The organism is Ensifer adhaerens (genome assembly GCF_001270265.1).
Taxonomy (GTDB): Bacteria; Pseudomonadota; Alphaproteobacteria; order Rhizobiales; family Rhizobiaceae; genus Ensifer; species Ensifer adhaerens_B.
Genome location: NZ_LGAP01000011.1, coordinates 111,032 through 168,702, shown reverse-complemented (window position 1 = coordinate 168,702; position 57,671 = coordinate 111,032). Strand labels below are relative to the sequence as shown.

Genomic DNA, 57,671 nt, shown 5'->3' with positions numbered 1-57,671 from the left:
GTCCCGTCACCCAGAACGATGTTGATGAGCCCCGCCGGCAAACCGGCGCGCACCGCAAGCTCGGCAAGATAGAGCGTCGAGAAAGACGTCATCTCGGAGGGTTTCAGCACGATCGCATTGCCAGCGGCGAGTGCGGGGCCGAGCTTCCACCCGGCCATGGAGAGCGGAAAATTCCAGGGCGTAATCGCGCCGACCACGCCATAGGCCTCGGTCATGATCATGCCGAGGCTGCCGTCATCGGTCGGCACGAGGTCGCTGCCTTCCTTGTCTGCAAACTCCGCGAAAAACCGAATTTGTTCCGCGGTCGCTGCAATGTCGCCGGCGATCAGGTGGCCGACAGGGCGTGTGGAACCAACGGCCTCCAATCTGGCAAGAGTGATAGCCTCCTGTTCGATCAGATCGGCCCAGCGCTGCATCGCCTTGGTGCGCTCGCGTGGCCGCACCGCTGCCCAGCCGCTCGCTTTCAATGTTTTTTTCGCCGTATCGACGGCCTGGTCGACGATATCCGCATCGGCGACCGGGCAGTCCCAATAAGCCTTTGCGTCAGACGGACGTTCGATCGGCAACTGGCCCGGGGCCTCGATCAGTCGGCCACCAATGAAGTGCCCCTTCGGCAGTGAAAGCGTATCTGGGTCGAAGCTGAGGGTCATGGCATATCCTTGCGGTGGGTTTGCACAAGATTAGCTTCGGATCCCCGGCATCATGCGTCGACTGGCCCCTGCAGACGGACGAAAACTCCGTTTTACCAAGCCCTACCAGCTGAATCTTCGGGGGCAGCAGCGCGACAGTTGCCTTGTTGGAGAGTTACAAAGAAGCGGCGGCAAGACGCATGAGCATGCGCAGCCGCCGGAGGTTACAAAGTGAGCGAGGGGGGCAGCCCCAGGATCGTGTCACATGATGGTGACGTAGATCTTGCGGACTGTCTCAATGGTTTTCCAGACACCGGTAAAGCCGGTTTTCATGACGAAGCTGTCCCCCGCCTTGTAGAGCGCCGGCTCCCCATCGTCGGGCGTGATCTCGACGATGCCGGACAGGATGTGGCAGAACTCAAACGCCTCCCCCTTGATCGAACGCGTCTCGCCTGGCGTCGCTTCCCAGATGCCAGTGTGGATCATCTCGCCGCGGGTTACGTCCTGCGGCCAGGTTTTAAAGGACGGGTCGCCGCTGATCAGGCGTTCCGGCAAGGGCTTCGATTCCCGCGGCGAGGTGGTAGGATTGGTGTCGATGGTTTTCAGCAGAGTCATGGAGAGCCTTTCTTGGTTGGCTGTCAGATCAGTAGCCGCGCGTCCGATTGACCAGGCCGATCGGATCGAGGCCTGTGCGGTGGCGTTTGATGTTGTCGATGACGGCGCTTGCTGCCGTTTCCGCCTGGGTGACGCTCGCCACATGCGGGGTGAGGATGATCTTCGGGTGCGACCAGAAGACATGGCCGGGAGGTAACGGCTCCGGGTCCGTTACGTCGATTACCGCACTCGCCAGATGGCCACTGTCAAGTGCTTCGACCAGAGCGGCATGATCGAGCTGCGGGCCGCGTCCGGTATGGATGAGACTGGCACCGATCGGCAGCATGCCGAACAAATCCGAATTCAGGAAACCGCGCGTTTCGTCCGTCAATGGCAGCAGACAGACCAGAATATCGACATCCCTCAGAAAATCATGCAACCCGTCCTGTCCGCTATAAGTGGCCACGCCTTCGATCTCGCGCCGGCTGCGGCTCCAGCCGGACAAGGCAAAACCAAAAGGCTTCAGGCGATAGAGTACGGCGCTGCCCAGTGCGCCTAGGCCGAGAACGCCGACCGTCCGGTCGGCTGCCTGCGCCTGCGGAATGCCTTGCCATTCCTGCTTTCTCTGTTGGAGGAGATAGGCCGGAAGATTGCGGTGCAGCGCCAGCACTGCAAACGTCACATATTCCTGCATCATGCGGATGATCCCATCCTCGACCATGCGCACCAGCTTTACTCCCTCCGGCAGGCGGTCGATCTGAAATTGATCGACGCCGGCACCGATTGAAAAGACGATCTCCAGATTTCCATATCGGCCGAGGTCCGCGGGCGCCGTCCAGGTGATCAGGTAACGCACGTCGTGAGGTTCGACGGCTGCCGGGTCCATGGAAAAGGCAAGGTCCGGAAGTTCACGGGCGAAAGCTTCCCGGAAGATGCGGCCGCGTTCGGCGTCGGAATTGAATAGCAAAGTCATCAGTGTTTTCTCGTTTGGTCGCCTGTCGCATCCGCGCCTGTCACGGTGTGCGCCTTCTTCACTTGGAAAGCCTCGCGCCGAGTGTTTCGATCATAGACTGGCAGGCGATCAACTCGTCCACGAGAATGAACTCGTCCGGCCGGTGCGCGCGTGAGATATCGCCTGGGCCACAGATGATCGCGTCGATCCCAGCCTCCTGATAGAGACCGGCTTCCGTTCCGTAGCTAACCGCCGCAAGCGGCTCCTGCCCCGTCAACTCCCTGAGCAGTTGCGCCAGTGGTGCATCGCTCGCAAGCGACAAGGCTGGATAGGCGCTCATCAGATCCCAGTTCACCCGCAGCCCCCGGCTTCGCAGGCTCTCGGCCTTTTCTCTGATCGGGGCGAGCAGTGCAGAGGGGCAAACGCCGGCAATAGCGCGCGCTTCAAATTCGGCGCTGCACAGATCGGGAATGACGTTGACGGCCTGCCCGCCCTTGACCGTACCGACCTGGAGCGAGGAGTAAGGGGGGGCGAAAGCCGGATCGAAAGGACCAAGTGCAAGACGTCCGGCGGCAGCGGCTGCATCCGTCAGCACCTCCGCCATGGCGTGGATGGCATTCAAGCCTTGATCGGGTCGCGAGGAATGGCCCGACCGGCCGCGGATTTCAACGCGCGCTGCCGCCTTGCCTTTATGGGCGCAGATCGCGCGCATGTTGCTCGGTTCGCCGATAATCGCGCCTTCGGGCTTAGCGCAGAGTTCGGGAAGACGCTTGATCAAATGCGGCACGCCGCGGCAGCCCGCTTCCTCGTCGTACGAAAAAGCAAAATGGATAGGTTGCGAAAGCTGTCTTGATGCGAGTTCCGGCAAGGCGGCGAGTGTTGCTGCAAGAAAGCCCTTCATGTCTGAGGTGCCGCGACCGTAGAGACGATCAGCCTGCGCGCGCAACCAGAAGGGATCCGACGACCATTCCGGTTCGTTGGCCGGCACCACGTCCATGTGGCCCGAAAGGAGATAGCCGGGGACGTTCTTGGGACCAATGGTTGCGAAGAGGTTCGAGCGGTCGCCTTCCGGCCCCGGAAGAATAGTCACGTCTTGATTGAAACGCGCGACATAAGCGCGAATCCATTCGACGATGGCGCCGTTCGCCTGGCCAACGACGGAGGGAAAAGCCACCAGCTGTTCGAGAATTTCAACGGCCTGCATTATGTGAACCTGAACTAGAGGGCTTCTCTGAGCATTGGTAGGCCTCCCGCGAGTAGGTGGCGGGTGGAGTTGGATCCAAAGCTTAGTGGCGTGCTGCGGGATTGCGTGCCGAAAACGCACCCATTTTCAGTGTATTGTTCCGAATGGCAGGTGGTCTGGAGCAATTCCTATCGGTCATTTCGCTTTACATTCTATTCGCAATGTTACTCACATTGCAGGATGCGGTTTATCTGCGTTTGAAGAGCAAACAGCAAGTTTGAGGGCGCTGAGGGTGACATCCAGGTCTCTGGTGATCGATTCCATACAGATGACGATCGCCGATATTAACGAGGCAGAGATCGATCAACTGCATGCCTTGTCCATCGGGGTGGGTTGGCCCCACCGGGCAGAGGATTGGCAATTCTTGCGCCATGTCGGAAAAGGTCTCGTAGCCATGGACAGCATCGGCCGCGTGCTGGGTTCTGCCATGTGGTTCCCCCACGGGGACAAGTTTGCCACCATAGGGATGGTGATTACCTCCCCACGCCTGCAGGCCAATGGAACCGGGCAATGGCTAATGCGTCACGCCTTTACACATCTGGACGGGTGCAACTTGCGTCTCAACGCGACCCGGGCAGCGCGGCGATTATATCGTTCCCTTGGGTTCGTTGCGGAAAAAACCGTCTATCAGTGCCAGGGAGAGGCCGTCGCGCCTGACACGCCACCCTTTGCACCCGACGAAACAATTTTAAGGGAAATCAGCCGGGGCGACCTTCCATCTCTGGGTAAGCTCGATCAGGAGGCCTATGGCGTCGACCGAACGCCGCTTCTCGAAAAGTTGCTGTCTCATTCCAAGGGTTTGGGCCTCTTTCGCAACGACCGGATCGAGGCATTTTCCCTGTGCAGACCCTTCGGTCGGGGGCATTTAATCGGCCCCGTAGTCGCCAGTAGCGACCATCATGCGATTGCGGTCATCCGACCTCAGGTCGCCGAACATGCTGGTCGCTTCCTTCGTCTTGACACCAGCCAGAACGACGGTCTTTTCTCCCAGTTCGTTGACCGATCCGGCATGTCTGTATTCGATACCGTCACGACGATGAGGCTCGGTGAACTGCCGATTCCCGCCGACAGCCGCAACGACCGTCCGAGGATCTACGCGCTGGCGAGCCAAGCGCTGGGTTAAGTTGACAGAGATTTCCTTGGCGTCGATCGACCGTACCTCCGGGCGGTAGGAACGAGCCTTTGGACCATCTCATTCGCCTTTCCGCCACGTGCCATCAAGGCGCCAGTACACTATGCGCTTTCTGGGAAAGCTTTTTGTCCAAAAGTTCGATCAGGCATCGCTGATTGGAAGCTGCTCGAACATCGGAATGTTGACGGCAAGTTGACCCATTTTTCGCACTGCCTTCGCTTGAGACAATACACAAAACTTAGCTCTTTGCCGGGGGTATGACATCGACTGGCTAACAGTGTGAATTCGTTGTACAATTCCACCGCTTCGGAATAGGTGTCAGCGGTTCGAATTCGCTCAAGGCGAAGATGTATAGCCGCACAGAGTGCGTTTCTGCTGATGGTGCGGCGAGGTCAGCGCAAAAGATTGCGCTTTTCTCGCGATGCTCTGGAGCATCTCGAGATCTTCAAAAAAACCAGTTCTCGGGGCTGCTGATTGGACATATCGAATGTTGCTCAATCGCTTTCGCCCGGAACGAGAGCCATGGGCCAGAGCAGTCGCGCATGTCTCGCCGGGTAGATGTCGGCAAAAGCCGGCATGGTCGCGAGCAGGGATTCGGCAAGTGCAATCCCGAGGTCGCGTAGCGACAGGCTGAATGACGTCAGGCGGGGCGATAGGAATTGCGAATGCGGACTTTGGCGACCGATGATCGCCATGTCTCGCCCGGGTTTTATTCCGGCTTCCACCAGCCCGCGATAAAGGCCGACGGTGATCGCTTCGTTGATGAGCACGATTGCCGTCGGACGGGTCTCAAGCGCGCTCAGTTCGCGGGCGATTAGGTACCCTCCCGCCTCGTTTGGGGTTGAACGAAAAATGTGACGCTCATCGAGGCGAAGCCCGTGTCGGGCAAGGGTCGCCCGGCATTGATCCTCAAACACATAGCCCAGGTTCATGTCGTCATGCGGTCGCGTAAGGGCGATGTGCTTGTGACCGCGGGCAACGAGCCGATCGATGGACGCCTCGGCCATGCCCTCGAAATCCAGATCGAGCCAGGGCTGACCGACATCGGTCAGGCTTCGCCCCAGTGTGATGAACGGGATCTTGCGCTTGGCCAACAGTTCGAAGCGGGCGTCGTGGCGTCTCGTTGCCGAAAGGATGATGCCGTCGGCAAATCCACGTGCAACGACGCGTTTCAAATAGTCGTTCGGATCCTCCTGCGAGGAGCAGAGCAGGGCGACCAGATCGAGCTTGTGACGAGCAAAGACGGTCTGTACACCGTCGAAGACGCTCATGAAGAAGGTGTCGCCCTGGCCGGTGATTTCGGATCCGGTCTGCATCATGAAACCGATGACGCCCGTCGTACCCTTCCTCAGCGCACGGCCCGATTGGTTGGCGACATAGCCGAGCGATTCCGCCGCCTCAAGCACCCTTTTTCGCGTCTCTTCGTTGACGTCGGGCTTGCCGTTCAGCGCGCGGGAGACCGTGCCGATCGAGATATCGAGGTGTTCGGCAAGTTGGCGAATCCCCTTCATTTTTCCGCGTTCCTCCCCAGACCCGCGACTGGTCATTTTCACACCTCTTGACACAAAAACCCCTTGCCGCATAGTATCGTAAACGTTTACGGAAGCCAATTGAGGAGTTGCGGCTTTCGTTTTCTGGAGGAAATCACGTGAGACACAGGGCCGTTTTGTGTGGGTGCGGAGCTATGGCCAAAGGCTGGCTGAAGGCTCTGACGGAGAGCGACTTTCTCAGGGAGAAGGTGGAGGTCGTGGGCCTCGTCGATCTCGATCAGGCGACGGCGCAAGCGCTCGCCGCCGAGTTCAAGCTTCACGACATCATCATCGGTACAGACCTGCCGACAGTCCTTCGCCAGAGCAAGGCCGATCTGTTGTTTGACGTGGTCGTTCCGGCCGCGCGGCGCGCGGTCGTGGCAGCCGGTCTGGCGCATGGTTGTCACGTGCTCAGCGAAAAACCGATGGCCGCCACGCTCGATGAGGCGCGCGAACTGCGCCGGCTCGCAGCCGACGCTTCACGTGTGCATGCGATCGTCCAGAATCGACGTTTCATCGACGGTGTCCGTCGTATCCGCCGCCTCATTCAGTCCGGCAGCCTTGGCGAACTGACGGCGTTGCATTGTGATTTCTTCCTCGGCCCGCACTTCGGCGGCTTCCGCGAGCAGATGGACAACGTTCTGCTGCTCGACATGGCCATCCACACTTTCGATGCCGCGCGCTTCATGTCAGGCAAGGATCCTCTTGCCGTCTATTGTCACGAATACAATCCGCAAGGCTCCTGGTATCGCCACGGCGCTGCGGCCAATGCGATCTTTGAATTTTCCGACAATGTCGCCTTCACTTATCGCGGATCCTGGTGTGCGCAAGGCGCCAACACCAGCTGGGAAAGCACGTGGCGCATTACCGGTTCAAAGGGCACTTTGCTTTGGGATGGCGGCGAGCTCTTCGAGGCCAATGTCGTCACGGGTCGCGAGGGTTTCCTGCGGGCGGTCGAGCCGATCGTGGTGCCCGAGGCCGAGGACCGGGCTGACACGAACGGTCATGCGAGCGTCATCGAGCGTTTCATCAGTGCGGTCGATGCGGGAACCGTGCCGGAGACGGACGGCAGCGACAACATCAAGAGCCTTGCCATGGTCTTCGGCGCGATCGACAGCGCTCGTAATGGCAAACGCGTCACCATTGCAGCCTAGGAGCCCATCTTGACGAACCCTGCAAAATCCATCCGCATCGGCACCATGATTTCGGCCACCAAGGGCGGCGCCGACAAACGCATCGACCAGATTGCCGGAATGGGCTTCGAGAGCTTTGAACCGTTCTTCTGGCAGACGACCAATGGCCAGGATCTTGCCGAACTTGGCAAACGTTGCGTCGAGGCGATCGGCGACCGCGACATCACCATCTCGACGCTCGGCATGTTCGGGAACCCGCTTGAGACGACCGCGATCGACGAACAGACATTGCAGGGCTGGCGAGACTGCATCGACAATGCCCACCATTTCGGCGCTACATGCGTTGCGGGTTTCACCGGTCGCATCCGCGGCAAGCCGTTGACCGACAGCTTGCCGCGTTACAGGGAAATCTGGTCCGAGCTGGCAAAACGCGCCGCCGACAAGGGTGTGAAGATCGCCTTCGAAAACTGCGCCATGGACGGGAACTGGCAGACCGGCGACTGGAACATTGCCCACAATCCGGATGCCTGGGAACTGATCTTCAACGAGACGCCGGACGACCACATCGGGCTCGAGTGGGAGCCCTGCCATCAGATGGTCTATCTGATCGACCCGCTGCCACAGATCCGCAAATGGGCGAAAAAGATCTTCCACGTGCACGGCAAGGACGCTTCCATCCGCTGGGACGTCATCCGCGAACACGGCATCTTCGGCAAGGAGAAATTCGTCTTCATGCGCACGCCGGGTTTCGGCGACACCAATTGGACCGACGTGATTTCCGAGCTTCGGCTGGCCGGCTGGTCAGGCTCGATCGACATCGAGGGCTGGCACGATCCGGTCTACCGCGACGCATTGGAGATGACCGGCCAGGTCCATGGCCTGAACTATCTCAAGACTTGCCGGGGCGGCGACTTCGTCACCGATCCGGTCTGAGACGTGCATATCGGCCGGCATGGAGGATGCCGGCTGCGGGATAACCAAAGGAGGAGAAAATGGCTATCCGCGGATCCGCAATCCTGGGCGCTCTCGCCCTTGCAGGTGTCTCTTTGTTCGGTCTCTCGGCCAAGGCCGATGACGTCACGATCAGCGTCTGGTCGCTCGATCGCGACATCCAGCCGGCGCCGAACTTGATAGCGGACTTCAACAAGCTGAACACCGGCATCAAGGTCGAATATCGCCAGATCCAGTTCGACGATGTCGTCAGCGAGGCGATGCGAGCCTATTCGACCGGCCAAGCGCCGGATATCATCGCCATCGATAATCCCGAACATGCGCTGTTTTCGTCGCGCGGCGCCTTCCTTGATCTCACAGATATGATCGCCAAGTCGACGGTGGTGAAGACGTCGAACTACTTCCCCGGGCCGCTCGCTTCCACCATGTGGGACGGCAAGAACTACGGCCTGCCGAAGGCAACCAACACGATTGCACTCTATTACAACAAGGACATGTTCAAGGCGAAGGGCCTTGATCCAGACAAACCACCCCAGAGCTGGGACGAATTGGTCGATGCGGCTCGCAAGCTGACGGATCCTGCAGCCAACGTCTATGGTCTCGCCTTCTCGGCCAAGGCCAATGAAGAGGGGACTTTCCAGTTCCTGCCCTGGGCACAGATGGCTGGCGGTAGCTACGAGCACATCAATTCTGACGGCGCGGTCAAGGCGCTCGACGTGTGGAAGACGATCATCACCGAGAAGCTGGCCTCGCCGGATACGTTGACGCGCGGTCAATGGGATTCGACCGGCACCTTCAATTCAGGCAACGCCGCCATGGCGATCTCGGGGCCATGGGAGCTAGACCGCATGGTGACCGAAGCGAAGTTTGATTGGGGCGTGGCACTGCTGCCGGTCCCCGAAGTTGGGGCTGAGCGTTCTTCGGCTATGGGCGACTTCAACTGGGCGATTTTCTCCAATACGCAACATCCGGCCGAGGCGTTCAAGGTGCTCGAATATTTCGCATCCCAGGACAACCGTATGTTCAAGGACTTCGGCCAACTGCCGGCCCGCTCCGACATCGCCATTCCTGAAACCGGCGTGCCGCTCAAGGACGCGGCCCTCAAGGTCTTCAACGAGCAGCTCAAATACGCAAAGCCGCGCGGTCCGCACCCGGAATGGCCGAAGATTTCCAAGGCGATCCAGGACGCCATTCAGGCAGCCTTGACCGGGCAGATGGCGCCGAAGGAAGCGCTCGACCAGGCGGCTGAAAAGATAAAGGCGGTGCTTGGCTAAAGCATTTCCAGGAGAAGTGCGAAGCGATTTTCCGTCAGGAGATGCGTGAACAAAGAGCTAGAGCGGTTCTGCGACCCTGTCTAAACCGGAGACGCTCTAGACCATTTGAAGGGGCGAAGCGCTTCTGGCTTTCCTTGAAGCGCGTTCGCAGCCTTGCCATGAAGGGCGCTCCATCGCACGCAGACGTTGGAGCGGAAAACCAGGAAGTCATGCCGGCTGTCGGCACCAGTCCGGTCGTTCTAGTTTGCAGGTCGAGACGCTTGCCGCCGATGTCGGCTGCGACCTCGGCGGCGGAGGAGCTCATGAAACGATTTTTATCCAGCATGATCGACGGTCGCGGCTTCGATATCGGTCTTGTCAGCCTGCCGCTTGCGTTCCTGCTCACTCTGTCCGGGCTGCCGCTACTCTACAACATCGTCATGAGCTTCCAGGAAGTCGACATGTTCAGCCTCGGCAGCTTCTGGCGCCCCTTCGTCGGCCTCAAGAATTACCGGGATCTGTTCGCCCAGCCGGAAACATGGCCGATCCTCGCTAACACAGCGACCTTCGTCATCGCCTCGATCGCCGGACAGTTTCTCGTCGGCTTTGGCCTGGCGTTGTTCTTCTGGACGAATTTTCCGGGCGCATCGTGGCTGCGTGGTCTGTTCCTGGTGTCGTGGGTGATGCCGGGTCTCGTCGTTGGCGCGATCTGGAACTGGATCCTCTCCGGCGACTTCGGCGTGCTCAACTTCATCCTGCGAGAATCCGGTCTCATCGCTGGCAATATCTTCTGGCGCTCGGACCCCGGCTTTTCCCTCTGGGCCGTGATCATCGCCAATATCTGGCTCGGCACTTCGTTCAACATGATCCTGATGTCCGTTGGTCTGTCGGCCATTCCGCGGGATCTTTATGAGGCATCCGAGCTGGACGGCGCCAATGTGTGGCAACGATTCTGGACGATCACGCTGCCGATGATGCGTTCGTCCATCGGCGCGATCATCGCGCTGGGGCTCATTTTCACACTGCAACAGTTCGATCTTTTCGCGGCAATCACCTCGGGAGGGCCGAACAATGCGTCGAACGTCACGCAATATTGGGCCTGGGACCTCTCTTTCCGACAATACGACTTCGCAAAGGGCGCAACCATTTCCGTGATCATGATCGTCTTCGTGATGGTCGCCTCGGTCGTATACGTGCGCTCTACACGGCATGAGGTGCGCGGATGAATACCGTATCCCGTGACCGGCTGATGCTGGTAATCGCAATTGTTCTCGCCGGTATCTATCTGTTCCCGCTCTACTGGATGTACATCACCACGATCAAATCCGGTTCGGAGATGTTCGCCACCCCGCCGACCTTCTGGCCGACCAATCCCCAATGGCAAATCTTCGGCGACGTCTGGCAAAGCCGGAACATGGGCCGATACATCTGGAATTCTCTGGTCATCGCCTGCGGAGCGGTCATCGTCATCACCGTGCTCGGGGTCGGTTGCGCCTACGTGCTCGCGCGCTATCGCAACATCTGGGTCGATATCGGGCTTTTCCTCATTCTCATGTTGCAGGTGCTTCCGGCATCGCTGATGGTAACGCCGATCTTCGTGGGTTTCTCCCAGATCGGGCTGCTCAACTATCCCCGGCTTGCGGTGATCCTGGCGATAGCGGCGAAAAGCATGCCGTTCTTCGTCGTGCTGGTGCGGGCGACCTTCATGAGTGTGCCGCAGGAATTGGAGGAGGCAGCCCTTGTCGACGGCAATTCGCGCGTCGGCGCTTTCTTCAACATCATCCTGCCGCTGGCGCGCAACGGTATCCTCGTCAGCGCCATCCTGATCTTCATGCAGGCCTTTGGCGAGTTCGTCTATTCGAAATCGATGATCCAGGCTGTCGAGCTGCAACCGGCAAGTGTTGGGTTGAATTCCTTCATGGGCCCGAACACCAATGAGTGGAACAACATCATGGCCTACGCGGCGATCTACGTGACCCCGATCCTCGCCATCTTCGTCCTCCTGCAACGCCGCATCGTCTCTGGCCTTACCTCGGGAGCGCTCAAATGACCGCCCAGATCGAACTGACGAACGTCAACAAGTATTATGGTGCCTATCACGCGCTGAAGGACATCGAGCTTTCGATCCGCAAGGGTAGCTTCACTGCGCTCGTCGGCCCTTCCGGTTGCGGGAAGTCGACGCTGCTGCGGTCGCTGGCCGGGCTGGAGAGCATATCCTCCGGCACCTTGAGGATTGCCGGCGAGGTCATGAACGCCGTACCACCGCGCAAGCGCGATGTGGCGATGGTGTTCCAGTCATACGCGCTCTATCCGCACATGACGGTCGAGGAAAACCTGACCTACAGCCTGCGCATCAGGGGTGTTGCCAAGACCGAACGCAAGAAGGCTGCGAACGAAGTCGCCGCGGTGACCGGGCTTACGCACCTGCTCGGGCGCTATCCGCGGGAGCTTTCCGGCGGCCAGCGACAGCGCGTGGCTATGAGCCGGGCGATTATCCGTCATCCCAAGGCATTCCTGTTCGACGAGCCGCTTTCCAATCTCGATGCCGCACTTCGCGTTCATATGCGCAAAGAAATCCGCGCGTTGCACGACCGATTGGGTGCTACGTCGGTCTATGTCACCCATGACCAGGTCGAAGCTATGACGATGGCGGACCACGTCGTCATCATGCGCGATGGCGTCATCGAACAACAGGGCAGTCCACTTGAGCTCTATGACCAGCCGGGCAACAAGTTCGTCGCCGGGTTCATCGGGTCCCCGGCCATGAATTTCTTGCCTGCGGTGGGTGGTCAGGATGGACGCTCGATCATTCTGGACCTCGGTGTCAAACAAGCGATCGTCCTCGATCGGGAGGTGCAGCCGGGGCAGGCCTTGATCGTTGGCTTGCGTCCGGAGCATATCGAACTTGCTGCGGCGGATGAGGGTGTTCTCTCGGCGCAAGTGGCGCTGGTCGAATCGACCGGGGCAACATGCTTCCTGACGATGGCAACAACGCCAGAGCTTTCGGTGGTCTTCAATGGCCGATCGGAGGCAAGAGCCGGCGACAGGGTCGGACTGAACTTTGCACCCGGCAGTATTCATCTTTTCGACGCCAATACCGAACGGCGTCTGCCCGACTAAGGGCAGACGCCGTTCGGTCGGGGGCGGACAGATATCTGCCGGGCGAAGCGAGTCCCACCCGCGCGCCACGCCTCACCGCGTTTTCTGACGGCTGCAAGCGGAGAGCTTGCAGCGAGGGGTATCTTCGGTCTCGCTTTCAGTTGCTAGCACCCGCGTCGGGTTGGGGATCCTCCATGATCAAAATCAGATCATCGAGTCGACAGTTATCCGACCTGGCGATATGTGGCGGATGGGACACGTTCCACAGCACAGAGGCGGGTTCGGCTGACACCGCCTGACGAGACTGCCTCAGCGACCATCACCCCGTCGGCACGGATAAGATCAGCGTTTTTTCCCGTCAGGCGGAGGGCCAACGGAGTTGCGTACGACCAGGTCGGGTCTCAGCAGGATCTCGGTTTCGGGGGCAGCACGGTCCGAAAGCATATCGAGGAGCAACGCCATCGCATGCTTGCCGATTGCGGTGCGTGGCTGGCGGACCGTGGTCAGGGAAGGGGTCATGAAGCTTGCTTGCGGGACGTCATCGAAACCGGTCACTGAAAAGTCGTCCGGTATTTCGTAGCCACGCGCCTTGAGGCCAAGCGTGACACCAAGCGCGGTCTGATCATTGACACACATGAAGGCTGTCGGAAGATCGTCGCGCATGAAGAGTTGCTCCAGCGCCAGTCGGCCGCTTTCAACTGTCCCATCGCCGTCCAGGACCATCTGGCGATTCAAGGGGATGCCGGCTGCGGCAAGTCCCGCCTCGTACCCCAAGCGGCGCCGGCCATAGGCAAGACGCGTGTTGGAGTCGCCGATGAATGCGATCCGGCGGTGGCCTTCGGAAATGAGCAGATCGACGGCCTTGCGTGCGCCTTCGACATCATCAACCCCGACATAGGGAATGCCCCCGTTGAAAACGGGTTCGAACACGCCGACACTGGGAGGCAGGCTGGCCGTCGCGGCCTGATGGCCGAAGGGAAGGATGCCGGTGAACAGGATCAGCCCGGCGGCCTGGTAGGAATTGAAGAACTTCAGATACTCCAATCCGCGTTGCGCATCGTTCTGGGTATGGCCGATCAGCACGCCGTAGCCGTGAGCGCGCGCTTCGTTTTCAAGGCCGACCAGAATGCTGGAAAAATTCGGGTCGCCGATGTCGGGCGCGACCACCAGGATCATGTTCGAGCGCCCCAGCCGCAGGCTGCGCGCCATCGCGTTGGTGGTGTAGCCCGTCAGCGCAATAGCCTGGTTGACTTTCAGCCGCGTGGATTTGGCAACCTTCTCCGGCATGTGAATGGCCCGCGAAACAGTCGCGATCGACACTTCGGCGATCCGGGCGACGTCTTCGATGGTTGCAGGCGTGGAATTGGACACTCGGTTGGCCTCGGGCTTTGTTGCGAGGACACTACACAGACTTGCTCGACGATCAAACGCCGCGAGCCAAAAAAATTGTCAATCGATGATGATGTAAACCTTTACAGTGGCCAGTGTAAAGGTTTACATCACTGGAAAATGCGGTGGAGGCCGCGGGGAGGGGAATATGAACACGGAGGTCGTCGACGACGCTCCCGTCGTGCTGTCCGCACGCCGCATCAGCAAGTCGTTCAGCGGTGTGCAGGTGCTGTTCAGCGTCGATTTCGAGCTACGCCAGGGCGAGATCCACGCGTTGATGGGCGAGAACGGCGCCGGCAAATCCACGCTTGTCAAGATTCTCTCCGGTTTCGAACAGCCGACCTCGGGCGAGATACTGCTCGACGGCAAGTCGGTGAAGCTGCCGCCCAATGGGGCCGCCGAAGCGCTCGGCATCGTCATCATCCATCAGGAATTCAATCTGGCCGAACATCTCACGGTCACCGAGAGCCTTTTTCTCGGCCGCGAGGTAACCCGTTTCGGGGTGCTCGACCGCAAGTTCATGCGTGCGGAAACGCGCCGTGTTCTCGATCTTCTCGGCTCTCATGTCGACGAGAACGCGGTGATCGGCTCTTTGTCGATTGCCGAAAAACAGATGGTCGAGATTGCCAAGGCCATTAGTCGTGACGCGCGGGTCGTCTTCATGGACGAACCGACGGCCGTGCTCTCGCGCGAGGAAACGAACTTCCTGTTCCGGCTGGTGCGCAAGCTGCGCGACAAGGGTACGAGCTTCGTCTTCGTGTCGCACAAGCTCGATGAGGTCATGGAATTGACCGACCGCGTGACGGTGCTACGCGACGGCCAATGGATCAAGACGGCGCCCACCTCGGTGCTCGACGGCGAGGCAATCGCTCAGCTCATGGTCGGCCGCGAGCTGTCGAGCCTCTATCCCGCAAAAAGCGAACCCGATGTCGACGAGGAGGTCGTGCTCAGGGTCGCATCCGTGTCGACAGGCTATGTCCGTGATGCGAGCTTCGAGGTCCGCCGCGGCGAGATCCTCGGCTTTTCGGGAATGATCGGGTCCGGCCGGACGGAGTTGATGGAGGCGATTGTCGGGCTGCGCTCGCGCCTGGCAGGCGAGGTGCTCGTTCGCGGCCAGCCTGTGCCATCCGGTGACGTCCATGCGATAAACAAGGCAGGTCTCGCCTACATGACCAAGGACCGGAAGGCCAAGGGGTTGTTGCTCAATACCGGGATGATGGCGAACCTGACGCTGCAGTCGCTCGGCCGCCATAGCCGCATTGGGTATCTCGATCCGGGAAGCGAGGAAGCGGCTCTCGTCAAGGCGCGCCGCCGCTTCGACATCCGCGTCAGGGATGACAAGATCGTCGCCGGGCGCATGTCCGGTGGCAACCAGCAGAAGTTGCTTCTCGCCAAGGTCATGGAAACCGACCCTGGTATCATCATCATCGATGAGCCGACGCGCGGCATTGACGTCGGCACCAAGCAGCAGATCTATCACTTCATTTCGGCACTCGCCCGCGACGGCCGCTCGATCATCGTCGTCTCGTCAGAGATGCCAGAGATCATCGGCCTGTGCAGTCGCGTGGTGGTCATGCGTGAAGGTCATATCGCCGGCATCCTCGAGGGGGACGAGATCTCGGAGCAGGAGATCATGCGCTACGCCGCCGGCCTGAAGAGGAAAACGGCGGCTTGAGGCCGCACTGGGGCCGGCTGCACAGGCGGCGAGAGCATTGAGATTCCCGACAGATGGGGTGGAGGTTCGATTGGATATGAGCGTGAACCAAGAAGGCAGCCAGGAGGCGATCCGCCGCCGCAACTGGCGTGACATTGATCTGAGGGCCGTAGCGCCGTTCGTTGCGCTGGCGCTGCTGCTGCTTGTCGGGGCGCTGGTCAATCCCAACTTCATCAGCATTAACAACCTCGCCAATGTCGCCACCCGCAGCGCCTTCATCGCCATCATCGCGGTCGGCGCGACCTTCGTGATTTCGTCGGGGGACCTCGATCTTTCCGTCGGCGCCATGGTCGCCTTCATCGCCAGCCTGATGATACTCTTCATGAACTCCGGCGTGATCGCCGATCCGGTGCTCATGCTCCTGGCGGCGATCCTCTTCACCGTCGTCGCCGGTGCGCTCTGCGGTCTAACCAACGGCCTGATCACGACGGCCGGCAAGATCGAGCCCTTCATCGCGACGCTCGGCACCATGGGCATCTATCGCGGTTTGACGACCTGGCTTTCGCAGGGCGGAGCGATCACGCTCAAGGAGCCGCAGCTCCAGGAGATCTATCGCCCCGCCTATTTCGGCACGATCTTCGGCGTACCGGTACCGATTATCGTCATCCTTTCCGTGACCGCCGTCGCCGCGTTCATTCTCTACCGCACCCGCTACGGACGGCACGTCGTCGCCGTCGGCTCCAATCGTGACGTTGCGCGATACTCCGGCATTTTCGTCAATCGCGTTCGCACAGTCGCCTTCGTGATCCAGGGGCTGTGCGTCGCCGCAGCCGTGCTGCTCTACGTGCCGCGCCTCGGCTCGACCTCGGCGACCACGGGCATTCTGTGGGAATTGCAGGCGATCACCGCCGTCGTCGTCGGCGGCACGGCGCTGAAAGGTGGCGCTGGTCGCGTCTGGGGCACCATCTGCGGTGCGTTCATCCTCGAGCTGGTCGGCAACATCATGCTGCTGTCCAACTTCATCAGCGAATACCTGATCGGCGCCATCCAGGGTGCGATCATCATCATTGCGATGCTCGTCCAGCGCTCGCTGGTGCGCAAATCGTGAGACAGCCGGGTCCACAGGTCTCCCGGCCTGCAACAGGCTGACCTGTTTTTTTGGGAGGAACTTAATGCGTAGCAAGCTATTCGGCCTGACCCTCGCGGCGATGACCGCCCTCGCTGGCGTGTCGCACGCGCAGGAGGAGAAGAAAGTGACGATCGGCGTGTCGATCCCGGCGGCCGATCACGGCTGGACGGCCGGCGTGGTCTTCCATGCCGAGCGGATCGCCAAGATCCTGATGGAGCGCAATCCGGGCCTTAACGTCATCGTCAAGACCTCGCCCGATCCGGCGAGCCAGGCCAACGCCGTTCAGGACCTCGAGACGCAGGGCATCGACGCTCTCGTCATCCTGCCGACCGATCCGGATCCGCTGGTCAACGCCATCAAGGAAGTGAAGGGCAAGGGAACCTTCGTCGCCCTGGTCGACCGTGCGCCGAGCGTCAACGACAACTCCGTACGCGATCTCTATGTTGCCGGCAATAACCCGGCCCTCGGTCAGGTCGCTGGCGAGTACATCAAGGCAACGACACCGGACGCTGAAGTCGTCGTCATCCGAGGCCTGCCGATCCCGATCGACCAGCAGCGCCAGGACGGTTTTGACAAGGGCATCGAGGGCTCGAACGTCAAGGTTCTCGACCGCCAGTACGGCAACTGGAATCGCGACGATGCCTTCAAGGTCATGCAGGACTATCTGACCAAGTACCCGAAGATCGATGTCGTCTGGTGCCAGGACGACGACATGGCTGTCGGCGTGCTGCAGGCCATCGAGCAGGCAAAGCGCACCGACATCCAGTATGTCGTTGCCGGCGCCGGCTCGAAGGAAATGATCAAGAAGGTCATGGACGGCGACAAGATGATCCCGGTCGACGTGCTCTACCCGCCGGCGATGGTCGGTACCGCGCTCGAGATGACGGTGGCCAACTTCTACGGCCAGGTTCCGGTTCGCGGCGTTTACACGATCGACGCCACCCTCGTGACCAAGGACAATGCGAAGGACTTCTACTTCGCAGATTCGCCATTCTGATCCAGAGTTGAGGCAAAGGCGGCCCGCAGAGTTGGCGTGGGCCGCCTCGACCTGTCGAATTCAATCCGCACGCGCTTTCCACAAAGCGGCGCATGAGGGCCAAGATCGGCCATCCTGACATTTCCGGTCCCGTCGTCCTGCGCCCATGGAGGGCATCGCAGGCGTCCTTCGGTTGTCCGGGACCTTTTCAACGGAAGGAGACGAGACATGAAGACGATCAAGGGGCCAGGGCTCTTTCTTGCGCAATTTGCCGGCGATGCGGCGCCATTCAACTCCTGGGATGCGATCACCAAATGGGCGGCGGACTGCGGCTACAAGGGCGTGCAGGTGCCGAGCTGGGACGCACGGCTGATCGACCTGAAGAAAGCGGCGACCTCCAAGGCCTATTGCGATGAATTTGCCGGCACCGCCCGCGACAATGGCGTCGAGGTGACGGAGCTTTCCACCCACCTGCAGGGCCAGCTCGTGGCCGTCCACCCGGCGTATGATGAAGCCTTCGATGGTTTCGCAGCGCCGGAGGTGCGCGGCAATCCTGGCGCGCGCCAGGCCTGGGCGGTGGAACAGGTGAAGCTGGCGCTGACGGCGTCGAAGAACCTCGGGCTTGATGCGATGGCGAGCTTTTCCGGGGCGCTCGCCTGGCCCTTCGTCTATCCCTGGCCGCAGCGGCCGGCCGGTCTCGTCGAGACCGCGTTCGACGAGCTGGCGAAGCGCTGGAAGCCGATTCTCGATCATGCCGAGGAAAACGGCGTCGACATCTGCTACGAGATCCATCCCGGCGAGGACCTGCACGACGGCATCACCTACGAGATGTTCCTTGAGCGCACCGGCAACCACGCCCGCGCCTGCATGCTCTACGACCCGTCGCACTACGTGCTGCAGTGCCTCGACTATCTCGACAACATCGACATCTACAAGGATCGCATCCGCATGTTCCACGTCAAGGATGCGGAGTTCAACCCGACCGGGCGCCAGGGCGTCTATGGCGGCTATCAGGGCTGGGTGAACCGCGCTGGGCGCTTCCGTTCGCTCGGCGACGGCCAAGTCGATTTCGGCGCGGTGTTTTCCAAGATGGCCGCCAATGACTTTGCTGGCTGGGCAGTGGTCGAGTGGGAGTGCGCACTAAAGCATCCCGAGGATGGCGCGCGCGAAGGTGCCGACTTCGTCAAGCACCACATCATCCGCGTCACCGAGAAGGCCTTCGACGATTTCGCCGGCGCGGGCACGGACGAGGCGGCCAACCGGCGCATGCTGGGTATCTGACTAATCTGCCCCTCACCCTAACCCTCTCCCCGCAGGCGGGGAGAGGGGACGCGGACTATCGCTGGCCACTGAGTATCGTGGCTACTGGTGCGAGCGGGTGCAGCAAGTTCCTTCTCCCCGCATGCGGGGAGAAGGGGCCGGCAGGCGGATGAGGGGCAGCCTCCACAATACGGCAGCCTCACGACAGAACACGACGATGGAACGATACGAGGAGACAAGACGATGGCAATCGAAGGAACGAGCGAGAAGCGCGAGCGACGCATCCGGCTGGGCATGGTCGGCGGCGGCTCGGGCGCGTTCATCGGCGCGGTGCACCGCATCGCCGCGAGGCTCGACGATCACTACGAGCTCGTGGCCGGCGCGCTGTCGTCGACACCGGAGAAGGCCGAAAGCTCCGGCCGCGAACTCGGGCTTGATCCGTCGCGGGTCTATTCCGATTTCAAGCAGATGGCGATCCGCGAGGCCAAGCTGAAGGACGGCATCGAGGCGGTGGCGATCGTCACCCCCAACCATGTGCACTATGCCGCGGCAAAAGAGTTTTTGAAGCGCGGCATCCATGTGATCTGCGACAAGCCGCTGACCTCGACGCTGGCGGACGCGAAGAAGCTGAAGAAGGCGGCCGACGACAGTGACGCGCTGTTCGTGCTCACCCACAACTACACCGGCTATCCGATGGTGCGGCAGGCGCGTGAGATGATCGCCAATGGCGAGATCGGCGCGGTGCGTCTGGTGCAGATGGAATATCCGCAGGACTGGCTGACGGAGAACATCGAGCAGTCCGGCCAGAAGCAGGCGGCATGGCGCACCGATCCGGCACGCTCCGGTGCCGGCGGCTCGACCGGCGACATCGGCACTCACGCTTATAATCTCGGCGCCTTTGTCTCGGGTCTGGAACTGGAGGAGCTTTCGGCCGATCTCGACAGCTTCGTTGAAGGCCGCCAGCTCGACGACAATGCCCATGTGATGATGCGCTTCAAGGCGAAGGACGGCGAGCGCGCCAAGGGGCTCTTGTGGTGCAGCCAGGTGGCGCCCGGCCACGAGAACGGCTTGATGGTGCGCGTCTACGGCACCAAGGGCGGACTGGAATGGACGCAGAAGGACCCGAACTATCTGTGGTACACGCCGTTCGGCGAGCCGAAGCGGTTGCTCACCCGCGCTGGCGCCGGATCGGGGCCCGCTGCCGCCCGAGTCAGCCGCATTCCGTCCGGCCATCCCGAAGGCTATCTCGAGGGCTTTGCCAATATCTATACCGAAGCCGCGCGAGCGATCTTTGCCAAACGCCGCGGCGAGACCATCGATCCGGCCGTCACCTATCCGACCATCGACGACGGTATGAAGGGCATGATGTTCGTCGATGCCTGCGTGCAGTCGTCAAAACGAAATGGTGCCTGGGTAACGGTGTGACGATGCCCAGGGTGTACAGGTCGCACGCCGTCAGCTGGAGGGGCCGCGCTTACCGACGAATGCAAATCCTTTGCCGAGCTCCAAAATCAAAGAGCGTAGGTGCTCGAGGAGTCCTTGCTCGAGTTCGCGCTCGGACATCGCCGGACCGAGGGCAAGAAAATCGAAGCTGTAGGGATCTTTGATCAGTTCCTGCGCCAAGTCTGACTGAGGTGCAGGTAATGTCCTACCAAAGTTGGTCAGCGCCTTCCCCTGCCGCCGGTACAGACCGCTTTCGATCTGATGCACGAGAACGTTGCGGCTCCATCCATGTTCTATGGCTTGGCGAGCATACCATAGCCTCTCCTCATCACTTTTCAGGGCATCTACGAGTTTGACGTTATGGCCCCAAGGCAATTGTGCAACAAGCTGTTGCACGGTTTGTTCGTCGGGAAATGCCTCAGCAAAGGCGCGCATATATTTGAGGTTTCGTGGCGAACCCGTCATCTCAGGGAAATCGCGCCGAAGATCCAGGGCAAGCCGATCGATGATTCTGGTGCCCCATCCCTCGGCGGTTTGGCGTGCCAAAATCTCGCGGCCGATGCTCCAGTAGAGCAGTATGAGTTCACGGTTGACAGCGACGGCCGCCTTCAGACGAGCTGAGCGGATTCGCTCCTTAAGCTCGGCAAGCAGAGAGGCGTATTGGTCGCCGTCAGATGAAGGAATGGGTGTAGTCATGCGACGACTGCAGGCGCGCGTCAGCGGTTCGGTTCCGTTCAAGACCCCAATCATCCTCGATGAGGTAGGCCATCTGATGATAGAAGCTCGCCCGAAGCGAGATCGGGGAGGATGCCCGCTGAAATCCGACGCTAAAGCAATGTGCCAGGTCGGCCTAAGGGCCGCTTGGCTTCCGACCCGCATTTTGACGAAAGCAGCGCGGCAGGTGGTCGTTGATCGATCATGCTGGCCACTGGCATCCGCGCATGGGCGGCCTTCGTATCAAGAGGGGATGACGAGGATCGATAAAACGGTGAGTTTTACCTCAATGGTCCCGTCATCCCCGCCCAGATCAGCCCGCGGTGCTTGGCACCGGCGTGTTAAGCAGCTGCTGCTCCCACAGATACGCGATGCCGCTGCCAGCCGCATGCTGCCCGAGCACTTCTGTCATCTTGCCCGCAGTTTCGATACGAGCCCAGTCGCGCTGCCACTCGGATGCCAGCGCCAGCCAGGTCATCATGTTCGCGCCGGCCGCAATCATGCGCTGGATGGCCACCTCGTGGGCCTCGACCGACGTGCCGCCCGACGCGTCGGTGATGACCGTGACATCCCAACCTTCGCCGAGGGCCTGGATTACCGGCATCGCGACGCAGATCTCGGTCCACAGGCCGGCTATGATCAACTGCTTGCGGCCCGTCGCCTTGACCGCATCCACAACCTTCTGGTCCTCCCAGGTGTTGATGAACGTCCGGTCGATCACCTCCTGGCCGGGAAAGACATCGGTAATCTGCGGGAAGAGGAGACCGCCCCTCGCCGCGACCACGCTCGTCAGGATGGTGGGGACGCCGAAGAGCTTGGCAGCCTTCGCCAGGGCGGTCGAATTGTTGACCACCGCCTGCGGATCGTGGCTGTTCAGGTTCGCGAGCTGGTAGGGCTGGTGGTCGATCAGAACGAGTACCGAGTCTTTGGGACGAAGAAGCGAAGCAAGGCCATTACGAAAGGTCATGAAGGGATCCTCTGCTGACGTTTGTGTGAGTTTGGTTCGACGAAAGACTTGCGCTGACAGCCGCGCCGCCTCCGTACCGGACACTGTCATTCCCCATCGCGATACGGTAGTGCTCGCCTCTGCCATGCTGTGTCGCGCAACGGGGAACGCCAAAATGGACATCGAAGAGCTGCAGACATTCGTCGAGGTCGCCAATGCCGGAGGCGTTTCGCCCGCCGCGCGCCGGCTCGGCGTCTCCAAGTCGATCGTCAGCCGGCGGCTCGCCCGGCTCGAAGCGGACCTCGGCGTCCAGCTTCTGGCACGTACGACCCGCGGCGCTGCTCTCACCGAGGCCGGGATCACTTTTCGGGATCATGCGGCGAGAGTCTGTGCCGAGATCGACATCGCCAGGGAAACGATCCTGCCCGCCGGTGACCTTCGCGGCCGCCTGAGAGTGGCCGTGCCGCTGTCTTTCGGCCCGACCCACTTCGCGCCCGTGCTCGCGGACATGGCCCAACGCCACCCGCAGCTCCAGATCCAAACCGCCTATAGCGATCGCTTCGTCGATCTCATCGCCGAGGGCTTCGATTGCGCGATCCGCGTCGGCTATCTGCAGGATTCCAACCTGATCGCAAGGCGCGTCGGGCCGATCTACGGGAAGCTGGTCGCAAGCGCCGACTATATCAAGAAGTATGGGTCTCCCGAAAAGCCGGAGGATCTCGCCACCCACGAGGCCCTTATGCAGGGAACGGAGGCCTGGCAATTCATGGATGGAGAGGAGATTGTCACGGTCTACCCGCGGGGGCGCTTCAAGGCCGACAACGCCATGGCTCTCCTTGCCGCGGCTTTGAAAGGGCTAGGCATCGCCTGGATCCCCGATGGCGTCATCGATGATCATGTCGCCTCCGGCGCGCTGGTTCCGGTCATGACACGCCATCCGCCCCCTCCGGCAGGCGTTTATGTCATTCGCCCGCCGGGTCAGCATCCGGCGCGGAAGGTGCGTGTGCTGACCGACATGCTGATCGGCTGTTTCCAACAAGCGCATGACCCTGCGGACGAAGATCGCTGAGGCCCGAGTGGCGGGAAGCCCCGACCGGTCTCGCTAGATTTCAAGTCACGCGAAGAAATAGGCGGCTTGTTGGTTCACATCCGTTCAAGGCGGGGGATGCGCAGTCGGCTTCCGCTGCGTTGCAGCGGCAAGGGCCGATCCTCTCGAACGGGGGTGGAAAGCGGACTTAGCAGTGATCCACTAGACTAAGCGGCTTAGTCAGAAGCACCCAGTGCTCTGTATAGGTTTCCCAGCCTTCCTTCACACAGGGGAGTGCTGCGACTTCTTCGTAGCCATGTCGCTCATATAGTCGTCTTGCACCTGCATTATTGTTGGCGACGATGACACTCATCCGCCGCAGCTCCCCATCCCGAGCTATTTGTTCTGCCAGATTGAGTAGGCGTGAACCAAGTCCTTGCCCTCGGTATTCGGGGTAGCAGGCCAACACATTGACATACCAGCTTTCGAGGGCCTTGTTCTCCAGTTCTTGAAGCGGCCGGAACAGGGCGGGGAAGTCATCGCCAATTGGCTTGGGCTCCGAGCCGATCGGATAGCCAGTCAGGCTTGCCACGGCACCGTCTCCAAAGTCCACAACCACGATTTGGCCCTCGCGCACCCTTTCTGTTTGCCGAGCGCGGCCAACCTCCCAAGGATCCTGACCGTCCTTTGCAAGTCCCTCCCAAATGTACAGGGGCAGACCCTCGCCAGCGAAGTTGACGAGATCAGCCAATTCCCTTGCATCTGCTTCGCTTGCAAATCGTAGCGGTGGCTCAAGCCGAATCATTTGCGTCTCCGGGAAGTCTAGGGCGGACAATTTCTCAAAAGAGATCCGTCGAAGGAGGCCAGGTGATCTGCAATTCTTCGATCCAACCGCCTTCATGGCAAAAATGAAACATACATCGCTTGGGGCGGTCAAGTTAACGGTCGCTTGTCGGGTCAGACCTGCTAGCAGTCCCCGCAACATCCCTCCGTTGAGCAGACCGTTCTCAAGGCAAGCGGGGACAAGAGAGGTCTGCTTTGGGTCGGAGGAGCCATTCTTCTCGAGCCCTGTGCACGGCTTCTTGCGAGGATGTACCTTTGGTACGTCGAAAATCGCATAATGTATCGACTGCAACAGCACGCCAAGGTTGACGTTTTCGCGGTCGTGTTCTCAGGACAGCATTTCGAGACCGTGCTTTCGCACGATCGAAAGCAGCTTCAGTGCTGGTATCCGATCTTCACCAATCCGAACCAAGCCTGCCTCTCGTTGCAAGCGGGCCAATCATATGCGACATCATTTCAGGTGAACAAGCAGGCAGAGGCAAGTCGGGCTCCGTTCGGAGCCCGTTGTTCCTCTATTGCGCGGTAGCGCCGAGATCGACCTTGTCGAGAAGAAGGGCGGGATGCTCTGCGGCTCCGACCAGTTCAAGCGCACTGATGCCGGCGGCGTCCTTGGCCTTGACCGTCAGGGTAAAGGTTCCCGGCTTGGTGATGAACTGAGAAAGGGCCATGGCTGCCTCCTGCAGTTTCGGTTGAGTGGACGCAAACTGCTGCAGACCCGCGGTCGTCATCATCACAAGAATTCCGCGCACGCTGTCTTCGGTCAGGCCGTTCTCATCGGCATAGAGCTTGATGCCCTTGGCCATGATCCCCTTGTCCTCGATCTTGAGCTTCGCCTCCCGGGCCGTGAGGCCGAAGAGTGCCATCTGAGAGGCGGTCATGTCGCCGGAGAAGAAGTCCGTGGTGACACCGCCCATGATCCCGGAGAAGGAAAGGCTGCCCATGTCCTTGCCGCTCAAGGAAATCTCCTTGATGACAAGGTTCTCCTTCGGCTCGTCCCAGGCCAGTTCCACGTTGGAAGAAAAGACTAGATTGTCAAAACCCAGCTGGCGCAGCGCCTTGGAGCCTTCGTCTTTGGCGTCCGACGGAACGGGCACGCTGAGGTCCTGATAGGCGATGCGGACTTGCGTCGGGATTCCGTTGCGGGGCTTGGTCAGTGCCACCTCATAGCTGTCCAGTGTGAACCGTATGCGCTCAGGGACGGAAGGCATGGTAGCTTGGTCCACCGGTGCCTCGTCCAATGGAGCGTCCAGGTCGTCTGCCCCATTCGACGGATCCGCGTCGGGCAATGCCTCGTCGCTTGCAGATGGGGCTGGGTCAGTGCCGGTTGCGCCTTGTTCTTCCTCGCCGGCTTCGCTGCCCGGCACAGTTGCTGTCTCCCCAGGCATGTCGATGTCCAAGCCCTTCAACCGGATCGTGCCGAATTCCGGCATGAGCGTTGTGAGGGGGAAGTCTTCGAGTTGCTCTTCATTCAACTCTGCCAGCTTCGTCAGCGCTTCCATGGTCGGTTCCCAGGAGAAACCCCTGATGCTCGCTTCTGAGAACTTGGCGTAGTCGGCGCCTTCGCCGATGAAAACGCCGTGCATGGCACCGTCGAAGGTATGGCCTTCGAGCTGAACCGCCATCTTGTCGATGGCCAGTTTAATTGTCTTGCTCTCGCCGCCGTCATCCTCTTCGGAGATCTGCGTCTTGAGACCGAGCATCTCGATGTCGCCCTTGCCGATGATGTCGGCGAGCGAAAGGACGCGTTTGAAAAATGCCTGACGCTCGGCAGGCGGCAGTGTGTCCAGATCGAACGATTGCAGTTTCTCAAGTGTTTCGAGAAGTGGTTCGGTCGGCATGCGGACGCTCAAGCCGCTGCTGCGCAGCTCGTCGTAGCTGAAATGCGACGTGCCGTGCGATAGCACGATATTCTTGACCGAGATCGGGCCGTAGAGTGGTTTGGGTTCCTTGTCGTCAGGACCGGCCTTTTCCCCGTATATCCGGACGAGATAGGCGGCGTCAAAATCCTTGCCGCTCATGGCGCCCATGGAGCCGTTCATTTCCTCCCGCTTCGGTGCGCCTTCTCCATTCGGGATGTCCAGCTTCAAACCGAAGCTCGCCCCGCTTGCGGAATAGCGTGCCACGCGACCGCTGGCGATATCCTCCAAAGCAACATTCTTGTAGACGGTCTTCTGTTCGGAGCCGGCGACCAACTGGCTGACCGTAACCTCCGGTGCCAGGACACGCTTCGCCGCAAAACGTTCAATGCGTTTCAGCGGCGTCACGTCGGCTTGATCGCCGGTCTTCGCCCGGGCGTCTGTGCCGAAATTGGGCTCCTCGACGCTCGCCTGCGGAACGGAAATCTTGCCCATCGCCAGATCGAGCTCGATACCCTTGAGCGCGAACCCGCCTTTCAGGAAGGAAATCGTGGGTCGCCCGTCGATCGCAGCGACGCGCGCGCTGGCGCCGCTGGCGACGGGAATTGTAACGTCACGCATATGAATGCGCCCGAGAAAGCCCGCTTCACCCGACCCTGCCTTGCCCCCGCCCTCGAAAAGAAATCTAGCGGCTGCCTGTGGGAGAATGAACTCGCCGGCGGTTGCCCCCGCCGTTGCGAGGGGGATTACCGCCACGGTGGCCAAAAGCGCTTTGCGACCGCCCCGGCCGGTTCCAATTTCTGCTTGCGGCACGATTTCTGTCCTTCCCCCAAACAAGACTGACAACGAATCCTTGCGTGCCGTGTGACTAATGAGCCGCTTCGCTTTATGCAAGTTTTGCGAGAATTAATCCGCTGGGGGAATCCTAGTTGAAAAGCCTTGTGGCGTTCGGACCCTTGCCCAGATCAGTCCGTTGAAACGCTGAAGCGGTCCAGCCGTTCGTGATTTTGGTCGTCGCGCCCCGACTGTTATGAAAGGATTGCACAATGTATTCATCGGAACCGTTTGCCCTTCCGCCTTGCGACGGCTTCGCCGCCCCAGATGGCGGCACTAGTCCCTAGGTTTATGTAGGAGAAGTTGCACACCGATGTAGTCGCCGTTTGTGATTTCGATGTCGTGTGCAGCGAACGCGGCCTTGATCTTCTCCTTTGTGACACCTTCTCACTGGTGTCGCTTGTCTCGGCCGGTCTTGGCGTTGGCTGGGCGCCGGAACGGACGCTGGACCTACCCAACCGCAATTTCGAGGGGCGTCGACTTTCGCATTGGGCTCGGTGTCGCCTGGTCAAAGGATGACCCGACGGCCGCGAGAGACGACATCATCGATATCGCGCGGTCGCTGGTCAGGGCGGGCAGGTGAGCATCTGGGGTTGATGTCGGCGACAACGGTGTCGGATGCCCACCCGTCAGCGGCATTGTAAATCCAGATCGACATCTGATTGTGAAGCCGCAGACGCATCGAACGTGGGAGTTGGTAGGCGGATGTCACGGCGATTATCCCGGCTCCGAGAACTGCGACTTTCACGCTCGCACCTGTGGTCAACCAGGAAACCTGGACCAGACTTCAGGACGCTTTGAATTACTGCGGTTGGATCGACGTCAGCCCATGCGTTCCGAAGCATAAGAGCCCGGAGATGGTGGGAAGACGACGGTCTTGTTCCCGTTGATGAAGACGCGCCCGTGGATGTGGGCGTGGATGGCGCGCGCCAGAACCTGGCTCTCCACGTCGCGGCCCAGGCTCACGTAGTCGTCTGCGTTCTGGGCGTGGGTCACCCGAACGGTGTCTTGCTCGATGATCGGGCCTTCGTCGAGGTCGGCGGTTACGTAATGCGAAGTCGCACCGATCAACTTCACGCCGCGCTCAAACGCTTGCTTGTAGGGGTTGGCACCCTTGAAGCTGGGCAGGAACGAATGATGGATATTGATGATCCTGCCGGACATTTTCTTGCACATTTCGTCGGATAGGACCTGCATGTAGCGCGCAAGAACGATCAGTTCAGCGCCGCTGTCCTCGACGATCTTCATCTGCGCCACTTCGGCGACCGGCTTGTTCTCCTTCGTCACTTTGATGCAGTGGAACGGAATGTCATGGTTTACGACGACGCGCTGGTAGTCCATGTGATTTGAGATGACGCCGACGAGGTCGATCGGCAGCGCGCCGATCCGCCACCGATAAAGAAGGTCGTTCAGGCAGTGACCGAAGCGCGATACCATCAGGATCACCTTCTTCTTCGCGGTCTCGTCGAAGAACTCGGCATTCGCCTCGTACTTGGCGGCGATCGCTGAAAAGCCATCACGAAGTTCTTCAAGCGAGCGGCCCTCTTCGGACTGGAAGCTGATGCGCATGAAGTAGCGGCCCGTATCCCCGTCGTCGAACTGGGCGCTGTCGGAAATGTTGCATCCGTTTTGCGAAAGGTAGGACGCGATGGCTGCGGTAACTCCGCGGATCGATGGGCAGGCGACGCGCAAGGCGTAGCGAAGCTTGCTGCTGGTCATGGTCGATTCCGTTCGTTTGTATAGGCCGCGAGGTCATGCTGGCGGCGGAAGGCTGTTACGGTATTGGACAGAAGGCAGGCGATCGTCATCGGGCCGACGCCGCCCGGTACGGGGGTGATGGCGGCAGCATGATCCGCCTCGGTGTAGGCGACGTCGCCCACGATCCGGGATTTTCCGTCCTCCAGGACGCGATTGATGCCGACGTCGATCACCACTGCTCCCGGCTTGATCCAGTCACCGCGCACGAGACCCGGCCGGCCGACGGCCACAACGATGATATCCGCCGTCCGGCAGAGGTCCGGGGTATTCCGGGTCTTGGAATGAGCGACTGTCACCGTGCAGTTGGCGTTCATCAGCATCTGCGCCATGGGCTTGCCGACGATATTGGACTTGCCGACTACCACGGCGTTCAGGCCAGAAAGGTCTTCGCCGAGGCGATCTTTGAGGAGCATCATGCAGCCCAGCGGGGTGCACGGTACGAGCGCGGACTGACCCGTCGCGAGACGCCCGGCGTTTGAGATGTGAAAGCCGTCGACGTCCTTGTCAGGGTTGATCGCCTGGATGACCGCGGTCGGATCGAGGTGCTGCGGCAGGGGCAGTTGGACAAGAATGCCGTGGACATCGGGATGGTTGTTCAGACCGTCGATCAGCGCCATCAGATGAGACTGCGAAATGTCCGCGGGCAATCTGTGCTCAAACGACCTCATTCCCGCAGCGACTGTCTGCCTGTGCTTGGAGGCGACGTAAACAGCACTTGCCGGATCGTCGCCCACGAGGACGACGGCGAGGCCCGGAACAGCACCGGTTTCGGCCTGAAGCGATGCGACGTCTGTCTTAATCTTCTCGAGCAGGCCGTTTGCGAAAGCCTTGCCGTCAATCACCTCGGCTCGTTGGAGTCTGTCCATTCCCATCTCGCTAGCTCTCCCATGTGTTGGATTTGGAGGATCGCGCCGTGTAGGCATGCACTAAGCGTCCCGGCGATATGGTCAGAGATCAGTGCCCGTAAACCGGGAACCGGCGGGTGAGGTCGGCGACAACTGCCTTGGCACCGTCAGCGACATCGTCTGCCGTGCCTGCGGCCTCTGCCTCGATCAGATCGGCGATGACCGTACCTAGCGCCTTGAACTCCTCTTCCTTGAGGCCACGCGTCGTGGCCGCGGACGTACCGAGACGCATGCCGACCCATTCTGCCGGACGCGGGCTGTCACCGGGGATCGGGTTCTTGTTCGATGTGATGTTGGCGCGAGCCAGCACGACCTCGACCCGCTTGCCGTTCAAGCCCTTGCTCGAGAGGTCGAGCAGGACGATGTGGGTGTCGGTACCGCCGGAAACGATACGGATGCCACGGTCGGCGAGTGTCTCGGCCAGAGCCTTCGCGTTGGCTTTCACCTGATGGGCGTAAACTTTGAAATCATCACGCAGGGCTTCGCCGAGGCAGATGGCTTTCGCGGCGAGAACGTTGCTGTGTAGCGATCCCTGGACACCCGGGAACACCGCAGCCTGCAGTCTCTTGAACCATTCTTCGTTGTTCGTCAGGATAAGGCCGCCACGGGGGCCGCGGAGGGTCTTCGTGGTCGTGCAGGTCACGATATCAGCGTGCGGAAACGGTGAGGGGTGCGCGCCGCCAGCAACCAAGCCAGCGATGTGAGCCATGTCGACCATGAAGTACGCGCCGACCTTTTTAGCGATCTTCGACATACGTTCGAAGTCGAGTTCGCGCGGATAGGCCGAGCCGCCCGTGATCAGAAGCTTGGGGCGCACTTCGTCCGCGATGCGCTCCATCTCATCATAGTCGATGACTTCGTTCTGGGCGTTTACGTTGTAGTTGTGCGCTTCGAACCAGCGGCCCGACAAGTTGCCCTTCATTCCGTGCGAAAGGTGTCCACCTGCTGCGAGATCGAGCGAGAGAACCTTTTCGCCCGGCTTCATCAAGAGGAAGAATACCGCCAGGTTCGCCTGGGTGCCGGAGTGCGGCTGTACGTTGGCATAGGCGCAGCCGAACAGCTCTTTGGCGCGATCGATCGCAGCCTGCTCAACGACGTCGACAAACTCACCGCCGCCGTGGAAGCGGTTGCCCGGGTATCCTTCCAGCGTCTTGTTGGTCATCTCGTGCCCGAGAGCATCGAGGACTGCGCGGCTCACGATGTTCTCGGATGCGATCAGCTCGATCTGGTTCTGCTGGCGTGCGCGTTCGCTTGCGAGCGCGTCTGCGACGAGCGGATCGCGCTCCTCGACGTTGGTTTCGAAAAAGGCTTTTGCCACGTTCTCCATGGATCCTCTCCAATGTCGGTCTTGGTTTCCTTGGAGCAGAAGGTAGTTGGGGGAAGGATCCAGAAAAAGTTAATAATATTTGCTTATATCGTAAGGTGTGCTAATCATTTCAAATGTCAACGGAGGACGCCGATGGACGTCGGACGCTTGCGTGCTCTTAGAGAGCTTTCGATCCGCAAGACAATGGCGGCGGTGGCGGAGGCGCTGTATGTCTCTCCGTCTGCCGTGTCCCAGCAGATTGCGCTCCTTGAAGAGGAGGTCGGTATCAAGCTGATCGAGCGCCGCGGGCGAGGGGTTGTCATGACGCTAGCGGGACAGAAGCTTGTGGAGCGCGCCGAAAATATCCTATCGGAAATCGAGTCTGCCAAAGCCGATATCTCGGAGCTGAAAAGTGTTATTTCCGGCGAACTGCGAGTGGCAGCGTTTCCTTCCGTCGCCGCAGCGCTCATTCCCAGCGTGGTGCACCAGCTCGCAGCGCTGCATCCTCATCTAATCGTCCAGTTCGACGAGATGGAGCCGGCAGAGAGCGTGGCCGCCCTGCGCAGTTGGCAGACTGACATCGCAATTATCGACGACCTGAACATGCCGACGGGGGCGCTGGACCCGAACATCGAGACAATCTACCTGTTGGAGGACGTATTCAACGTGATGGTGTCTCAGGATCACCGGCTCGCCGAAAGACCGACCGTCAAACTTGAAGAGCTACGGAACGAACGTTGGGCAATCGACACCGCTTCCGTGACCTACAACAACATGCTGGCCGACGCGTGCCAGGCGGTTGGCTTCAAGCCGAACATCGTGGCGCGCTGTAAGGGGTTCGAGGTGACGATCGCGCTCATCAGACAGAACTACGGTATCTCGATGCTGCCTGGGCTTCGCGCCAGCCACGACCTCGAGGATGTTTGGGTCTGCAAGCTCTTGCCGGAGATACGGCGTAAAATCTTTCTTGCATTTCGAAAAGCCGAAAAGCGAAGCCCTGCGGTGCAGGTGTTCATCGATCAGATCACGCGGAAACCTGGAGCAGGGTAGGCTGGTCAGTTGGTACGCCACCTAGGGTGTCATCTCGGATAGAGTACGATCATGTTCCTACCACAGGAACCAGCACGTCTTTCGTGGCGATGCTGTTGCCTGCCGCCCAGAATATCTTGTTCCCGAAGAGGCTTTCACTCGCCACCAGGATGGCCATGATCTGGATGTTGTGGACGAGAAGTACCATCCGTCTTCCGCACAGGGGCTATCGTCGAGCGGTCGTTAGTGTCGTTCTCTAAGCGTTCAAGCTGCCCAGTGTGCCAAGCCAAAATCATCGCGCTCGTTTTCCCCGAAAGTTCTGAGGGACATCATGGCATTCGATCTGCATGCCCGCTACGCCCCTGTTGGTTCCTCCGTCGTGCCGGGCCATTCTTTTCAAGGCGATCCAGGCGGATCTCACTGGTCGTTCCACACTGCTACCGAACTCAACCGGATTGCTGCGCCGCCTGTTGCTCCTAGCTGATTCAACAAATTTGCTTACGTATTAATCAAGGGGAATTAAGTAGATTTGAATGAATGCCCTCCGTATCGTTCTACTGCCGATCGATGGGGCTCACTTTATGGCGACATCGGCGAACGGCGGGAACATTCGCTTCAGAACGGCAAAAGCCGCTGTCGCCCACATAAAAACCAGTCCCGACCAGTGCCCCGTCAGTAGGCATTCAACTCGCCAGAGCGATCTGAAAGGGGAACTGAAATGACACTCATGAAAGCACTGACGGCCGGCGTGTTCGCCGGACTGTCCTTCGCAGCCGCGGATGCATCCGCATCCGTGTTGGATAATGTCAAGGAGCGCGGTGTACTGAATTGCGGTACCGATAACACAGCACCTGGCTTCGGATACTTGAACACGGCTACCGGGGCGATGGAGGGGCTCGACGTAGACTTCTGCAAGGCTGTCGCCGCCGCCGTCCTCGGCGACCCATCGAAGGTCAAGTTCGTAACCGTCACAGACAAAAGCCGCTTCGACGCCGTCCTGACCAACCAGGTCGACGTCGTCTTCGCGCACACCACGATCAAGCCGGCGCGGGAGTCCTCGATCGCCATCGACTTCCTGCCGATCAATTTCTACGACGGCACGGGCATCATGGTAAAGGCAGAGGCGGGCGTGAAGGCGTTTGCCGATCTCGATGGCGCGACGATCTGCACGACGCAGGGCTCCGCGACGGAAACCGTACTCACGGGTGCTTTCAAGGCCCGCGGCTGGAAGACGTCCAAAGTCCTCACTTATGAGAACCTAGAGAAGCTTTTCGCAGCTCTGAACTCCGGCCGCTGCAACGCCATGAGCACCGACAAATCCGCGCTTGCCGCATGGGCTGGTAATTCCCCGAAGCCGGCCGACTATCTGATCCTCCCCGATACTCTCGATAAGTCCCCGTTCGGCGGCTTCGTCGTAGCCAACGATTCCAAGTGGCGCAATGCACTTCGGTGGGTCCACTACGGCCTTTTCCAGGCCGAGGAATCCGAAATCACGCAGAAGAACATCGACGAGAAGCTCGAGAGCGAAGACCCCTTCGTTCAGAAAATCCTCGGCGTTGGCGGCGGATACGGCAAGGACTTCGGTCTTTCCGATGATTTCGTCGCGCAGGCGATCAAAGCTGTCGGCAACTTCGGCGAAATCTACGATCGCAACCTTGGTCCGAACACCAAGATGTACCTGGATCGCAAAGGCACGCCGAACGCCCTGTGGACACAGGGTGGCGCAATCTATTCCCCGCTCTGGAACTGATCCTGACCGCAGGCTGGGACGGCTTTGTCCGCTCCAGCCTGCAATGGCGTTTGGAGCCTGCACATGATTATCAATGAAACGAACGCGGCACCCGGGTCTGTCGGTTGCGACCAGGTGCGGTCAAGGCGATTTCGGAAACGTCTGCGCCATGATGCCATCCAGTTCGCCATCATAGCCTTAGTGGTGGCCCTGATTGGCCTCCTTGGTTATGCGGTGAAGGAAGGGCTTGCGCAGAAGGGCATCAAGTTCAGCTTCGCCTTTCTCTCGAACGCGGCCGGCTTTGATATCAGCGAGGGCAAGACCTTCTCGCTCAGCGACGGTATCTTCCCAGCGTTCGAGGCGTTCACTTCCGATCGGTCGAACGGCGCCGCCTTCATTGCGGGCATATTCAATACCCTCAAGGTCGCTGTTCTCGCCATAATATTGAGCACGGTTCTGGGAACGCTGCTCGGGGTAGGCCGCCTATCCACCAACTGGGTCGTGCGGAACCTCTCGTTTTGGATCGTCGAATTTGTCCGCAACACTCCGCTGCTCATCCAGTTGGTGTTCTGGTACTTCGCGGTCGTGTTACATTTTCCGCCGCTGGCCGCTGCCGCGAAGTGGTATGGCGGAGTGATCATCAGCCAGCAGGGTCTTTACTTTCCCGCTCTCTCCTGGTCCGGCGACGGGTCAGGCATCTCGATCGCACTCGTCAGCGCGACGTGGGTTGCGATCGTCGGTTTCATCGTTGATCCGGTGAAGGGAATGCGGCGTGTCTGCGTGGTTGCGATCGTGGCCTTGGTAGGGGTGTTGTTCGCCTCGGGTTTTCTCTCGATCAACTACCCCGTTGCTTCAAAATTCCAGGCAAGCGGCGGAACGAGCCTGAGCCCCGAAATGGCCGCTCTTCTCCTGGCTATTGTCGTCAACAGCGCGTCGTATATCGCGGAGATTGTCCGCGGGGCGATCGACGCTTTGCCGAAGGGCCAATGGGAAGCCGCTGGTTCGTTGGGTTTGAGCCGACGTAACACAATCAACGACATTGTGCTTCCCCAGGTTTTTCGTGTCGTCCTTCCGTCGTTCGGAAACCAGTACATCGGCCTCACCAAAAACACGGCTCTGGGCATCGCGATCGGCTATCCAGACCTTTTCAACGTTTACGGCACCGTTGCCAATCAGACAGGGCACAGCCTCGAGGGGATCGTCATCGTTATGGTGTCGTATCTGCTGCTGAGCTGGATCATCAGCGCGATCGTCTCCTGGGCCAACAGCCGCCTGAACCAAATGGGAGCGTCCCGATGATCTCTTATGCTTTCAAATGGTCCAGCCATAACCTGTTCGGCAAGCCCTTCGACGCGCTCCTTTCGATCATAGTGCTCCCGGGAACGCTCTGGCTCATCTACTCCATCCTTCACTGGGCCATATCCGTCGCACAGTGGGACATTATCCCTCTGAGCATGCGTGTTCTAATGATCGGGATATTTCCAGCGGATCAGGCTTGGCGCGCGTGGACCGCCGCCGGCATCATCGCCGCTCTTCTGGGAGCGGCCCTTGGATGCGTCTTCAGCTTCCGCATTCATCACGCCTTCTTTCTCGCCCTTCTACTCGCAGCCTTGCTGACCGTGGGTGTGGGGTTGCAGGTCTCTGCTTTGACCACCTTGGTGGCGGCGGTTTTAGCGTGCGCCTGGCTGCTGACCTCCTACGTGCCTCTAGCGAGGCATGTGTTGCTACCTGCCGCATTCACTGGGTTCATATCGGTCTTCGCAGTGATGGCACCTCCGGGTGTCGGGCTCTGGGGCGGATTGCTTCTCAGCGTCCTGCTGACACTCGTGACCGCCATACTGTCCCTCCCGATCGGTATCCTGCTCGCGTTCGGTCGTCGCAGTCGGTTTTCTAGCGTCCGCTTAATTTGCACCGGTTACATCGAGATCATGCGGTCCTTGCCGCTGATCTTGGTCGTTTACTGGATCTGGATTCTCATGCCCGTGCTTGCGACGGGATGGAGTCTCGCCGACGTTGCGCGCGGCATGATCGGTTTCACGATCTTTTACTCTGCCTACGTGGCCGAGTACGTCCGAAGCGGCCTTCAGGCAGTCCCAAGGGGCCAGACCGAAGCTGCGCGATCGCTCGGTATGAGCGAGTTCGACATCAACCGCTCCATCGTGCTCCCCCAGGCGCTGCGTGTGGTCGTGCCACCGCTCGTCGGAAACGTGCTCGATATCTTCAATGCTGCACCGCTCGTCTTCATCATCGGCCTCACCGACTTCCTGAGGGCCGGTCAGATGATCCTGGCGAACCCGCAGTACGGTGACCGAACCTACGAAGTCTATTCCTACCTGCTTCTGACCTATTTCCTCGTCGGATCGATGATCACCTACGCCGCAAGGAAGCTCGAAGCGCACATGGCCATTGGCAGTCGCTAGGCAGGCAAACACGGAGTTATCGCGATGAATACCATCGTTGAAATGAAGAGCATGAACAAGTTCTACGGCGCTCATCACGTGCTGAAGGACATCGACCTCACGGTGACCCGCGGCGAGGTCATGGTCGTCCTCGGTGCTAGCGGCTCCGGTAAATCGACGTTGATCCGATGTGTGAACGGTCTGGAGATGTACCAGAACGGAAGTCTGGTCGTGGACGGCTATAACATGCCTGTCGAAGAGGATCGTCGCCTCGGTGGCGAACGCGAGCTGGCGGATATCAGGAAGGGCGTTGGCATGGTGTTCCAGCAGTTCAACCTGTTCCCGCACAAGACCGTCGTCGAAAACATCACAATCGCGCCGATCCGCGTCCGAAAGAAATCCAAAGATGAGGCAGAGGCTGCTGCCATGAAGCTCCTCGAGCGCGTGGACTTGAAGGCGCATGCCCATAAGTATCCGGGACAGCTTTCGGGCGGCCAGCAGCAGCGCGTGGCGATCGCAAGGTCGTTGGCAATGGAGCCGCACTTGATGCTCTTCGACGAGCCGACGAGTGCGTTGGACCCGGAAATGGTTGGCGAAGTTCTCGACGTTATGCGTGAACTCGCAGCCGAAGGCATGACGATGATGATCGTCACCCACGAGATGGGATTTGCCCGCGAAGTCGGAGACAGGGTCGTCTACATCGATCAGGGCTCGATCCTTGAGATCGCCAAGCCGGACACTTTCTTCGACAATCCTCAGAACGACCGCGCGCGCTCGTTCCTCGCCCGCGTGCTGAAGCACTGACCTCTCTCCGCCAGAGCGAAAACTGCCTTCCCGCGGGTCATGGTGATGTTCCCGGCTCCGGGGGCATCTTACCCGATCATCTTAGAATTGTGTGACGTTACGAAATTCAGGAGTACGCAATGACGTATAAGCTTCCAGACACAACCCTTAGTGCGGACATTGTCGCTGGGTGGCCCACGTTGTGGCTGAATCAGGACTACCGATCCGGAGCCATCCAGAACCGTGACCTTCCGGTTAGACCGACCGACGTTCTTGAAGCCAAGCGAAATTGGGAAAGACTCGCGCCCCTCCTTGAGACTTGCTTCCAAGAACTCAAGGAGACAGGGGGGGCCATTCGGTCGAACCTTGTCGAACTCCAAGGTCTAAGAGACGCCCTTGGATACGACTCTCCCGACTACGGCCGCCTGTTCATCAAGGCGGACGGCGACCTACCCGTAGCTGGATCGATTAAGGCGAGAGGAGGGGTCTATGAAGTCTTCCTATTCGCGGAAGGCTTGGCGAAGCAGAGCTGTTTGCTCTCTGAGGGTGACGATATCCGGAAACTCGCCGGGGAGCAGGCGAGGGCGTTTTTTTCAAACTACACCATCGCCGTCGGGAGTACCGGAAACCTTGGGCTTAGCGTGGGCATCGCCGCGCGAGCACTCGGGTTCAAGGCAACGGTGCATATGTCCTCGGACGCGAAGGCGTGGAAGGTCGAGCGGCTCCTCCGACTTGGCGTCGAGGTCGTGAAGCACACAGCGGACTACACGACCGCGGTCGAGAACGCGCGCATTGGAGCTCAGAGCGATCCGACCATCTATTTCGTCGATGACGAAAAGTCGCGACATCTCTTCCTCGGGTACAGCGTCGCCGCATTCGAGTTGGCTGAGCAACTAGAGACCCTTGATGTTCGAGTTGACGAGGACCACCCATTGTTCCTCTACCTGCCCTGCGGTATCGGAGGTGCGCCAGGCGGCGTCGCCTTCGGTGCGAAGGCCGTCTTCGGTGACAATGTTCATGCCTTCTTCGTGGAGCCAGTGCAGTCGCCATGCGCGCTGGTACATATGATGTCCGGCTCGGAGGAATTGGTCTCTGTCTACGACGTGGGGCTAACGAACAAGACCGAGGCTGACGGCATGGCCGTCGCCAGGATGTCCGCCTTCGTCGCAATCGTAATGCGCGAATTGTTGGCAGGGATTTACACTGTAGCCGACGGCGATCTGCTAAAAATGCTGTTAGCAGCTTACGAGACTGACGGGTGGCGTTTTGAGCCTTCCGCCACTGCGGCGCTTCTTGGGCCCGAGTTCATCGTCCGTCACCCTCATGGTAAGGAATTCGCCGCGCAGCAGGGCATTCAGGAAAAGCTGGCGCGCGCGACGCATATTCTTTGGACGACAGGGGGCTCGTTCGTGCCCGACGAGCAGTTCCAGAGTTTTCTAACCCAGGCGAAGGCGATCTCCTAGCCCAGGCTACTGAGGACGCTGTTGACGATGACGACAATCTTGTCGCGTCTGGCGATCTCGGCGATAATAGGTGCCTCTGGCAAGGAGACCTCTCTTTTACAACGTGGTGAAGCGTAGGTCTGGATTGACCAGTCGTGGCTCTTTTCACTTCCCGCGACTGAGCAAGACTATGATAAAATTCGCTCGATCTCTCGTCGCAACTCGGCATGTTTGGCCGGGTTCTGCTCCTTCAGCTTCGCGATGTTGAGCATCTTCCAACGAACAGCTGGAAGCTCTGCTGCCTGCGGCATCCCGATTGCATCGAAATCCGGCTCGCCATCATGCAGCGACAGCAAGAAGCGCATCGCATCCTGGTTGAGCCGCGCGAGGAGGTCTTCAGTCAGCATCTGTCTCGCCGCTTTCAGCTCATCCAGGCTCACAGCCTCCGTTGTCATGCCCTCGAACTCCTTGACGAAGGCATCGTCGAGCTCTGCCAGGGAAGGTTTAACCAGTTCGTGCGGCGGACGCCCCGAACTCGCCACATAGATGAGAAATGTCCGGAACAGCCGGTCAGTCAGTCCTTCGTTCTCATAAAGCAGCTTAACGTCGAACAAATCGCGCGGGTGCTGTCGGTCAACTGCGGCATGCAGCTTTCCGCCGAACAGATCCTCGAACGCAACGACCTGCATCTCGGCGAAACCGAAGGTGTCTTCGACCGACTGGCTCACGCGTCGCACTTCTGGCGCGTGGACGGTTCCACGCGCGACCGGCGACGTCTCGATCTTGATCTCGGCGTTGCCCTGCCGAACGAGGACGCGCGTGTCGTTGTTGCCACCGCCAGCGATCCTCTGAATGACGGCGCCATGCAGATTGCGCTGCAGATCCTCGCGGATATGCTCGAGCGTCGTGTCGATACCTTTCAATGTCGTCTCGCGATCCTCGATCGGCAGATAGACAAGGTCGATGTCGACCGACAGCCGCGGCATGTCGCGATAGAAGAGGTTGATCGCGGTCCCACCCTTAAGCGCAAACGCTTCCTGCCGGGCGATGAATGGAAGGGTCCGCACCAGGAGGTCGACCTGCCGCATATATTGCTCACGCGCCATGCGGGGTCTCCTTCGGCATGAGGTCGTTTGGAATTGTGACACGGTACACAGGATGAAGCCGGCCGCCTGGGGTTAGCGCCCGGTCGCCCTTGCCGAGATCGATCGCCGACATGTCGATGTGCTTGCGCCAAGCATGATTATGCTTGTCGGCATAGATGAAGAAGAGGCGCTTGGTCTTCACGCTCCGGCACTGAACCAGCAGCGTCGTCAGCAGTTTCGGGCGCAGGTTCGCGAGGCTTTCGAACGCCATGTTGACGGTATGAAAACTCTCGCCCTTCGGGAGCTCGTCAAGCATCTCGAGGATCGCGCGTTCGGGGGACGACATCGGAATCGGCCAGCGCCACGGACTCTGTGTTAGATGTGGGTCATCGCCGTTCGAGAGGCTGAAATCGGAGTTTTCGATACCGACCGCTTCGTCGCCAAACAGGCCGGTCCTTTTGACCACCACGCGCGCGTCGGTTTGTAGCTTCGAGAGCCATACCGGAACGTCGGCGCCATAAAGATAGAGTGCGAACTCGCCTCCAAATGAAAGATAATGGGTATGGCCGCGGAGGGTGAGCGCACTCGCGCCGCCGACGTGGAATTTGTGTTGCATGAGCCAGACGGCCGAGAGGAGGGGGATCTTCCATCCGATGACGGCTTCCTGGTTCTCATCCGACGAGAACGGACGGCGGTACAGACCAGTCATCACGGGTTCCAGCCAGCCCTTTTTGACGTAACCGGAAACTGATTGCCGCGAGATGGAACGACGTGCCATCCAGTCCGAATCCACCAGGAATCCCGGCGGGACCGTTTGAAGAAGCTGCTTTAGTTTGGTCTCTGTCTGTCCACTCATATTTGACATAATAGCCTAAAGTCAAAGCGGGCGCGACCGGAACTTTATCAAGGCCGCTTTTTGTCAATGAACGATTGACACTGTAGAAGGTATTCAAAGGAGGCTTCGCGAAGTCGGCGTAAACTTTGGTTACCCGGAATGACGAACGGGACGCCCTGACCGATGAGGCGTGAGCGATCGTGCGCGCTTATCGACGGCGCGGCGAAGACCACGATCGTATCGACGGCATTGCGGACGAGGCCAATATGTTTGGAGATGTCAGATGGTGTGGCGGAGCTGTCTATTGCGGCCAGGATAACGCATCGTTGTCCAAAAATCAGTGTTTCATAGATCGAATACGCTCGCGCCAAAAATGAGGGCAGGCTTCGCGCGCCGTCAAATTCGCGGATCACAAGAGAGGCGTGCAGGGTCTGCCCGAGATAGCGCCCGAGCGTCTCAGCAAAGCGTTCTCCGTTGATGATGGGGTCTTTCTCTAACATCGAGATGCACACCAACATTGATACTGTTAGTGTGCAATATCAGTGTTAGAAGCGAGCTTCGAAGACCCTTCGGCGCCGGAACAGGCGCCGGCTTTCCGGAAGCTTACCCCTCACTGATGATGTTGGGCCAAGTACCCACGCCTGGTCGGCATGAATGCCACCTCTAGCCAAATCTGCGATCTTGGTGATAAATTCTGTTCTCGGAATAGAGCCGCTGCAAAGTTTTCCCTCGAACGCGACGCACTCGTCTTCGAACACCGTTTTGCCGTCGATCCCATCCTGTCTGCTCGTCTCGTCCGCGTCCTAACATTCAGATAAGGCCATAGGCGACTTTTGGGCTCGCAGAGATCGGATTGAGATTAGGCGTTCCACAGGCTGCAAGCGCACGTCTCGAAAGTTCTTATGGCCCCGTCGTGTACGAGGAAGTCAGCCAACCGCAGTCATGATGAATAGGATTGCGAGAGGTACTCCGAAATACCGAGCTCTCGCATGGCACTTGCGAAGATTAAAATATTTCCATCGCAAGGATGGTTGTGGAGAGCTCAACGGGATTTTGCCACTCGCTGCGTATCATCTTCGCAACAAGGCGGCGCGAGTTCTTAAATCCCTGAGCCGTCGAGCTCTTTCTCGTCGTCGCCTTCCCAGGGTGAGGGCATCGAGGTGCGATTGAGATTGGCCGAGGGCATCGGCATCCAGCACTTTAATTCCGGCTCGGCGTATTCGATGATGCGGCCGGGCGAGGAATCAGAGGCGCGCCAGCCTTCTGCACCGAACTGATCGCCATTCGACCAATACGCGAGGTCAACTTCTGCCGCCCCCTGTTCGGACGGGCGGATCGTGACGAGGATCCGACTGCCGTTTTTCGGCGCGCTTGCCATGTGGCGCCACGGGTCTGGCTCGGCCATCATTTTTCCTCCTGCCTTGCTGCAGGTTGCAAGTGTCGCCTCGCCATCGAAAACGGTCAACTCACACTTTGCACAACCCATCGTCTATCGATTGACTGTCCGATCAGCCATCAGCGCCAGGAAGCGCTCCGGCGCGAAAGTTAGATATTCGCGCAGGATCCCAAGATGTCGCCGACCAGGAGATTCCGCGACCGCGATCTTCAAGATTAGCTCGGCGATCAGCGCTTTTGCCTCTTCGTTCCAGTGTGCTTCGCCACCCGTGCCGGGTTCGTCATAGACGAGTGTGCTTGCGTCTTCGGCAAAATCGAGCCCGTCCGGATCGAGCGTATAGAGCGGGATTGTATACCGCCGATCTCTGACCGGTGACTACGAAGGGATCGAGAACATGGACCAGACCGAACCGCTCGCGCGCCCGGCCGGCGACCTCCGCATTTTCTCCTTTCGGATCGATGCAAATGACAGAGCGATCTGCGGTCAGCAGGTGGCTGCAGCGTTGGGACTAGTCTTTGACTGACACAAAAAAGTCGGGACCGCGGGTCATGGCCCCTTGGGATTGTGCGCGAGCCGGCGCGCCGCTCGACCGGCTTGGTGCGGGCGATACGCGCAAGTGGCGCGGGGATCTCCCAACAAGAGGAAGGAAGATCATGTCGATTCGATTCAAACTTTTCGCAACGGTGGCCTTGCCCGTTTTCGCCGTATCATTTGCGATTCAGCCGGCGCTGGCCGAGAGCCTGATGGCGCCGTTCCAGGTAGCGCAGGAAGGGGCCGACCAGCAGTCGCCCGAGGACCTGCTGCTGCTCAAGAAGCGCAAGAAGCAGCATGCCGCCGAGGAAGGGCAGACAGAACAGCAGCAACCGCAGGCCGAAGAGCCGCAGCGCCAGGTCGAGGAGCCGGTGCGCAAGAAGCGCAAACAGCAGGCCGAAGAGCAGCAACCCAGCTTCGAGGAAAACGCGCCGCGGCAGGCTGAAGAACTGCAAGCGCCCGTGCGCAAGAAGCGCAAGCAGCAGGCCGAAGAGCAGCAACCCAGCTTCGAGGAAAACGCGCCGCGGCAGGCTGAAGAACTGCAAGCACCCGTGCGCAAGAAGCGCAAGCAGCAGGCCGAAGAACAGCAGCCTGGTGTAGAGGAAGGGGCTCCGCAACAGGCTGAGGAGCAACAAACTCCTGTGCGCAAGAAGCGCAAGCAGCAGGCCGAAGAACAGCAGCCTGGTGTACAGGAAGGGGCTCCGCAGCAGGCTGAGGAGCAACAAATTCCTGTGCGTAAGAAGCGCAAGCAGCAAGCCGAAGAACAGCAGCCCGCCGTAGAGGAAGGCAGCCCACAGCAGGCCGAGGAACAGCAGGTGCCGGTGCGCAAGAAGCGCAAGCAGCAGGCGGAAGGACAGCAGCCCGCCGCAGAGGAAGGCACCCCACAGCAGGCCGAGGAGCAGCAGATACCCGCGCCCAAGAAACGCAAGCAGCAGGCGGAAGGACAGCGGCCCGAGAAGCAGAAGGCCCTCGAACAGCGTGCCGCACCGGAAGGCGCAGCCACAGCCGATCAACCCACCGCCGAGCAGCCGACGCCGCAGACCGGCGAGGGTGAGCAGCAGCCGGTTCCGGGGACCGAGCAACCCGCAACGGCCGAGCAGCTCCAGGGTGAAGAGCCTCAGGCCAAGCCCGCTCCGATCGTCGTCGACAAGCGCACGAAGGAAGAGAAGCGCAAGATCGCCCAGGATCCGGCGGCGACCGATGAAACCGTGGTGCTTCCGGTTGATAACGGCGCGGCTGTGCTCGACAGCGACAAGGACGCCGACAATGCCGGTGGCAACCGGGCGCGCGAGGCTCGGCGCAAGCAGCGCGAAGAGCTGCGTGTCCAGGAGCAGAACATAGCGCCGCCGACCGATGACGCCGCGGCCCAGGCGGAGATTCCGGCTGAGGTGCGGCAGGCGGTCCCGCAGAGGATCGAGGCCGCGATCAAGGAAGAAGGCCAACGCGTTGAAGCGGCGCCAGTCTTCACGGTCCCGGAGACGACGAACATCGTCAACAACACGGTCATCAACAACACGGTGATCAACAACACCGCGAACAATGATGTGACCGAGGTGCAACTGGTCGAGAGGGTCGACGATCGCGTCGTCCTCGGCGTCGGCGACCAGTTCTTCGTGCGTGGCGACGATCGGCCAAGGCTCCGCCGCGATTCGGAAGAGACCTACTACGATCAGCTGTCGCGCGGCCGCGTTCGTGAAACGATCGTCCGCCCGGGCGGCTATCGCATCGTCACGGTCTACGACCGGTACGGCAACATCCTGCAGCGGTCGCGCGTCGACAGCGACGGTAACGAATATGTGCTGATGTACGCGCCGGAATATCAGGAGGAACGGCGTCCGGCGATCGTCGACGTCGGCTACGAACTGCCGCCGATGCGCCTGACGATTCCGGTCGACGACTACATCGTCGATTACTCGGAGGAACCGGATCGGGACTACTACGAATTCCTGTCCGAGCCACCGGTCGAACGCGTCGAGCGGGTCTATACGATCGATGAGGTCCGCAATTCGGCCCGTCTCCGTGACAAGGTCCGGCGCATCGATCTCGATACGATCCACTTCTTGACGGGTAGTGCCGAAGTGTCGATGTCGCAGGCCAAGACACTGCGCAAGGTTGCGGACGCGATGCAGAAGGTTCTCGACAAGGATCCCGGTGAAACCTTCTTCATCGAGGGGCACACGGACGCTGTCGGTTCCGACCGCTCGAACCTGGTACTCTCCGATGAGCGTGCCGAGTCCGTCGCAGTCCTCCTGACCGAGGTCTATGGCATCCCGGCGGAAAACCTGGTCACCCAAGGCTATGGTGAGCGCTTCCTGAAGATCCGCACGCAGGAGCCCGAAGAGGAGAACCGCCGCGTGACCATCCGCCGCGTGACGCCGCTGGTGCGCCCGGTCGCGCAGCGGTAACGGAAATCTGACGCGCCATGCGTCTTTTCAGACGCATGGCGATGCACATCCTGAGTTGCCGCAAGTTCTCATCATCATCGAATCGGGTTCGTTTGACGTGAAGGTGCTGTCATTGATTGTAACGAGGCCCGCTCGTTCTCGGCGATGTCGGACGACCCCGACTTCGAATACCCGATCATCGATTCACGGTGGCGCTAAGGCCGGCTCTGTCGTGCAATTGCATTACATTGATGCTTTGTGAAGGAGATGCGCGATGGCATTCAAATGCACTCGTTCAGACTCGGATTGATCCCGACATTCGGGACCGCGCCACGGCCGTTCTACAGAATATGGGGCTGACGGTTTCGGATGCTGTTCGAATTCCTTTAACTCGGACGGCGAGCGAAGGCTCGCTGCCGCTGGAATTGGTTGGTAGCACTGACGCTCACGATGCCCGGTTCCGCGCCAAGGTGTTGCAGGCTCTTGAGGACACGCGACCCGATTTCGAGGATGCCAACGCTGAGGCTCGATTCCGCGAACGCCCGGCGGCGGCTGCGCGTAAAGCACGAGCGGGCGACCGATGAGGTTTGTCTGGGCGCAGTATGCACTTGACGATCGCGATGCCATCTTCAGTTACGTTGAAAGTGAGAACCCGAAGGCGGCGGTCCACGTCGACGAGCAAATCGCGCGATCCGTTCGTCGCCTCAGCCCGTGCGTTCCTTCTCGATCGCTTGGTTCGCTGCACTCGGTATCGACGTCTCGGAACTATTTGCGGTTCCGCCGGAGTCCGTCCTAGCACTCGAGCCCTCTCACGGCATATTGGCCCTGAACATTAAAGAAGCAAAGATGTACGGTAGGGGGAACAAAGGGTGAGCGCCCGATCGATCGGCGCCCACCAGCAAGGCCGTAATGGGTGGGAAGCCTGTCATGCAGGATGGCTGCGCGGACGACACGGGCCATACTCCAAAAGCGGTCTTGCATCCGATCTCGCTGGCGACAAACATCTGTGGATGTGGGAAAATGCGCCCATATTAAGCCCAACGATATCGTGCCCGCTGGAGCAGTCACTGCTGTGGATCGAAAGCTTGCAGCCATCCTTTCAGCCGATGTTGCCGGCTTCAGCCGCCTTGCAGCGCTGGACGAGGAGGGTACGGTTCGCGCACTCGATCTATGCCGCGGTCGGATTGCCGAATTGGTTAGCGAGCATGGTGGCCGTATCTTCGGTAGCGCAGGCGACGGCCTTGTCGCCGAGTTCCCAAGCGCTGTTCAGGCCGTCCGGTGCTCAGTAGAAATCCAGCGCCGTCTTTTCAGCCTCTCATTAGACTTCCCACCCGATCGCCGTTTGGAATTCCGCATTGGCGTCAATCTGGGTGACGTCGTTGTGTCTGGAGACGATCTGCTCGGCGACGGCGTCAATATCGCGGCACGCGTGCAGGAGATCGCCGCTCCGTCAGGCATCTGCATTTCCGCGTCGGTGCGCGAACATCTCGACGGCAAGGTGCCGTTCGCGCTAACCAGCCTCGGCGAGCGGAGCTTGAAGAACATCCCCCGGCCGATTTTCGTCTTTCGGGTCGATTGGCAGCAAGAGACACCTGTCGAAGGCGGCATCGCGTCCGCGTCATCACTTGCGGCCCGCCGCGGCAAGGACCAGCCGTCGATCGTCGTCATGCCCTTCGACAACCTCAGCGGTCAGGGCGACGAATACTTCGTGGACGGCGTTGTAGAGGAGATCACCGCCGCGCTCTCGCGCGTTCGGAATTTCTTTGTAATCGCGCGACAGTCCGCATTCACCTACAAGGGACGCTTCGTCGACGTGCGTGAAGTCGGCAGGGAACTCGGCGTCAATTATGTGGTCGAAGGCACCGTTCGCCGGGGCGGCGACCGACTGCGCATTTCCGTGCAACTGGTCGATGCGGAGACGAGGACCCAGTTCTGGTCCGATCGTTACGAGGGCGCAATCGAAGATATTTTCGAGTTCCAGGATCGAATCGCGGCGCAGGTGGCAGGCGCCATTCATCCGGCCATTCGCGATGCCGAAATCGAGCTGGCCAAACGCAAGCCGCCGGCCAGTCTGCGGGCCTATGATCTCGTTATGCGCGCCTACCCGAACCTTTGGGGCCGCCGCAAGGATACCAACAACCAGGCGATCGAACTGCTTCGGCACGCGATCGCCGTCGATCCTGGCTATGGCCGCGCGCATGCACTTTTGGCGTGGTGCCACGCCTCAAACGCCTCCTACCTATGGACCGAACAACCGGAACGTGAGCTGGAAAAGGCGCGCGCAGCGGTTGAAGCTGCGGGGTCGATCGGCGATGATCCAACCGCGCTGACTGCCGCCGGCGCGGCAATGAGCATCTGCGGCGACCAGGAGCGCGCCACCACCTTTATCGAAAAGGCGCTTTCGCTCGACCCAAACAATGCCTGGGCATGGGCGCGCCTGGGCTGGCTCGCGATCTACAAGGACGAAGCCACTCGCGCAACGGAACTCTTCCAGCGTGGGATGACCCTGAGCCCAAGAGATCCGCTCGCGTTCAACATGAGATTGGGTATGGCCTTTTCCTTGGCCATGGAAGGTTCTCTTTCAGAAGCCATCGCGATAGCCCAGGAGGTCGTCAACACCTATCCTGACGTGACCTGGTGCTATCGCCACCTCGCCGCCTGGTCGGCGATGAGCGGAGACTTGGAGACCGCCCGATGGGCCGCACAGAAGCTGTTGGCGGCCGAGCCAAGCTTTACCATCGAGTGGTATCGAGCGCTGCCCTGGTTTCAAAACATACCGCAGTGGGAAGATCAAATGGCCGAGGGTTTGCGGCAAGCAGGATTGCCTGAACGCTGATTGCCGTTCAAGGACATACGCGGCTTGAGAAAGCGCGAAGCTCTCTGCCCTGCATGACGGCCTGCCCAATAGGGCGGTTCTTGGATTGGACCGAAGAGGGCTATCCGGTTGCGATCGAGGTCGAACGGGTTGCTCTTTGACGGTATGACCATCGCCTCCGGCGGTTTTGGGCTGTGCGCCATTCCAGAACTGCTGATCGCCGCCATCCGGAACGCCGGCACCCGACTTCCGACAATCGCGTCAAACAATGCAGGCCTGGACAGGTTCGGTCTCGGGCAACTGCTGGAATCGCGGCAGATCAAGAAAATGATCTCTTCCTATGTGGGTCAGAACGCTGGGTTCATGCGGCAGTTCCTTTCGGGTGAGCTTGAAGTCGAATTCAATCCGCAGGCCACGCTCGCCGAGCGATTGCGCGCGGGAGGCGCAGGCATCGCCGGCTTCTACACCCGGGCGTCGGCACCCTCGTTGCCCAAGGCAAAGATACTCGCGAATCCGACGGCAAGACGTACCTCATCGAGGAGGGAGTCGATGCCGGTGAGCCTTTTGTCTGAGACCGTCGGCAACTTGCCGCCCCGAACTCATCCATCGAACATCACGCTGTATTCTGGATGTTTTGCCGCGAAAACTGCCATGAATGGGCATTTGGCAATAATGCGAGCTTGCCTTTGGCGGAGCGTCTCGAAGACCCCACGGGCCAGCCGTGTGCCGCTACCCTGTCCGGAAAGCGCCTGCGGAACCTCCGTATGGGTCAGGACGATCCTGCCGTCCTCATAGCGATAATAGGCAACAGCTATCTCGTCGCCGATGCCAAGCTCGAAGCGTCATGCCGCGGCATTTTCCCGAAGCTGATCGTGCATTTCCTATCTCCAATCGCACCGAGGATGATCCGGATCTCGGCCGGTACAGTCCCTGCATTCCTATCAATTGAGATCACATTCCGACCTGGGCTGTAAGACGGTGTTCGGGAATTGAGAATTGCGATGTTGCCCTGCCAATTCCGAACCTCCTTGATCACGCAAGATGTAACCGTAGCGAATGCTAATACAACCTCTCTAAATAATGCTGCTGATGTGGTAAAATCGGCTTTGGGAGCAGCGCCGGCTCGAGGAGATGCCGGACAACGTTTCAACTTGTCGCATGTCGGTTCGCATGGGCGTCGAGATCGCATCTCCGCCGTGCCGGATAGGGTAGGCCCCCTACGAAAAAGAGGCCCTTGGATAACAACTCGGAATGGGAGGTGTACGATGGTTCACAAACTGTTTCTCGTCTTGGCTGCCGCGGCGTCCGCGCTTGCGATCAACGGGGTCGCATGGGCTGATTTCACAGTCCTCGTGCCATCGAGCAGCGAGGGTGACGGTCTTAGGGCTGCTGCCGACGACTACTCGAAGATGAAGGGCACGAAGGTGGAGATCGTGCAGGCGCCTTATGCCAATGTGTTCGAACAGGGCGCCAATGCAGGCGCGACCAAGTCTGGCGTCTTCGACATCATCCTGATGGACGACCCATGGATTCCGTTTTTCGCCGAGAACGGGCATCTCGAGGACCTGACGGCCTTCTACAAGGGTGCCGGAATGGAAGGCCCGGACAACGACTTCCTGTCGAAGTCGCTCGCGATCTGTCGCAATCCCTACAACACGGGACCTTATGTGTGCCTGCCCTATGTGGGAAACGCCCAAATGTTCTTCTATGACGCCGCCAAGTACAAGGAAGCTGGCGTCGACGCTCCCAAGACCTGGGATGACGTATTGAAGGCGAGCCAGACCCTGACCAAGGACGGCGGAGGTCGCTATTTCGGTTATGTCTTCCGGGGCGGCCAGGGTAACCCGGTCGTGGCCGACTTCATGCCGATCTTCTGGTCCTACGGCGCCAATATGTTCAACGAGGATCGCACGAAGGTGACGATCGATACGCCGGAAGGCGCGGCCGCGATGAAGACGTTCATGGCGCTCCGCGACGTTTCTCCAAAGGGGATCGAGAGCTACAATGCCAACGAGGTTGGCACAGCGCTCGCCGCCGGTGCGGCCGCCTCATCGATCAACTGGCCGAATTGGGTTGCGACCTTTGAAGATCCGAGCCAGTCGAAGATGGTCGGCAAGATCTCCTACAGCCCCATTCCTGCTGGAACGAAACCGGGCAGTTCGGAAATTGGCCACTGGACCATGGGCATCATGTCGGCTTCGAAGAACAAGCAGGAAGCCTTCGACTTCATGGTCTGGGCGACCTCGGCTGAGCAAATCAAGATTTCCGCCACGCGCGGCAATCCGCCTGTCCGAGCCTCGGTCTTCACCGATCCGGAACTGACCTCGCAGGAACAGTTCCGACACTATCCGGTGTTGATGGAGGCGATCCAGGCCTCGACGCCTCGTCCACGTCATCCGAAGTGGCCGGAGATCGAGAATGCCTTTGGTATAGAGCTTTCCAAGGCCGTAGCGGGTACGATTACAGCGGAAGAGGCTCTTAAGAGCGCCCAAGCGGCAGTCGAACAGATTACGGGCCTTAAGTAGGCAGTGATCGATGCGGAGCAGGGTCTTCGGACCTCGCCTCGTTTCACGCTGCCGGCAATCGTCTGCGGTCACCGTGGAACCGACAATACAGGCGTGCCGGGACGGGGCTCAGAGCATCCGGCTTTCAGTGGAATTCCTCAAGGCGGATGGAAGGCCTTGGATCGAGCGGGAGGGACCAATGCCGAAGGCCGAAAAGGAAACATTGGCCGCGCAGCTTCAGCCGGGTGGTGGTGTAGAGCGTTGGGCAGAGCGTCATCTGCGCTTCCTCATGCTTGCGCCAACAGTCCTCATATTGCTCGGGCTGACGATCTTTCCCAGCTTCTACATGTTCTATGCGGCGGTTCACAAAATCAGCCCGAACCCCGATCTGCCCTGGGAGTTCGTCGGCCCCGACAATTTCGCTCGACTTCTTTCCGACACGCAATTTCACGTCGCACTCTGGAACACCACCGTCTTTACCGTTGTGGCAGTGACGACCGAATTCCTCCTCGGTCTCGGCCTGGCGCTGCTCCTCGATAAATTCATCCGCCGACTAACCTTTCTCAAAACCGTCCTGATGATCCCCATGATGCTGCCGCCGGTCGCCGTCGCGATCACCTGGAAGATCATCTACGAGCCACAGTTTGGCGTCCTCAACGAAATCATGTTCCGTCTCGGTCTTCCACTGCAGGCCTGGGCGGGCGACGTGAACCTCGCGATGTTTTCGATCATCGTCGCCGATGTTTGGCAGTGGACGCCGTTCATATTCCTTCTGATGTTGGCGGGGCTGGCAAGCCTGCCGGTCGAACCCTACGAGGCCGCAGCGCTCGACGGCGCCTCGTCATGGCGGCAGTTCTGGGACCTGACGCTGCCCTTCCTGAAACCGGTCATCGCCATTGCCTTGCTCCTGCGCGTCATGGATGCGCTGCGCCTTTTCGATCTGGTCTTCATCCTGACGGGGGGAGGTCCGGCAGACCGAACGAAGGTCTTGAGTCTATACATCTATCAGGTCGCCTACCGCTTCGCCGATCCCGGCTACGCGGCGGCGATCTCGCTCTTCGTGCTGTTCGTGACGATCGTGCTGAGCACCTGGTTCATGAAGCGCATGCGGCTTGCGGAGTGAGGCGACGATGGCGACGATAAGAACACGCAGCCGGGCCCGGGAGATGCTTCTCCGCCTGTCCGCCTATCTGACGATCCTCGTCGCGCTGATCCTGACGCTGTTTCCCGTTTATTGGATCGCGGCGAATTCGTTCAAGTTCGACATCGACATCTTCGCCGTACCGCCCGAATGGCTGCCGCGCAACCCGACATTGAAGCACTACGACGAAGCGTTCATCCAGCGGCCGTTCCTGCGTTACGCGCTCAACAGCTTCCTCGTCGCGGTTGGAACGACCATCGTTTCCGTGGTTTTTGGTACGATGGCGGGTTATGCGCTGGCGCGCTTCAGCTATCCCTGGCAATGGCGCAAGCAGATCTCGTTCTGGATACTGTCGACGCGGATGATGCCGCCGATCGTCAGCATCATCCCGCTCTACCTGTTCTTCAACTACTTCGACATGCTGAACACGAAGTCGGCGCTGATCGTCGCCTATACCGCCTTCAACCTGCCGTTTGCCACCTGGATGATGAAGAGCTATTTCCAGGACCTGCCGGTCGAACTGGAAGAGGCAGCGATCGTCGACGGGGACACGCGCTGGGGCGCATTCCTGCATGTCGCTTTGCCGCTCGCGCGCCCAGGGCTGGCGGCCACGGCCATCTTTTGTCTGATCATCTCGTGGAACGAGTTCCTGCTTTCCCTGATCATCACGCTCACCGAGCAGTCTCAGACGCTGCCGATCGGGATTGCCGGGCGGGTGACGCAGTACAAGACCTATTGGGGGGAAATCAGCGCCGCCGGGTTCATGGCCTGCGTGCCGATCGTCATCTTCGCTTTCATCGTTCAGAAGCATCTCGTCCGGGGGCTGTCTCTCGGGGCCGTCAAGGGGTGAGACCATGGCGTCCGTCACGTTCACCAATGTCACCAAAAAGTTCGGCGAATTCATCGCGGTGGCCGACTTCAATCTGGAGGTCCGGGACAAGGAGTTTCTCGTCCTGCTCGGCCCGTCCGGCTGCGGTAAGACGACGACGATGCGCATGGTTGCCGGTCTCGAGGAGGCGACATCTGGTGATATCTACATCGATGCGGAACGCATCAATGGCGTCCTGCCAAAATATCGCGACGTCGCTATGGTCTTCCAGTCGTATGCCTTGTATCCGCACCTCACTGTCGAGGACAATATCGGCTACCCGCTGAAGATCCGCAAAGTGCCCCCGGCCGAATACAAGCGACGAATAGCCGAGGTCGCGCGGCGCGTGGAACTCGACACGATGTTGTCGCGTCTGCCGAAGGAACTCTCCGGCGGCCAGCGCCAGCGCGTAGCACTCGCCCGCGCCATCGTCCGCACGCCACGTGTCTTTCTGATGGACGAGCCGCTTTCCAATCTCGACGCCAAGCTTCGCACCCAAATGCGCGCCGAGCTGAAGCATCTCCAGCATGAGCTGCAGGTCACGACGATCTATGTCACCCACGACCAGATAGAGGCGATGACACTCGCCCACCGCGTGGCCGTGATGAACAAAGGCGTGATCGAGCAGCTCGGAACGCCGAGGGATATCTACAACGATCCGCGCACCCTCTTCGTTGCCGGATTTATCGGCTCGCCGCCGATGAATCTGATTCCGGGGGAGGTGAAAAACGGTGTGTTCGTCAGGGCCGGCCTCAGGTTGGCGGGTCTCGGCCGGGCAAATATCTCTTCCGCCGTTCTCGGTGTGCGTCCGGAGGACGTCCATGCGGCCGGAGCCGAGGATGCCGACGTCAATCTGGTCGCGCCGATCTATTCGGTGGAGCTCACCGGCGAGAACACGCTTGTCAGCCTGCAGTTGGGTGGCCAACTGATGACCTTGCGCGCCGACAAGAACTTCGCTGGCCAGATCGATCAGCGGGTCGGCGTGAAGGTCGCGACCGATCGCGTCTTTCTGTTCGATGGAGGGACACAATACCGTGTCGACTTCTGACATCTGGACGGCGGCGATTGCAATCACAGTTGCATTCCGCGCGGCCGCCGTCGATGTCGGCCCCATAGACGGCAATCCGCTGATCGAAATTCCCGCCGGGGCCTTCGTCTTCGGTCGTGACGACGGCCCCGAAAATGAGCGCCCGCGCCGCGTTCTGGAGGGGCGGGCCTTCGCGATCAACCGTACCGAGATCACGAACCGGCAATACGGACGCTTCATCGCTCAGACCGGTCACCGCCCGGCCTTCTACGCAAATCACCCGGTTCTGGGATTGGACGACCGGCCGGTCGTCGGGGTGAGTTGGGGAGACGCCGATGCTTTTTGCCGTCACTACGGGTTGGCGCTGCCGTCGGAGCAACAATACGAGAGAGCGGCACGCGGAACGACGGGCAGCGCATTTCCGTGGGGCTCGGCCCCTGGGGACTTGGTGCGGGCAAATTCAGGCGCGGATATCTGCTGCTCCGGCGACGCGCGCGACGGTTATCCGATGACCGCGCCAGCAGAGTCCTTCGCCGATGGCGCAAGCAGCGAGGGCGTCCTCCATCTTGTCGGCAATGTCTGGGAGTGGACCAGCGATGTTTACGCGCCCTATGACGGTTGGGCCGCGGCAAAAGGTACGGGGCGATACCGCGTGCTTCGCGGTGGCTCCTGGAACAGCGATGCACGCCACCTTACGACGACCTACCGCCTCGCCTATAATCCGGAATTCCGTTTCTCAGCCAATGGTGGCTTCCGATGCATTCGCTCCGCGGCTTGACAATCATTGCTGGCCTTCTGTTCCTGGCAGCCGGCGCCAGCGCAGAGCCGGCAGTCGCACCCGGCTACCGGCTAGAGACCGTTAGCCTGCCGGGTGCGGCGTTCGCCGGTCTGTCCCGCGACGGCGAGGCTCTGCTCGTCACCGATCTGGCCAGCGGCCGGCTCTATCGCCGCGACGCGGAGGGTAAGCTCGTCGCATTCGGTCCGGTCTTTTCGCACGGCCTCGACGTGATCGGCGACCCGACCGGCCCCTATCGTGTCGTGCGTGCCGGCGACGTCCTTGTCGTTGCCCAAGGGTGGACGCCGGCCAACTCCGAGGCAGGCCCGTACGACCACGCCCTCATTGCCATCGATGGCGCTGGCGCGGTCCGCGTCATCAGCAGCGATTTCTGGAATCCGTTCGACTTCATCTTGGCGGACGGCGTTTACTACGTGATCGATGCCGCGCGAAACAGTGTCGAACGGGTGCAAACGGACGGGCAGAAGAAGACGATCATGACGTTCCGCCGTATGGCTGAGGCCGCGACGGCACTGCAGGATCTTTCGCCGACAGAGTTCGCGACCGGGAACAGCTATGAAGTCGATGCGGTGCCGACCGGCATCGGGCTGCGCGACCGGCGCCTTTATGTCGCGCTGTTCGGTGGCTTTCCTTTCCTTGCCGGTGCCGGAAAAATCGTTTCGATCCCCGAAACCGGTGGCGCGTCAAATCCGCGACTTGACGTCGAAGGCTTGAATGCGCCCGTTGCTATCGCCTTCGACAGTGACGGAGAGATGCTTGTTCTCGAACACGGTATCTACGATCAGCCGGAAGGTTTCCGGAAGGGCAGCGGTCGTTTGCTCAGACTCGACACAAGGACGGGCAGCCGAAAGATCATTCTCGACGCCTTGACACGACCGGTGTCAGTCCTCGTCTGGGACCAGCGGCGGCTCGTCGTTTCCGATCTGGGCGGCAACCTCCATTTTCTGACACGTGAATAGGCGCACCGACCACCAGTGCGACGACATTCGAGGCGAAGAGGGTGTCGGGTCGCACTTCGAATGGGCAACGAGTGCGAAATGCAGCCGCAGCACAGACGGCCGGGCACCGAGCATTGAAGAGATGGGGGCAAAGACGCGTCGCCGTCAGTGCGCCGACGCGTCTTTGCCCGTTCAGGTCAGGTGGGCCTGTGTCCCCTCAGTCCGTAGAAGGCGATATAGGCATAACAAGCTACGGGCATCAGGAAGGCGAGGTGAATGCCGAACGTGTCGGCAAGGGCGCCTTGCAACAGCGGGAGCAGTGCGCCGCCGACGATCGCCAGGCACAGGATTCCGGAGCCTTGGCTGGTGTATTTTCCAAGTCCGTAAAGCGCGAGGCTGAAGATCGTCGGGAACATGATCGAGTTGAAAAGCCCGATCGCCAGCACCGACCACATTGCGATGTCGCCATTTGAAAAGACCGTCAGCAAAAGCAGGGCAATTGCCGCCGCCGCGTTGAGGGCGAGCGCTTTGCCGTCGTTGACATAACGCATGGCGACCGCGCCGATAAAGCGACCGACCATGGCGCCGCCCCAGAAATAGGACACGTAATGCGCGGCCTCGGCCTCGGAAAGACCGGCGATGTCAGGCTGGCTGAGGAAGTTGACGAGGAAGCTGCCGATACTCACTTCGGCGCCCACATAGAGGAAGATGCCAACTGCGCCGAGCACCAGGTGACGATACTGCCAAGCCGATTTACCATCGGTAATGGGCTCGATCTCGTCCTGAACGTCGACGCTTGGCAGCTTCAAGGCTGCGAAAAGGGCGGCAAGCAGCAGAAAGGCGGCGGCCAGCAGCATGTAAGGCGCTTTGACCGCATTTGCTTCCGCCAACCGTATCACGCCGAGTTGCTCAGGCGCGACATCTGCCGTGGCAACGGTCGCGGCCGACAGTATCAGCAATGCGCCGAACATCGGCGCGAGTGTCGTACCGAGCGCGTTGAACGCCTGGGTCAAGGTCAGACGGCTTGCGGCGGTATCCGGTGGGCCAAGGACGGTCACGTAAGGGTTGGCCGCGACCTGCAACAAGGTGATGCCGGATGCGAGCACGAACAAGGCGCCAAGGAACAGTGGATAGAGTTGATAGCTCGCCGCTGGAACGAAGAGCGCGCAGCCGATCGCCGCAATCACCAGGCCAAGCACGATGCCCCATTTATAGGTGATGCGTTTGACCAGCGCGCCGGCAGGCAAGGACACGATGAAGTAGGCGCCGAAGAAGCAGAACTGAACCAGCATCGACTGTGTGTAGTTCAGTGCAAAGAGATTCTTCAGGTGCGGTATGAGAATGTCGTTCAGACACGTGATGAAGCCCCACATGAAAAAGAGAGACGTCAGGGCGAAGAGGGCGAATTTGTAACCGGTTGCGCCGGATTCCGTGGGCGCAGCCGCGCCCGCGGCTTGAGCGCCGGTGGTGATGATACCTGCCAATGTGATAACCTTCTGTTGTTGGTGACGCCGGGGACGTTGCTTGGGAACCGTCGAAGGACGAACCGGCGGCAGCTCGGGAGACGCTTGGGAGGCATGAAGACCCCTGGGGCTGCGGGGCGCTATATACAGCGAGAAATCGATTTTGGTAGCGTTTAAGCGATTTCTGCTGCGTATTTTGATCGATTTTTGAACGGGCGACACAAGTGCCGAGCGGATATTAACCCGCTGCTGCCGCCGCTGTTTATGGCGGTTCTCCGCATCGGCGAGATCATGCCAGCGGCGCCGTGCCCCCAGTAACGCAAGTCTTGCGCGACCGCCTCATTTGACGGTGCCCCGGGATGGTCGCACCATACGGTCAGCGCTCAGGCGCCCAGTTTCTGCCGCTCTGCAAGCCGCCAGGCGCGGGGCGTCATGCCGGTTTGCCTGAGGAAGAACCGGGAAAAGTAGGCGGGATCGACAAAGCCGAGCCGGAAGCTGATCTCCTGAACGCTGCCACGGGTGAAGACGAGTTCGCGTCGCGCTTCGTCCGTCAGCTTGCGCGCAATAATCTCATGGGCGCTCTGGCCGGTGACGCTGCGGGCGATGCGATTGAGATGGGTGGCTGAAAGGCCAAGTTCGCGGGCATAAAACACGGCTGGTCTGTGCGCGCGATGGTGTTGCTGGACGAGGCTCAGGAAATGTTCGACGCGCCGTTCGTTTTCCGTGGCGGCGGCATCGTCCTTAACGGGGTGCGCTTCACCGAGGCGAGCACTCAGCGTTAGCGTCGACGTCAGGTAGGCATCGAGCAGGTCGGTGCGGTGGCTCCGGTTGGCTTCCCATTCCGCACCCAGCCTGGCAAGGGTCAACGCAACATAGCGGCCGTCGTCACTACCGTCGAGGCGGGTAAGACGTGGCGTCGCCATCCAGGCGCCGAGACGGCTGCGCTCACCGGGGGATACCTTAAGATGCGAGGCGAGAACGGTGAACACGAACCCGTCGATATCACGGGAGAAACGGAAACCATGGCTGGTCGCCGGCGGCACGGTGATCATCACCGGTGGACGAATGGGGTGCACGGTATCGCCGAACACCGCATCTCCCGATCCGCCGGCAATGTACAAGATCTGAAAGAAACTCTCATGCCGATGCAATCCGATCTCCCAATGGTGCAGGCTGCTGCGCGACGGGATCGTTTCGCAATGCAACCAGAAAGCGGGCCGTTCTCGCGATTCTTCGCCATAAAGCTCGTAGGTCGGGACCGCTCTTTTCATCACGTGCATCCATTGGCAATGTTCGATTAGTGCAATTTCTTGACCGAAATGTCCATTGAGCCGGATGGCGCTCCCGCGCAGAGTTTTGTCAAAAGCCAGTTTCGGGAGGAAAGCATGCGCACACAGGTCGTCATCATCGGTTCGGGCCCATCGGGTCTTCTGCTCGGGCAATTGCTAACCGGTGCCGGTATCGACAACGTCATCCTTGATCGCGTCAGCAAGGATTACATTCTCGGCCGCGTGCGGGCCGGCGTGCTCGAGGAGGGAACCGTCGGCCTGATGGACCGTGCGAAGGCCGGCGCCCGCATGCATGCCGAAGGCCTGCCGCACGACGGCTTTTCGTTGGCCTTCGATGGTCGGGATCATCGTATCGACCTTCACGGCCTGACCGGCGGCAAGCGCGTGATGGTCTATGGCCAGACGGAATTGACGCGCGACCTGATGGGAGAGCGCGCGCTCACCGGCGCGCCGTCGATCTACGCGGCGGCAAATGTCGAGCCGCATGATTTCGATGGGCAAAACCCCTATGTGACCTATGAACGGGACGGTATAAACCAGCGTATCGATTGCGATTTCATTGCCGGTTGCGACGGATTTCACGGGATAAGCCGCAAGTCGGTTCCTGAAAAGGCGATCCGCACCTTCGAAAAGGTTTATCCCTTCGGCTGGCTTGGCATTCT

50 protein-coding genes and 4 pseudogenes (2 of these 54 running past the window's edge) are annotated in these 57,671 nt (G+C 60.0%); 32 read left to right on the top strand and 22 right to left on the bottom strand.

Translation table 11 applies throughout. The annotated features are described in order from the left end of the window. The 4 genes from AC244_RS18005 to argE form a co-directional block, all read right to left on the bottom strand. On the bottom strand, window positions 1-650 hold the beginning of the coding sequence (locus tag AC244_RS18005) for an aldehyde dehydrogenase family protein (protein WP_053250188.1). Its footprint begins 814 nt before the window's first position; only the first 650 of its 1,464 coding nucleotides appear in the window; the start codon lies at window positions 648-650; its stop codon lies beyond the left edge, outside the window. 240 nt (window positions 651-890) lie between these two features. Further along, on the bottom strand, window positions 891-1,244 hold the full coding sequence (locus AC244_RS18000) for a cupin domain-containing protein (RefSeq protein WP_053250187.1): 354 nt from the start codon (window positions 1,242-1,244) through the stop codon (window positions 891-893). Window positions 1,245-1,272: 28 nt separating this feature from the next. Further along, window positions 1,273-2,196 carry a 2-hydroxyacid dehydrogenase gene (locus AC244_RS17995; RefSeq protein WP_053250186.1) on the bottom strand — a complete coding sequence of 308 codons (924 nt, stop codon included), beginning with the start codon at window positions 2,194-2,196 and terminating at the stop codon, window positions 1,273-1,275. 58 nt (window positions 2,197-2,254) lie between these two features. Beyond that, a complete protein-coding gene (gene argE / locus AC244_RS17990) occupies window positions 2,255-3,379 on the bottom strand; it encodes an acetylornithine deacetylase (RefSeq protein ID WP_053250185.1) in 1,125 nt (374 codons plus the stop codon). A gap of 307 nt (window positions 3,380-3,686) precedes the next feature. Between argE and AC244_RS17985 the strand changes: the two genes are divergently transcribed. Then, a complete protein-coding gene (locus AC244_RS17985) occupies window positions 3,687-4,541 on the top strand; it encodes a GNAT family N-acetyltransferase (RefSeq protein ID WP_053250219.1) in 855 nt (284 codons plus the stop codon). A 503-nt stretch (window positions 4,542-5,044) separates the two neighbouring features. On the opposite strand, the gene AC244_RS17980 is transcribed toward AC244_RS17985, so the two are convergent. Further along, complete coding sequence (locus tag AC244_RS17980) at window positions 5,045-6,061, bottom strand: LacI family DNA-binding transcriptional regulator (RefSeq protein WP_053250184.1); 1,017 nt, start codon at window positions 6,059-6,061, stop codon at window positions 5,045-5,047. 137 nt (window positions 6,062-6,198) lie between these two features. Between AC244_RS17980 and AC244_RS17975 the strand changes: the two genes are divergently transcribed. From AC244_RS17975 to AC244_RS17950, 6 genes are all read left to right on the top strand, one after another. Next, a complete protein-coding gene (locus tag AC244_RS17975) occupies window positions 6,199-7,233 on the top strand; it encodes a Gfo/Idh/MocA family protein (protein WP_082366900.1) in 1,035 nt (344 codons plus the stop codon). A gap of 9 nt (window positions 7,234-7,242) precedes the next feature. Next, entirely contained in the window at window positions 7,243-8,145 is a 903-nt protein-coding gene (locus AC244_RS17970) for a sugar phosphate isomerase/epimerase family protein (RefSeq protein ID WP_053250182.1), read from the top strand. A gap of 59 nt (window positions 8,146-8,204) precedes the next feature. Then, window positions 8,205-9,437, top strand: coding sequence for an ABC transporter substrate-binding protein (locus tag AC244_RS17965; protein ID WP_053250181.1), 1,233 nt, complete (start codon window positions 8,205-8,207; stop codon window positions 9,435-9,437). Between the two features lie 302 nt (window positions 9,438-9,739). Next, on the top strand, window positions 9,740-10,642 hold the full coding sequence (locus AC244_RS17960) for a carbohydrate ABC transporter permease (protein WP_053250218.1): 903 nt from the start codon (window positions 9,740-9,742) through the stop codon (window positions 10,640-10,642). Next, window positions 10,639-11,466, top strand: coding sequence for a carbohydrate ABC transporter permease (locus AC244_RS17955; protein ID WP_053250180.1), 828 nt, complete (start codon window positions 10,639-10,641; stop codon window positions 11,464-11,466). The genes AC244_RS17960 and AC244_RS17955 overlap by 4 nt, the downstream gene beginning before the upstream one ends. Further along, window positions 11,463-12,536, top strand: coding sequence for an ABC transporter ATP-binding protein (locus AC244_RS17950; protein ID WP_053250179.1), 1,074 nt, complete (start codon window positions 11,463-11,465; stop codon window positions 12,534-12,536). The genes AC244_RS17955 and AC244_RS17950 overlap by 4 nt, the downstream gene beginning before the upstream one ends. 321 nt (window positions 12,537-12,857) lie before the next feature. Here AC244_RS17950 and AC244_RS17945 read toward each other — a convergent pair whose 3' ends face one another. After that, window positions 12,858-13,886, bottom strand: a complete 1,029-nt coding sequence (locus tag AC244_RS17945) for a LacI family DNA-binding transcriptional regulator (protein ID WP_053250178.1) — start codon at window positions 13,884-13,886, stop codon at window positions 12,858-12,860. A gap of 166 nt (window positions 13,887-14,052) precedes the next feature. On the opposite strand from AC244_RS17945, the gene AC244_RS17940 reads away from it, so the two are divergent. The 5 genes from AC244_RS17940 to AC244_RS17920 all read left to right on the top strand — a co-directional run bounded on the left by AC244_RS17940 (window position 14,053) and on the right by AC244_RS17920 (window position 20,348). After that, on the top strand, window positions 14,053-15,579 hold the full coding sequence (locus tag AC244_RS17940) for a sugar ABC transporter ATP-binding protein (RefSeq protein WP_053250177.1): 1,527 nt from the start codon (window positions 14,053-14,055) through the stop codon (window positions 15,577-15,579). Window positions 15,580-15,655: 76 nt separating this feature from the next. Further along, the gene (locus AC244_RS17935; RefSeq protein ID WP_053250176.1) at window positions 15,656-16,666 is read left to right on the top strand and encodes an ABC transporter permease; all 1,011 of its coding nucleotides are present in this window, start codon (window positions 15,656-15,658) and stop codon (window positions 16,664-16,666) included. Between the two features lie 64 nt (window positions 16,667-16,730). Next, the gene (locus AC244_RS17930; protein WP_053250175.1) at window positions 16,731-17,684 is read left to right on the top strand and encodes a substrate-binding domain-containing protein; all 954 of its coding nucleotides are present in this window, start codon (window positions 16,731-16,733) and stop codon (window positions 17,682-17,684) included. Between the two features lie 207 nt (window positions 17,685-17,891). Further along, a complete protein-coding gene (locus tag AC244_RS17925) occupies window positions 17,892-18,944 on the top strand; it encodes a sugar phosphate isomerase/epimerase family protein (protein WP_053250174.1) in 1,053 nt (350 codons plus the stop codon). 222 nt (window positions 18,945-19,166) lie between these two features. Beyond that, a complete protein-coding gene (locus AC244_RS17920; protein WP_053250173.1) occupies window positions 19,167-20,348 on the top strand; it encodes a Gfo/Idh/MocA family protein in 1,182 nt (393 codons plus the stop codon). Between the two features lie 30 nt (window positions 20,349-20,378). Here the strand turns inward: AC244_RS17920 and AC244_RS17915 are convergent, their stop codons facing one another. Both AC244_RS17915 and AC244_RS17910 read right to left on the bottom strand, forming a co-directional pair. Beyond that, the gene (locus tag AC244_RS17915) at window positions 20,379-21,104 is read right to left on the bottom strand and encodes a PDDEXK nuclease domain-containing protein (RefSeq protein ID WP_234716966.1); all 726 of its coding nucleotides are present in this window, start codon (window positions 21,102-21,104) and stop codon (window positions 20,379-20,381) included. Between the two features lie 289 nt (window positions 21,105-21,393). Continuing rightward, window positions 21,394-22,047, bottom strand: a complete 654-nt coding sequence (locus AC244_RS17910; protein ID WP_053250172.1) for a hydrolase — start codon at window positions 22,045-22,047, stop codon at window positions 21,394-21,396. A 154-nt stretch (window positions 22,048-22,201) separates the two neighbouring features. Between AC244_RS17910 and AC244_RS17905 the strand changes: the two genes are divergently transcribed. Further along, a complete protein-coding gene (locus AC244_RS17905) occupies window positions 22,202-23,095 on the top strand; it encodes a LysR family transcriptional regulator (protein ID WP_053250171.1) in 894 nt (297 codons plus the stop codon). Between the two features lie 166 nt (window positions 23,096-23,261). Here the strand turns inward: AC244_RS17905 and AC244_RS17900 are convergent, their stop codons facing one another. Together AC244_RS17900 and AC244_RS17890 are read right to left on the bottom strand one after the other, a co-directional pair. Next, window positions 23,262-23,858, bottom strand: coding sequence for a GNAT family N-acetyltransferase (locus AC244_RS17900; RefSeq protein ID WP_053250217.1), 597 nt, complete (start codon window positions 23,856-23,858; stop codon window positions 23,262-23,264). 550 nt (window positions 23,859-24,408) lie between these two features. Further along, a complete protein-coding gene (locus AC244_RS17890; RefSeq protein ID WP_053250169.1) occupies window positions 24,409-26,565 on the bottom strand; it encodes a hypothetical protein in 2,157 nt (718 codons plus the stop codon). Window positions 26,566-26,964: 399 nt separating this feature from the next. Here AC244_RS17890 and AC244_RS38150 point away from each other — a divergent pair. Further along, window positions 26,965-27,169: pseudogene (locus AC244_RS38150) on the top strand (LysR family transcriptional regulator); the annotation flags it as partial. A 239-nt stretch (window positions 27,170-27,408) separates the two neighbouring features. Here the strand turns inward: AC244_RS38150 and purU are convergent. From purU to glyA, 3 genes are all read right to left on the bottom strand, one after another. Further along, window positions 27,409-28,305 carry a formyltetrahydrofolate deformylase gene (gene purU, locus AC244_RS17885; protein ID WP_053250168.1) on the bottom strand — a complete coding sequence of 299 codons (897 nt, stop codon included), beginning with the start codon at window positions 28,303-28,305 and terminating at the stop codon, window positions 27,409-27,411. Next, window positions 28,302-29,216, bottom strand: a complete 915-nt coding sequence (gene folD / locus AC244_RS17880; protein ID WP_053250167.1) for a bifunctional methylenetetrahydrofolate dehydrogenase/methenyltetrahydrofolate cyclohydrolase FolD — start codon at window positions 29,214-29,216, stop codon at window positions 28,302-28,304. The genes purU and folD overlap by 4 nt, the downstream gene beginning before the upstream one ends. An 82-nt stretch (window positions 29,217-29,298) precedes the next feature. Then, complete coding sequence (gene glyA / locus AC244_RS17875) at window positions 29,299-30,576, bottom strand: serine hydroxymethyltransferase (RefSeq protein ID WP_053250166.1); 1,278 nt, start codon at window positions 30,574-30,576, stop codon at window positions 29,299-29,301. 132 nt (window positions 30,577-30,708) lie between these two features. On the opposite strand from glyA, the gene AC244_RS17870 reads away from it, so the two are divergent. Continuing rightward, window positions 30,709-31,605: a LysR substrate-binding domain-containing protein gene (locus AC244_RS17870; protein ID WP_053250165.1), complete on the top strand. Its 897-nt coding sequence runs from the start codon at window positions 30,709-30,711 to the stop codon at window positions 31,603-31,605. A gap of 49 nt (window positions 31,606-31,654) precedes the next feature. On the opposite strand, the gene AC244_RS37185 is transcribed toward AC244_RS17870, so the two are convergent. Beyond that, on the bottom strand, window positions 31,655-31,792 hold the full coding sequence (locus AC244_RS37185) for a hypothetical protein (protein WP_161807877.1): 138 nt from the start codon (window positions 31,790-31,792) through the stop codon (window positions 31,655-31,657). Window positions 31,793-32,302: 510 nt separating this feature from the next. Between AC244_RS37185 and AC244_RS17865 the strand changes: the two genes are divergently transcribed. The 5 genes from AC244_RS17865 to AC244_RS17845 all read left to right on the top strand — a co-directional run bounded on the left by AC244_RS17865 (window position 32,303) and on the right by AC244_RS17845 (window position 37,958). Beyond that, on the top strand, window positions 32,303-33,334 hold the full coding sequence (locus tag AC244_RS17865) for a transporter substrate-binding domain-containing protein (RefSeq protein ID WP_053250164.1): 1,032 nt from the start codon (window positions 32,303-32,305) through the stop codon (window positions 33,332-33,334). A 63-nt stretch (window positions 33,335-33,397) separates the two neighbouring features. After that, complete coding sequence (locus AC244_RS17860; protein ID WP_053250163.1) at window positions 33,398-34,612, top strand: ABC transporter permease subunit; 1,215 nt, start codon at window positions 33,398-33,400, stop codon at window positions 34,610-34,612. Beyond that, on the top strand, window positions 34,609-35,733 hold the full coding sequence (locus AC244_RS17855) for an amino acid ABC transporter permease (protein WP_053250162.1): 1,125 nt from the start codon (window positions 34,609-34,611) through the stop codon (window positions 35,731-35,733). Before AC244_RS17860 ends, AC244_RS17855 begins: the two co-directional genes overlap by 4 nt. 24 nt (window positions 35,734-35,757) lie before the next feature. Beyond that, window positions 35,758-36,516, top strand: coding sequence for an amino acid ABC transporter ATP-binding protein (locus tag AC244_RS17850; RefSeq protein ID WP_053250161.1), 759 nt, complete (start codon window positions 35,758-35,760; stop codon window positions 36,514-36,516). A 119-nt stretch (window positions 36,517-36,635) separates the two neighbouring features. Further along, the gene (locus AC244_RS17845) at window positions 36,636-37,958 is read left to right on the top strand and encodes a D-serine ammonia-lyase (RefSeq protein WP_053250160.1); all 1,323 of its coding nucleotides are present in this window, start codon (window positions 36,636-36,638) and stop codon (window positions 37,956-37,958) included. Window positions 37,959-38,125: 167 nt separating this feature from the next. Here the strand turns inward: AC244_RS17845 and AC244_RS17840 are convergent, their stop codons facing one another. The 5 genes and pseudogenes from AC244_RS17840 to AC244_RS35435 all read right to left on the bottom strand — a co-directional run. Further along, on the bottom strand, window positions 38,126-39,043 hold the full coding sequence (locus AC244_RS17840; protein WP_053250159.1) for a nucleotidyl transferase AbiEii/AbiGii toxin family protein: 918 nt from the start codon (window positions 39,041-39,043) through the stop codon (window positions 38,126-38,128). Then, complete coding sequence (locus AC244_RS17835; RefSeq protein WP_053250158.1) at window positions 39,033-39,878, bottom strand: type IV toxin-antitoxin system AbiEi family antitoxin domain-containing protein; 846 nt, start codon at window positions 39,876-39,878, stop codon at window positions 39,033-39,035. The genes AC244_RS17840 and AC244_RS17835 overlap by 11 nt, the downstream gene beginning before the upstream one ends. 47 nt (window positions 39,879-39,925) lie before the next feature. Further along, window positions 39,926-40,357, bottom strand: coding sequence for a hypothetical protein (locus AC244_RS17830; RefSeq protein ID WP_152976001.1), 432 nt, complete (start codon window positions 40,355-40,357; stop codon window positions 39,926-39,928). A gap of 599 nt (window positions 40,358-40,956) precedes the next feature. Then, a complete protein-coding gene (locus AC244_RS17825) occupies window positions 40,957-41,262 on the bottom strand; it encodes a hypothetical protein (RefSeq protein ID WP_053250216.1) in 306 nt (101 codons plus the stop codon). A 108-nt stretch (window positions 41,263-41,370) separates the two neighbouring features. Next, window positions 41,371-41,746 (bottom strand): annotated as a pseudogene (locus AC244_RS35435) (type IV secretory system conjugative DNA transfer family protein); the annotation flags it as partial. 160 nt (window positions 41,747-41,906) lie between these two features. Here AC244_RS35435 and AC244_RS17820 point away from each other — a divergent pair. The 5 genes and pseudogenes from AC244_RS17820 to AC244_RS17810 all read left to right on the top strand — a co-directional run. Beyond that, window positions 41,907-44,189: an OmpA family protein gene (locus AC244_RS17820; RefSeq protein ID WP_053250156.1), complete on the top strand. Its 2,283-nt coding sequence runs from the start codon at window positions 41,907-41,909 to the stop codon at window positions 44,187-44,189. A gap of 230 nt (window positions 44,190-44,419) precedes the next feature. Continuing rightward, a complete protein-coding gene (locus tag AC244_RS35430) occupies window positions 44,420-44,752 on the top strand; it encodes a type II toxin-antitoxin system RelB/DinJ family antitoxin (protein WP_082366899.1) in 333 nt (110 codons plus the stop codon). Next, window positions 44,749-44,874 (top strand): annotated as a pseudogene (locus AC244_RS38145) (type II toxin-antitoxin system mRNA interferase toxin, RelE/StbE family); the annotation flags it as partial. The gene AC244_RS35430 and the pseudogene AC244_RS38145, both read left to right, overlap by 4 nt. Window positions 44,875-45,240: 366 nt before the next feature. Next, window positions 45,241-47,004 (top strand): adenylate/guanylate cyclase domain-containing protein, encoded by a 1,764-nt coding sequence (locus tag AC244_RS17815; protein ID WP_053250155.1) that lies wholly within the window; start codon window positions 45,241-45,243, stop codon window positions 47,002-47,004. Window positions 47,005-47,148: 144 nt separating this feature from the next. Then, window positions 47,149-47,537, top strand: a pseudogene (locus AC244_RS17810) (CoA transferase subunit A); the annotation flags it as partial. 45 nt (window positions 47,538-47,582) lie between these two features. On the opposite strand, the gene AC244_RS38870 reads toward AC244_RS17810, so the two are convergent. Continuing rightward, on the bottom strand, window positions 47,583-47,798 hold the full coding sequence (locus AC244_RS38870) for a GNAT family N-acetyltransferase (protein ID WP_414735933.1): 216 nt from the start codon (window positions 47,796-47,798) through the stop codon (window positions 47,583-47,585). 450 nt (window positions 47,799-48,248) lie between these two features. Here AC244_RS38870 and AC244_RS17800 point away from each other — a divergent pair, with 450 nt between their 5' ends. The 6 genes from AC244_RS17800 to AC244_RS17775 all read left to right on the top strand — a co-directional run bounded on the left by AC244_RS17800 (window position 48,249) and on the right by AC244_RS17775 (window position 54,278). Beyond that, window positions 48,249-49,508 (top strand): ABC transporter substrate-binding protein, encoded by a 1,260-nt coding sequence (locus AC244_RS17800; RefSeq protein ID WP_053250153.1) that lies wholly within the window; start codon window positions 48,249-48,251, stop codon window positions 49,506-49,508. A gap of 178 nt (window positions 49,509-49,686) precedes the next feature. Then, window positions 49,687-50,610, top strand: a complete 924-nt coding sequence (locus AC244_RS17795; RefSeq protein WP_053250152.1) for a carbohydrate ABC transporter permease — start codon at window positions 49,687-49,689, stop codon at window positions 50,608-50,610. 7 nt (window positions 50,611-50,617) lie between these two features. Further along, window positions 50,618-51,478, top strand: coding sequence for a carbohydrate ABC transporter permease (locus AC244_RS17790; protein WP_053250151.1), 861 nt, complete (start codon window positions 50,618-50,620; stop codon window positions 51,476-51,478). A gap of 4 nt (window positions 51,479-51,482) precedes the next feature. Then, a complete protein-coding gene (locus AC244_RS17785; protein WP_053250150.1) occupies window positions 51,483-52,544 on the top strand; it encodes an ABC transporter ATP-binding protein in 1,062 nt (353 codons plus the stop codon). Beyond that, window positions 52,531-53,301, top strand: coding sequence for a formylglycine-generating enzyme family protein (locus AC244_RS17780; protein ID WP_414735931.1), 771 nt, complete (start codon window positions 52,531-52,533; stop codon window positions 53,299-53,301). The genes AC244_RS17785 and AC244_RS17780 overlap by 14 nt, the downstream gene beginning before the upstream one ends. Next, window positions 53,280-54,278 carry a ScyD/ScyE family protein gene (locus AC244_RS17775; protein ID WP_053250149.1) on the top strand — a complete coding sequence of 333 codons (999 nt, stop codon included), beginning with the start codon at window positions 53,280-53,282 and terminating at the stop codon, window positions 54,276-54,278. The genes AC244_RS17780 and AC244_RS17775 overlap by 22 nt, the downstream gene beginning before the upstream one ends. Window positions 54,279-54,454: 176 nt before the next feature. Here the strand turns inward: AC244_RS17775 and AC244_RS17770 are convergent, their stop codons facing one another. After that, complete coding sequence (locus tag AC244_RS17770) at window positions 54,455-55,729, bottom strand: sugar MFS transporter (RefSeq protein ID WP_414735932.1); 1,275 nt, start codon at window positions 55,727-55,729, stop codon at window positions 54,455-54,457. 374 nt (window positions 55,730-56,103) lie between these two features. Continuing rightward, a complete protein-coding gene (locus tag AC244_RS17765) occupies window positions 56,104-56,991 on the bottom strand; it encodes a helix-turn-helix domain-containing protein (protein ID WP_053250214.1) in 888 nt (295 codons plus the stop codon). A gap of 114 nt (window positions 56,992-57,105) precedes the next feature. Between AC244_RS17765 and pobA the strand changes: the two genes are divergently transcribed. After that, window positions 57,106-57,671: the beginning of a 4-hydroxybenzoate 3-monooxygenase gene (gene pobA, locus AC244_RS17760; RefSeq protein WP_053250147.1), read on the top strand. Its footprint extends 607 nt past the window's final position; only the first 566 of its 1,173 coding nucleotides appear in the window; its start codon is at window positions 57,106-57,108; its stop codon lies off the right edge, out of view.

Bases quoted from the DNA above. Each gene is read 5' to 3' on its own strand.
- AC244_RS37185 (WP_161807877.1), bottom strand. From the start codon at position 31,792: ATGGTACTTCTCGTCCACAACATCCAGATCATGGCCATCCTGGTGGCG.
- AC244_RS17985 (WP_053250219.1), top strand. From the start codon at position 3,687: ATGACGATCGCCGATATTAACGAGGCAGAGATCGATCAACTGCATGCC.
- argE (WP_053250185.1), bottom strand. From the start codon at position 3,379: ATGCAGGCCGTTGAAATTCTCGAACAGCTGGTGGCTTTTCCCTCCGTC.
- AC244_RS17825 (WP_053250216.1), bottom strand. From the start codon at position 41,262: ATGGCCGAGCCAGACCCGTGGCGCCACATGGCAAGCGCGCCGAAAAAC.
- AC244_RS17910 (WP_053250172.1), bottom strand. From the start codon at position 22,047: ATGACCTTTCGTAATGGCCTTGCTTCGCTTCTTCGTCCCAAAGACTCG.
- AC244_RS17920 (WP_053250173.1), top strand. From the start codon at position 19,167: ATGGCAATCGAAGGAACGAGCGAGAAGCGCGAGCGACGCATCCGGCTG.
- AC244_RS17790 (WP_053250151.1), top strand. From the start codon at position 50,618: ATGGCGACGATAAGAACACGCAGCCGGGCCCGGGAGATGCTTCTCCGC.
- AC244_RS17900 (WP_053250217.1), bottom strand. From the start codon at position 23,858: ATGATTCGGCTTGAGCCACCGCTACGATTTGCAAGCGAAGCAGATGCA.
- folD (WP_053250167.1), bottom strand. From the start codon at position 29,216: ATGGGAATGGACAGACTCCAACGAGCCGAGGTGATTGACGGCAAGGCT.
- AC244_RS17865 (WP_053250164.1), top strand. From the start codon at position 32,303: ATGACACTCATGAAAGCACTGACGGCCGGCGTGTTCGCCGGACTGTCC.
- glyA (WP_053250166.1), bottom strand. From the start codon at position 30,576: ATGGAGAACGTGGCAAAAGCCTTTTTCGAAACCAACGTCGAGGAGCGC.
- AC244_RS17820 (WP_053250156.1), top strand. From the start codon at position 41,907: ATGTCGATTCGATTCAAACTTTTCGCAACGGTGGCCTTGCCCGTTTTC.
- AC244_RS17960 (WP_053250218.1), top strand. From the start codon at position 9,740: ATGAAACGATTTTTATCCAGCATGATCGACGGTCGCGGCTTCGATATC.
- AC244_RS17775 (WP_053250149.1), top strand. From the start codon at position 53,280: ATGCATTCGCTCCGCGGCTTGACAATCATTGCTGGCCTTCTGTTCCTG.
- AC244_RS17930 (WP_053250175.1), top strand. From the start codon at position 16,731: ATGCGTAGCAAGCTATTCGGCCTGACCCTCGCGGCGATGACCGCCCTC.
- purU (WP_053250168.1), bottom strand. From the start codon at position 28,305: ATGACCAGCAGCAAGCTTCGCTACGCCTTGCGCGTCGCCTGCCCATCG.
- AC244_RS17860 (WP_053250163.1), top strand. From the start codon at position 33,398: ATGATTATCAATGAAACGAACGCGGCACCCGGGTCTGTCGGTTGCGAC.
- AC244_RS17925 (WP_053250174.1), top strand. From the start codon at position 17,892: ATGAAGACGATCAAGGGGCCAGGGCTCTTTCTTGCGCAATTTGCCGGC.
- AC244_RS17870 (WP_053250165.1), top strand. From the start codon at position 30,709: ATGGACGTCGGACGCTTGCGTGCTCTTAGAGAGCTTTCGATCCGCAAG.
- AC244_RS17785 (WP_053250150.1), top strand. From the start codon at position 51,483: ATGGCGTCCGTCACGTTCACCAATGTCACCAAAAAGTTCGGCGAATTC.
- AC244_RS17845 (WP_053250160.1), top strand. From the start codon at position 36,636: ATGACGTATAAGCTTCCAGACACAACCCTTAGTGCGGACATTGTCGCT.
- AC244_RS17965 (WP_053250181.1), top strand. From the start codon at position 8,205: ATGGCTATCCGCGGATCCGCAATCCTGGGCGCTCTCGCCCTTGCAGGT.
- AC244_RS17935 (WP_053250176.1), top strand. From the start codon at position 15,656: ATGAGCGTGAACCAAGAAGGCAGCCAGGAGGCGATCCGCCGCCGCAAC.
- AC244_RS17835 (WP_053250158.1), bottom strand. From the start codon at position 39,878: ATGAGTGGACAGACAGAGACCAAACTAAAGCAGCTTCTTCAAACGGTC.
- AC244_RS17950 (WP_053250179.1), top strand. From the start codon at position 11,463: ATGACCGCCCAGATCGAACTGACGAACGTCAACAAGTATTATGGTGCC.
- AC244_RS17855 (WP_053250162.1), top strand. From the start codon at position 34,609: ATGATCTCTTATGCTTTCAAATGGTCCAGCCATAACCTGTTCGGCAAG.
- AC244_RS17955 (WP_053250180.1), top strand. From the start codon at position 10,639: ATGAATACCGTATCCCGTGACCGGCTGATGCTGGTAATCGCAATTGTT.
- AC244_RS17940 (WP_053250177.1), top strand. From the start codon at position 14,053: ATGAACACGGAGGTCGTCGACGACGCTCCCGTCGTGCTGTCCGCACGC.
- AC244_RS35430 (WP_082366899.1), top strand. From the start codon at position 44,420: ATGCTTTGTGAAGGAGATGCGCGATGGCATTCAAATGCACTCGTTCAG.
- AC244_RS18000 (WP_053250187.1), bottom strand. From the start codon at position 1,244: ATGACTCTGCTGAAAACCATCGACACCAATCCTACCACCTCGCCGCGG.
- AC244_RS17980 (WP_053250184.1), bottom strand. From the start codon at position 6,061: ATGAAGGGGATTCGCCAACTTGCCGAACACCTCGATATCTCGATCGGC.
- AC244_RS17850 (WP_053250161.1), top strand. From the start codon at position 35,758: ATGAATACCATCGTTGAAATGAAGAGCATGAACAAGTTCTACGGCGCT.
- AC244_RS17830 (WP_152976001.1), bottom strand. From the start codon at position 40,357: ATGTTAGAGAAAGACCCCATCATCAACGGAGAACGCTTTGCTGAGACG.
- AC244_RS17795 (WP_053250152.1), top strand. From the start codon at position 49,687: ATGCCGAAGGCCGAAAAGGAAACATTGGCCGCGCAGCTTCAGCCGGGT.
- AC244_RS17800 (WP_053250153.1), top strand. From the start codon at position 48,249: ATGGTTCACAAACTGTTTCTCGTCTTGGCTGCCGCGGCGTCCGCGCTT.
- AC244_RS17995 (WP_053250186.1), bottom strand. From the start codon at position 2,196: ATGACTTTGCTATTCAATTCCGACGCCGAACGCGGCCGCATCTTCCGG.
- AC244_RS17905 (WP_053250171.1), top strand. From the start codon at position 22,202: ATGGACATCGAAGAGCTGCAGACATTCGTCGAGGTCGCCAATGCCGGA.
- AC244_RS17840 (WP_053250159.1), bottom strand. From the start codon at position 39,043: ATGGCGCGTGAGCAATATATGCGGCAGGTCGACCTCCTGGTGCGGACC.
- AC244_RS17765 (WP_053250214.1), bottom strand. From the start codon at position 56,991: ATGAAAAGAGCGGTCCCGACCTACGAGCTTTATGGCGAAGAATCGCGA.